Below are 56,832 nucleotides of genomic sequence, written 5' to 3'. Positions count from 1 at the left end.
CCAGCCCGCCCGTTCGCGGAGCCGGAAGGCGAGTCCGGAAAGCACGTCGGCCACTCGCCGGGCGCGCTGGGCGTTGTCCTGGCGTTCGTCGCGTACCCGGGCGGCGTCGGCGGCGGCCTCGTCGGCCTCGGCCCGGGCGGTACGGGCTTCCTCAAGTGCGGCGGTGGCGGCCCCGGCGGCGTCCTGCGCGCCGCTCGCGGCCGCTGCCAGTTCGGCGAGCGTCCCGGGCGGGCAGGCGGCCCGCCAGGAGCCGAGCCGGGCGGCGAGGGTCCGGTCGCCGCCCAGCCGGGCCGCGAGTGTGCGGATCTCCTCGTCGCGCCGGCCCGCACGGGAGCGCAGCGCCTGCCGCTCCTCGTCGGCGGCGTGCTCGTCGTGCATGGCCGGGTTCGGCGGTACGAGGAACACGTCGCCGTCCCCGGTACCGGACGGGCCGGGACCCGGTACCGGTGCGAGCAGCGCGGAAGCGGTGCCGACGGCGACCGCGGAGCGCGGCAGCAGGGCGGCCCCGCCCAGTACGGACCGGGCCCGGCCGTGCGCGGCCGGATCGGTGATCACCACACCGTCGACCAGCTCGGGGCGGGCGGCCAGCACCGCCGCGTGGTCGGCGGGGTCCACCGCCTGGGCGAGATAGCGCCAGCCGGGCAGTGCGGGGATGCCGTGCTCGCCGAGGAATTCCACGGTGGCCAGCACATCGGGTCCCGGCGGCAGCAGCCCGCCGTCGCCCAGTGCGCCGAGGATGCGGGCGTCGTCCGCCGCGGCGGTGCGCAGCTCGAAGAGCTGCCGTTCGGCCGATGCGACGCCCCCGTCGAGCAGTTCCCGGAGTTCTTCCACGTTGCGGTCCAGTTCGGCTGCGGTGAGCCGGCCGCGCGTGAGGGAGCGCGCGTGGCTCTCCGGCTCGCGGTCGCCGGCGGCTCCGGAGCACCCTGACTCCGCGTCGTCGGCCGGGCCTGCGGTGGCCGTGCCCCGGGGCCGGGCCGTAGCCGGGGGCACCGTGCCGTTACGGGGCTGAGGCAGCCCGACAGCCTTACCGGGTACCGGGGTTGACCCCGCTGAGGAGGGTGCGGGCAGGCCGAGCAGGTCGGCCAGCCGGGGCTCAGCCGCGATGGATTCGGCGATGTGCAGCTCCGCCTCGTACACGTGCTCGGCGGCCCGCGCCGCATCCGCGGCCCGGGCGGCGGCGAGGTCGGCCCGGCTCTCCCGGGAGGCTGCTTCCCTGGCCTCGTCCGCCGTGGCCCGCGCCTGCTCGCGGGCGGTTTCCCAGGCGGCGACCGCTGACTTCTCCGCGTCACCGGCCGCCAGAGCGGCGCGCGCCGGATCCGCGTCGGGCGCGGTGTCGTCCAGCCAGCCCGCGCGAACGGCCTCGGAGGTCTCCTGGGCGACTTCGGTGAGGCGCTGGCGCAGGTGCCCGGCCTCGCTGCGGGCGCGCTGCGCCTCGGTCGCCGCGGCGGTGGCGTCGCGGTGGGCCGCCTCGCCCGCCGTCTGGAGCACGGCCGCGCGCTCCTCCTCCTCGTTGGCGAGCTGCTCGCCGCTCTCGGCCGCCGCGTGAAGCGCGCGGACCAGGTCGGCCGCCGCGGTGGCCCGGGCGGCCAGGGCCGGGGCGGCGTCCCGTTCGGCCTCCCGGATGGCCACGGCGACCCGGGCGGACCGGTCGGCCGCCGCGCGGTGCCTCAGTACCGCCTCGGCCGCCTGCCACGCCGAGTGGAACGTCCGCGCGTCGGCCAGCTCCCTGCGCTGGGCCGCTGCGGCCTTCTCGGCGACGGTGAGCGCCAACGAGGCGTGCCGGTAGGCCAGTTCCGCGGCGATCAGCGCGCTGCGGCCACGGGCCTCCTCGGCTTGTGTGACCGTGTGGGCGGCGGAGGTGACCTGCTGGGCGAGGTCGGACGCGCGGCCCCGCTCTTCGGCGGCGCGGGCGGAGAGTCGGCGGGCGAGGGTGCGGGTACGGCGCTCGGCGCCCGCGTGGACGTCCCTGGACCGCGAGCGCGCCGCCGCGGCGTCGACGATGCGCCCGAGCAGATCGACCGAGCCCGCGGTGAAGTCGCGCTCCGCGGTGAGTTCGGCGCGGCGCCCGAGCTTGCTGCCGAAACTGCCGACGAGGTCGGCCAGGCCGTCCGTGTCGCGGGTGTCGGTGACGGCCCGCAGCAGCAGATCGGTGAAGTCGGAGTCCTTCTTGACCGCGAAGAGACCGGCCGCCTCGCCCTCGTCAGCGTTCATCTCGCGCTGGTAGCGGAAGAGTTCGGGGTCGAGGCCCAGATCGCCCAGGTGTTCGTTCCAGCGGTCGTGGATCTCCTCCCAGTGGACGTCCAGATGGGGATAGAACTTGCCGGCCTCGGTGATCGCGTCCCGGAAGCCCTTCATGGTCCGGCGCCTGCCCCGCGCCCCGGAGACGCCCTCCGCCGGCGGCCGTACGGTGGTGGCTTCGGCGACCGGAAGGGAGTCGAGGCTCAGCCCGGGGCCCGGCCTGAACGAGTACCAGGCCTCGGCGAACTTCCGCGGGTCGTTGGAGACCTGCCGGCCGCGCCACTCGCTGGCCTTGCCGACCACGACGAGCTCACCGGTGAGGGTGTGCTGCCACTCCAGGGCCACATGGCCGCAGTCGTCGGCGAGCAGGAACTTGCGCAGGACACCGGAGCTGGCGCCGCCGAGCGTGTTGCGGTGGCCCGGCAGCATCACCGAGAAGATCAGCTTCAGCAGGACCGACTTTCCCCCGCCGTTCTCCAGGAAGAGGACACCAGCGGGCGCGGGGCGGCGCGGCGGGCCGACCGGTTCCTCCTCGAAGAACTCCGCCTGGGCCGGGGCCGGGCTGGGCACGGGGGCGCCCACTCCCCGCAGGTCGAGCACGGTGTCGGCGTAGCGCGCACCGGCAGGCCCGATCGAGTAGAGGCGGACCCGGGACAGCTCGTACATGGCGGCGGACTCTCGTCGTTGTGGTGCGGGATCTGACTCAGGTACTGGTCAGGAAGGGGCTGGTCAGGAGTGGAAGGGGAGTCCTGCGTCGGCGGTCAGTTCGAGGTCGTCCGTCCCGGAGGGCGGCAGCAGTGTGGCCGTGCCGTCGGTCACCGGTACGACCCCCAGGTCGAGCAGCTCGGCCATGGCGGCGCTGCCCGCCATGTCGCGGACCTGGAGCTGGTAGCGGGCGGTGGTGCGGTACGCGCCTCCGGCGTCGTCGCCGGTGCGCTGCAGGAACCCCGAATCCGTGAGGAACACAACGGTCTTGGCGACGATCCCGGTGGTGGAGCCGGCCAGGCGCCTGGCGTCCTTGGTTGCTCCGGTGGAGCTGCGCCTCGCGTAGATCCGCCAGGCGGCTTCGAGCCCGGGGGTGTCGGTGGCCGGGTCGCTGTTCTCGCCCTGTTCGTCGGCCCGCTCCTCAAGCCGGCGGCAGGCCTGGCGGACGAAGGCGTCGACGCCGTTGACCGTGATCCGGCCGATGTACCCGTCGTCGGCGAGGTCTTCGGGGCGCGGGAAGGACATGGCGGCGACAGCGAGATGGGCCAGCCCGTGCAGGAAGCGGTCGGCCGAGTCGGCGGCGGCGCGGCGCGCGTAGTCACCCATACGTACGGCGAAGACGGAGTCCTCCCCTGCGGCCACGGCCATGCCGGCCCGGGTCGAGACCTCCAGGACGACCAGGCCGAGTCCGGTGGCGACAGCGTCGGCGAGCCGGGCGAAGGCGGGCGCCTCGCGGTAGCGGCGGAGCAGCTCCGCGTACTCGGCGTCACGGGCGGGCAGCAGCTTCGGCTGGAGTCCGAAGGCGACGAGACGCGCCGCGTCGGCGGCGTCGGCCGGGGTCACCGCCGGGCCGGCCGGCGGCACGGCGGTGCCGGCCTGGTCGGGCTCGCTCCACGCGGTGTGCTCGGCGTGGGTCTCGCTCACAGCTGCTGCTCCTCGGTCGGTGTCGTTCTGTGCTGCGCTCCGGGTCGTGGCTGCGCCCCGCCTCCTGGCCGCCGGGCTTCCGGCCTCCCGGACTTCCCGGCCCGGGCGCCCGGGGTGTACGGGGCGTCCTGCCGGAGGTTCATGCGGACTCCGTACGGCCCGCGGCCATTCCGACGGTGTCCAGGAGGGCCGTCCCCACTATCAGATCCGCACCGCCGAACTCGGAGTCGTCCAGATCGGTGCCGTCGTCCACGGCGAAGAGCAGGCGTTCCTCACCCTGCCGGTACGCGGTGCCGACCGGCGGGCTGGCCGCGTGGATGGCCAGCAGGGCGACCAGATAGGGCAGTTCCGGATCGCGCAGCCGGGCTTCGGCCAGCAGACCGGAGAGCCGGCGCGGGGCGTCGTGCTCCAGGTCGAGCAACTCCATCGCGGCTGCCAGCTGGCCCTCACTGAACCGGCTGTCGTCCGGTGTCGCGATGAGGTCGGGCTCGGGCATCTCGGCGCCCAGGTGCTCCCGCTCGGCCGGTGGCGTCAGCAGGATGTCGACCAGGTCCCCGACCCGTACCGACACGGGGGTACGGAGTCCGGTGCCCCGTGCGAAGAACGCGTCGGTGACCCGGATGGCCTGCTCCAGCGGCAGTGGCAGTACGGGGGCGACCAGCTGTCCGTACAGATCCAGTCCGGAACTCGCCGCCGGCGGGGCGAAGGCCTGCCGGTCCTGCTCGGCGCGGAAAAGAGGCCCCGCCTCCAGCAGCCGGGACTGGAGCTGGGTGTGGCGGCGGATGCAGTCCTTGACGATGTCGACGAGCTCGGCGGCGCGCCGCTTGTGCTCGGGCTCCTCCGTCTCGTCCCTGGCCTTGCGGATGTTGGTGAGGATCGCGTTCTCATGGCGGTAGCGGTCGGCCACGTGGTCCAGGGCTTCGTCGATCATGTCGGGCACGGTCCTGAGCCAGTCGACCGCGCGGACGTTGCGCCGGGTCGCCTCCAGCGTCCTGCGCAACGTCTCGGCGTACTGCACGGTCCGGTACCGGGCCTGCTCCGCGGCGAGCTGGGCGTCGGCGAGCCTGCCCCGGCTGATCAGCACCTCCAGCTTCACCTCGGCGGCGATCTGCGCGCTGGTGACATCCGTGTCGAGGGCGCCCACCAGGACGTTGACCGCTTCGTCGGTGGTGCGCAGATAGACGGTGCCGCCGTGACCCGGCACTTCCTCGACCAGCTTGAAGTCGTAGTCACGGCGGACGTACTCACCGTCGGGACCGAACGTGCCGTAGACCGCGCGGAACCCACGGTCCACGCTGCCGACATTGATCAGGTTCTCCAGCACCCAGCGGGCCACCCGCTCGTGCTCGTCCGCCGGGCGGCGCGGGGCCTGGGCCGCGACGCGCGGCAGCAGCCTCGCCACTATCTGGTCGTGGTCGGCCCCAGTGTCGAAGTCCATGTTGAGCGTGACCAGGTCGATCGCGGCGAGCGCCACCTCGGCCATCGCGTAGACCGTGTACTCGCCGGCCAGATTGGCCTTGCGCACATCGAGGTCGTGCAGCGGGGCGGTGCACGCGAGTGCGCGCAGCCGCCGCGCCAGCCCTTCGTCGGCGGCCGGGCCCGGTGCGGGGCGCGGCCCCGCGCTGAGCTGGGGCGGAACGAATTCCGTCGGGGCAGGCGAAGTCACGCTGCACAGATTAGGTCCTCGCACTGACAACGGTCGAAACGGCGCGGATGGGGCGCCTGTCCACCGGCCCACCGGGCCCGCGCGGCCGGCGACGGCCAACTTGATCTTCAACCTGCGAAACAGCGAACGAAGAAGTCAACATCCCCACGACCACGCCGCACAGGTCAAAGATCAAGTTAGGCTTCGTACTCCCCGTACCGGCCCGGATCCAGCCATAACCACCCCCGGGCCGCGCGGTGTCCGCCCCCGTCCCGCTCCCGGAGGGAGCCGAATGAGCACGACCGTCCCGATCCCCGCCGCCCCGGCCGTGGTCGATCTCAACGCCGACCTCGGTGAGGGGTTCGGCCGCTGGACGCTCACCGACGACGAGGCGCTGCTCTCCGTCGTCACCAGTGCCAACGTCGCCTGCGGCTTCCACGCGGGTGACCCGTCGACCATGCGCCGGGTCTGCGAACTGGCCGCCGCTCGCGGTGTACGGATCGGCGCCCAGGTCTCGTACCGCGACCTGGCGGGTTTCGGGCGGCGCGCGATGGATGTCCCCGCCCGTGAGCTGGCCGACGAAGTCGCCTATCAGATCGGCGCGTTGGAGCTCTTCGCGCGGGCCGCCGGCAGCCGGGTGTCGTACGTCAAACCGCACGGCGCGCTCTACAACCGCACCGTCCACGACAAGGAGCAGGCGGGCGCGGTCGTCTCGGGCGTGCGGCTCGCCGGGGGCGCGCTGCCGGTGCTCGGGCTGCCCGGCTCCCGGCTGCTGGCGGCAGCCGCGGACGCGGGTCTGCCCGCGGTGCCCGAGGCGTTCGCCGACCGCGCGTACACCGCGCAGGCCACACTCGTTCCGCGCGGCAGGCCCGCAGCGGTGGTGGAGGACCCGGACGCGGTGGTCGCCCGCGCGCTGGACATGGTGCGCGACCACTCGGTGGCCGCGATCACCGGGGAGCGCGTCAGCGTCGACGCGCGGTCGCTCTGTCTGCACGGCGACACCCCCGGCGCGGCGGAGACCGCCCTGCGGGTCCGCCGGGAGCTGCTCGCCGCCGGTGTGGTCCTGGAGCCCTTCGCATGACGGCCCGGGTACGCGGCGGGGCGCACCGGCCGCACGGCGGGCCGCGCCGGTGAGGGTGCTTCCGGTGGGCGAACACGCCCTGCTCGTCGAGCTGGAGTCGGCGCCGGAGACGGAGGCCTTCCACGCGGAGCTGCTGCGCAGGCGCGACGCCGGTGAACTTCCCCCGGTGACGGAGATCGTGCCGGCCGCCCGGACCGTACTGCTGGACGGTCTGGCCCGTCCTCAGGAGCTCGCCGCCCGGCTCATCTCCTGGACCGTACCGCCGTCCGCCGGGACCGGCGGCCCCGAGATCGAGATCGCCGTGCGCTACGACGGCCCCGATCTGGCGGAGGTGGCGCACCACTGGCAGGTGGCACCCGAGGACGTCCCGGGGATCGTCGGCGGGCTCCGGTTCCGGGTCGCCTTCTGCGGTTTCGTGCCGGGCTTCGGCTATCTGTCCGGGCTTCCCGACCGGCTCCGGCTGCCGCGCCGGACCACGCCCCGTACGGCTGTGCCCGCCGGTTCGGTCGCTCTCGCCGACACCTACGCGGGCGTCTACCCCCGCTCGTCCCCCGGCGGCTGGCAGCTGATCGGCACCACCGGCGCGGTGCTGTGGGACCAGGACCGTGAGCCTGCGGCGCTGCTGGTCCCCGGCGCGCGGGTGCGGTTCACCACGGAGGAGGCGGTATGAGGACGACCGGCCCGGGGGAACCGGGGACCCGTGCGCCGGAGGCGGCAGTTCCGGAGGCTCTGGAGGTCGTGCGCCCCGGGGCGCTCACCACCGTGCAGGACCTCGGGCGCCCGGGCTACGCGCATCTCGGCGTGCCGCGCTCGGGCGCCCTGGACCCGGCCGCGCACCGGCTGGCGAACCTCCTCGCCGGGAACGCGGCGGACGCCGCCACCCTGGAGACCACGCTCGACGGCACCGCGGTACAGGTCCGTACGGACGTCACTGCGGCCGTGACCGGTGCGCCCTGTCCGGTACGGATCGACGGCCGCCCCGCCGCCTGGGGCGCGCCGGTGCGGGTGCCCGCGGGGGCCGTGCTCGATGTGGGCGGGGCGGTCGACGGGCTGCGCAGCTATGTGGCGTTCGGCGGTGGCGTCGCCGTGCGGCCGGTGCTGGGCAGCCGGGCCACCGACCTGCTCTCCGGCCTCGGCCCCGCTCCGCTGGAGGCCGGCCAGCTGCTGCCGCTCGGGGCCCCGGGTGAACCGCCGCCCGGCCCGGTGGACGCCGTGCCGCTGCCCGCTCCCCCGGCCGAGCTGGTGCTCCCGCTGGTCCTTGGCCCCCGTGCGGACCGGTTCACGGATGCGGCGCTGCGGGCCCTGCCGGAGGCCGGTTACCGGGTCTCGGCCGAGAGCAACCGCATCGGACTGCGCACCGAGGGCCCGCCCCTGGAAAGTTCGGACGGCGCCGAACTCCCCAGTGAGGGAATGGTTCTTGGCGCGGTGCAGGTCCCGCCCGACGGGCTGCCGGTGCTCTTCCTCGCCGATCATCCGGTGACCGGGGGCTATCCGGTGATCGGGGTCGTACCCGAGGACCGGCTCGGGGCTGCGGCGCAGGCGGTGCCGGGGACCCCGGTGGTGTTCGTTCCCGTACACGGCCGGCAGGCTGACCCGGGGCCCGGCGCCCCGGGTCGGCCGGCCCGCTGATCCGGCCCGCTCCGTACGCCTGCCGACTGGCTGTCCGGTGTCACGGCTTGCGGGCGAGGCCACCGTGTTCGCCGATGGGCTGCGGGGCCGGGGAGCCGGGGTCCGGGCGCCAGAACTGGACGGAGACAACTCCGGGCTCCAGCAGCTCCAGGCCGTCGAAGAACGCCGCGATCTCGTCGACGGGGCGCAGGAAGTACGGGATGGCGCCGGTCTCGTTGTAGGCGTCCTGGGCCTGTTCGTAGTCGGCGTCGGTGCCTCGTGAACCGTCGTTGACGGCGAGGTAGCTGCCGGACGGCAGCCCCTCCATCAGACGGCCGACGATGGCACGCGCCCGGCCGTGATCGGCGACGTGGCCCAGGATGTTGCTGAGGATCAGGGCGGTGGGGCGGGTGAGGTCCAGCGTCCGGGCGGCCAAGCCCAGGATGCGGTCGGTGTCGGCCAGGTCGGCGTCGGCATAGGCGGTCGCCCCCTCCGGGGTGGAGGTGAGCAGGGCGCGGGCGTGCGTGAGGACCATCGGGTCGTGGTCGACGTAGACGATCCTCGCCCCGGGGTCGAGCCGCTGGGCGACCTCGTGCGTGTTGTCCACGGTCGGCAGGCCGGTCCCGACGTCCAGGAACTGCCGGATGCCCGCCTCCTCGACCAGGTGCGTGATGGTCCGGCGCAGGAAGGCGCGGCTGCTGCGGGCGATGGTGACGATGCCGGGGAAGACGGCGCTGTACGCGTCGCCGGCCTGCTCGTCGACGGGGTAGTTGTCCTTACCGCCCAGCCAGTAGTTCCAGATCCGGGCCGAGTGCGGCACCAGTGTGTCGGTCTTCCGCTGTGCCGCGGGTCCGGGCGGCGTGGCGTGGTGGTCGGTCATGGGTACCGTCCGTCTTCGGGCCGAGTTGTGTACCGTTCAGCACCCAACCTATGTCCCAACAGCCCCACGGCGTAGGCCAGTTCCCTCCCGGCGTGTTCGCAGCCGACCGGCCGTCGGCCCGGCGCCCCGGGGGCCGTCCGGCCGTGGGGCGGCTGCCCGGCAGCGTCAGACCGCGGTCCCCTCGGTGCCGATCCGGCTGCGGACCGCGGTCTGCACCTCGGCTTCCTCGGCGGGGTCGGCGGCCAGCCGGCGGAGCCGGTCGACCACCCTGATATCGCCGGTCGCGGCGTGCAGGGCAGCCACCTCCCGGGTGGTCTCCTCACAGTCCCACAGACACTCGACGGCGAATCCGGCGCCGAAGGACGGGTCGGTGGCGGCGAGCGCGCGGGCCGCGCTGCCGCGCAGATGCGAGGAGGCCGTCTCGCGGTACACATGGCGCAGGACGGGGGCCGCACAGGCGATCCCGAGCCGGCCGGCACCGTCGACGAGCGTCCAGAGCAGGGCCGCGTCGGGGCCGTCGGCCCGCACGGTCTCGCGCAGCGCGCCGAGGACCAGGTGTGCGTCCTGCGCCCCGCCGCGCCGGGCGAGCACTCCGGCGGCGGCGGCACCCAGCGCGTCGGGCCGCTGCACCCAGCGGCGCGCCCGGTCCACCGCTTCGTCGCCGCACATCCGCTCGAAGGCGGCCACGGCCGTCTCGGCGACGGTACGGGAGGGGCTGTCCACCGCGGCTTCGATGAGGTCGAGCACAGCGGGGTCCCGCGCCTCGGCGAGGTAGTGCAGCGCCGCGCAGCGTGCCCCGTCCGTACCGCCGCGGGCGGCCTCGACGATCGCGGCACGGTCCCCCGGACCGGCCACGGCGGTGAGGCAGCGGGCGGCGGGCAGATGCAGTTCGCTGCCGCGCTCCAGTCCCTGCTGCGCCCAGTCGAAGACTGCCTGCACGCTCCAGCCGGGGCGGGGTCCGGTCGGGCGCATCTGCCGCTGCCAGCGGTCGAAGGATCCCTGCTCCCCGGCGGCCCGGATGCGGGCGCCCACCGACTCCCGCGGGTCGTCGGCCCACAGCCGCCAGGGCCGGGGCTCGTAGGCGTCGCGCACGGCTGCGGCCAGTTCGGCCTCGCCCTGCGGGGTGGCGGGGAACCGGTCCAGTACGGGCACGGCCAGGGCGCGCAGTCCGGCGTCGTCGTCACGCAGGGCGAGTTCGTCGAGCGCCCAGGCCCAGTTGGAGCCGGTCGCCGCGTACCGCCGCAGCAGCGCGAGCGCGTCGTCCCTGTCGTACGAGGCGAGGTGCCCCAGCACGGCGAGGGCGAGCCCGGTCCTGCTGTCCTCGGTGACGAAGTGGTCGTCCGGGAGGAAGAGGTGCCGCTCGATCTCGCCGAGTCCGCCGTCGAGGTCGAGGTAGAGGCGCGCGTAGTAGAGCGAGCGGTTCTCGACCTGCCAGTCGTGGCGGGGGTCGCTCAGGACGCAGTGGTCCAGGGCGGCCAGCGCTTCCTTGCGCGGTGCGGCGAGCGCGTGCAGCGTGCCGTCGCCGCGGCCCCGCTGGAGGAGGCCGAGCAAGGTGCCGCTCGGCGCTATGACTGGATCGATCATGGAAGAGGCCTCACATCAAGCTGTAGACGCAACCGGGGATACGTGGACTACCTGGCCGCGCAACAACATGTCCGGCCGCCCGTTGCCATCTGCTTGGTGCAGTTCATCTTCCTCTGCCTCTCGTCGGTGGTCCGATATGGACCCGCGACGTCATGATGACCCAGCCAAATCGCCACCGCGACCACATTTACGACAGGCCGGTCAACGGGCGCCGAACAGCTCCACCAGCTCCGCCTTCCCAAACATCCGCGCCGTATCCACCGCGGACGGAGTCCCTGCCTCCGGATCGGCCCCGCCGGTGAGCAGGGCGCGGACCACCGCGTCCTCGCCCTTGAAGACCGCTCCGGCCAGCGGGGTCTGCCCCCGGTCGTTGGCCCGGTCGGCCTGTCCGCCGCGGGTGATGAGGGCCTCCACCGTCTCCGCGTGGCCGTGATAGGCGGCGAGCATCACGAGGGTGTCACCGCGGTCGTTGGTGAGGTTCACCGGGACCCCCGCGTCGACGTACGCGGCGAGCGCGGCGGTCTCCCCCTGCCTGGCGAGGTCGAAGACCCTCGTCGCGAGCTCGACCACCTCGGGGTCCGGAGCCTCGCTCATCACGCGTACCGCCTTCCATGCCGTGACCTCGGGGTACGGCAGGTGAGCCGTACGAGTGAACCGACAGGTTACTGCCCGGCCCCGGCGCCTGGCACGCTCGCGCACCTCCGTCCGCCAGTCGGGTGAATTGCCAGACATTTCACCCATTTGCACCTTTTATCGTATAGATACTTTCTGTGAACCTGGAAGAACTCATGGTGACTGTCCCCTCAAACAGGAGAACACTCATGATCCTTTCCATCTCAGGCGTCGTACTGCTGGGAGTCATCGCGTTCCTCTTCTTCAAGAAGGACGGACTCAAGGCCTCCCACGGGCTCGTCTGCGCCCTCTTCGGCTTCTACGTCGCGGGTACCGCCATCGCACCGAGCATCACGGCCGGCGGCGCGAGCCTGGCCAGCATGCTGGGCGGAATCAAGTTCTGACCCTCGGCAACCGTTCCCCCACCCACCCCAGGAGACAGATGTGGCCCGGCGACCACTTCCCCGCATTCTGAGCAGCAGCAGCGCATCGATCACCCGCAGCCGCGAGATCGCGCGGACGGCCGCCGACAGCGCCACAGACGTCCTCCATCCACTGATCACCATCGGGCGGGGCCTGCGCAAGCTGGCCTCGGCCGGGCGGCAGAGGTGGGCCGCGACACCCAAGGACCGGCGCGGTCCCGCGCTGTTCCTCGTCGCGGCCTGCGTCCTGGTCGTCGCGCTCATCCCGTACGGGCCGCTGCTCGCCCTGATCACGGTGATGGCCGCGGCAGCCTGGAAGGGGCACCAGCGGACCGGGGTGAAGACCGGGCCCGACGAGGCGGAGACCGCCCGGCTCCAGGCGCTGTACGAGGCCCTGGTGCCGTACTTCTCCGTACCCGACGACCCGGCCCCCCTCTTCAGCCACGGAGGCGCGTGGGACGAGGCGTTCAGCGACTACATCTTCGACGGCGACGGGCGGCTCACCGCGCTGCGCGTCGCCTACCCGCCGCACTTCACCGACGGCGAAGCGGCGTCCCGCACCCGGATCGAGCAGCTCCTGCACGCCAAGTCCGGACGCGGGCGCGAGTACCGCTTCGACTGGGACGAGGAGGGCAACCGGCTCGCGATGAGCGTGCTGCCCGCCCTGTCCACCACGATCGCGGCGCAGCCCTTCGTCACCGGACCCGGGGAGACCGTCCTCGGCTTCACCGACCCGGACGCGGTACGGCGCACCATGCCGGTGCGGGACAGCGAAGGCCAGAGCGACGCACCGCCCGTCGTCTGGCGGACGGGCGCGCGCTCGACCGAACCGCATCTGCTCGTCGTGGGCGAACCGGGCAGCGGGACCACCACGCTGCTGCGCTCGATCGCGCTCCAGGCCCTGCGGTACGGCGACGTGGTGATCATCGAGGGCAGCGGGACCGGCGAGTACGCCTGCCTCACCGGGCGCGACGGAGTGCTCGCCGTCGAGTGCGGACTCACCGGGGCGCTGAGCACCCTGGAGTGGGCGGCGCACGAGACCGAGCGGCGGCTGATCGCGGCCAACCGCGCCAGGCAGGCCGGGCATCCCACGCCCGAGGACACCAGGCGCCCGCTGTGGATCCTGTTCGACCGGCCGAGCGTCTTCGGGCATCTGGCGGCGGCCGACGGGCGCACCGACCCCCAGGAACTGCTGCATGTCCCCCTGCGGCACGGCCGGGCGGCGAGCGTCACGGTGGTGGTGGCCGACCAGTCGGACTCGGTGGACGCGCTGAGCGACGCCGTCCGGCACCACACCCGCGCCCGCGTCGTGCTCGGACCGGCGCCCGAAGGCCAGATCGAGGCGCTGCTCGGCACACCGCCCCACACCACGCCGACGCCCGGCACCCCGCCTGGGCGCGGCTACGCGCGGCTCGGGTCCGGGCCGGTGCTGCGGCTCCAGGTCCCGGCCACCCCCGACCCGTACGACGACGCGACCAGTGAGGCGCACCGCAAGGCCGTACTTGATCTGCTCCCCGGCCGGCGGGGCGGGCCGGACCCGGCGCCCGCGCCGGTGGAGGCAGTCCCCGTGGAAGCGGTTCCCGTGGAGGCGGCCCCCGCCGAGGCCGATCCGCTGAAGACCGATCTGCTCAAGGCCGGGCCGCGGTCCCTGGAGACGGCGCCGGTGGCGGCCGAGGGCTGACGGGGACCGACCGGGCGACGGGGGCCGAATCGGTTCACCGGTGTTTGCCGGTTTTTGTCAGGGATTGCCGGAGGGCCGCCAGGTCAGGCCACGAACGTCCGTGGGGCATCGGTCCCGGTGCTCACGCCGGTCCCGACCAGCCGCGCGGCGGCCGCCAGCCGCTGCGCGGCCTCGTCGGCCACCCGGCCCCCCACGGTGAACGGCAGCCGCACATACCCCTCGAAGGCCCCGTCGACCCCGAACCGGGGCCCGGACGGCACCCGGACCCCGACCCGCTCACCGACCTCGGCGAGCCGGGAACCGGAGAGCCCGCCCGTCCGCACCCAGAGCGTCAGCCCGCCGTGCGGCACGTCGAACTCCCAGTCGGGCAGCTCCCTGCGGACGGCACCGACCAGCGCGTCGCGGTTCTCCCTGGCCTGCGCGCGGCGGATGGAGACGGCCTCCTCCCAGCCTCCCGTACTCATCAGCCAGTTGACGGCCAGCTGCTCGAGCACGGGGGTGCCCAGGTCGGCGTAGGCCCGGGCGGACACCAGGCTGCGGATCACGTCGGGCGCGGCGCGCACCCAGCCGATCCGCATACCGGCCCAGAACGCCTTGCTCGCCGAGCCCACCGTCAGCACCGTGCTGCCGGCCGGGTCGAAGGCGCAGACCGGGCGCGGCATTTCGATCCCCTCGTCGAGGAGCAGCTCGGTCATGGTCTCGTCGACGACCAGGACCGTGCCGGCGGAGCGGGCCGCGTCCACAAGACCGCGCCGCTGGTCCTCGTCGGCGAGTGCGCCGGTCGGGTTGTGGAAGTCGGCCACCACATAGGCGAGACGGGGTGCCGCGTCGCGCAGCACCTGCCGCCACCTGGGCAGATCCCAGCCGCTGAGCCCCTCGGCCATCGCGACAGGCACCAGCCGGGCCCCGGCCTCCCGCATCAGCTGGAGGATGTTGGCGTACGAGGGCGACTCGACGGCGATGCGCTCGCCGCGCCCGGCGAACAGGTGGCAGATGGCGTCCATGGCGCCCATCGCCCCCGTGGTCACCATGATCTGCTCGGGCATGGTCGGGATGCCCTGCTCCGTATAGCGGTCGGCGAGCATCTGGCGCAGCGCCGGCAGCCCCGCCGGGTAGTCGCCGTGGGTGTGCGCGTACGGCGCCAGCTCTTCGAGCGCGCCCTGGACCGAGCGGGTGAGCCAGGGCTCCGGGGCGGGAAGCGCGGCGGTGCCGAGGTCGATCATCGAGCCGAGCGTCTCGGGCGGCAGCGGTTCCAGACCACGGGCGGGCAACGGGTTGCCGGCCGGGACGGCGGTCCAGCTGCCCGCGCCCCGGCGGGACTCCAGGAAGCCCTCGGCGCGCAGCGCCTCGTAGGCGGCGGCCACCGTGGTGCGGCTCACCGCCAGCGCCACCGCCAGTTCCCGCTCGGCGGGCAGTCGTGCGGCCACCGGGACGCGGCCTTCGAGTACGAGCACCCTGATGCCGTCGGCGAGCGCGCGGTAGGCGGGCGGCCTGCGCGTACCGGGGCCGGCCGGCCGTGGCTGCTGGGTGCTGAGCTGCCGGGCCAGCTGCGCCGCGCCGACCGCCGAAGTCCACTGCGTCATGGAATTCAGTCCACCTTCCCGGAATTGGCCATGGTTGGCCTCGGATTCCAAGCCACAGAGTGTCACGTACCAGTCCACTACGCCTACCCACCAGCACGGAGGACCATATTGTCCAGGAATGTCATACGCAGGCTGGTACAGCTCTACGTCGGTCTGGCGCTGTACGGAGTCAGCTCCGCCCTTCTCGTCGAAGCGGGCCTCGGCCTTGAGCCGTGGGGCGTTCTGCACCAGGGGCTGGCCCGGCTCACCGGCCTGACGATCGGCACCGTCTCGATCATCGTCGGTGCCGCCGTACTGCTGCTGTGGATCCCGCTCAGGCAGCGCCCGGGGCTCGGCACCGTCTCCAACGTCTTCGTCATCGGCATCGCCATGGACTCGACCCTCGACCTGGTCCCGGCCGTGCACGGCCTGCCCGGCCGGATCCCGCTGATGGCCGCGGGCATCCTGCTCAACGGCGCGGCCACGGGCCTCTACATCTCCGCCCGCTTCGGCCCCGGCCCCCGGGACGGCCTGATGACCGGGCTGCACCGCCTGACCGGTCTTTCGATCCGGCTCTCGCGCACCGCCATCGAGATCGCCGTCGTGGCCACCGGTTTCGTCCTGGGCGGGACCCTCGGGGTGGGCACGGTGGCCTACGCCCTCTCCATCGGGCCGCTCGCCCAGATCTTCCTGCGGGTGTTCGCGCTGCCCACTCCGGCCGCCGACCGGGCGCCGCTGACCGGCGCCACCGCGCAGGCGATACTTCCCGAGTGACGAGCACCCACCACCCCTATCTGGACCACCCGGGCCCGATCCCGTTCGCCCACCGGGGCGGCTCGGCGGACGGCCTGGAGAACACCGCGGCCGCCTTCCGGCGGGCGGACCGCGCCGGTTACCGCCACTTCGAGACCGATGTGCATGCCACGGCCGACGGACGGCTCGTCGCCTTCCACGACGCGACACTTGACCGGATGACGGACGCGCAGGGCCCCATCGCCGCCCTGCCGTGGAGCGAGGTCAGGCAGGCGCGGGTGGCCGGCACCGAACCGCTGCCGCTCTTCGCGGACCTCCTGGAGGAGTTCCCCGAAGCCCGCTGGAACGTCGACATCAAGGCCGGTCCCGCTCTGGCCCCGCTGATCCGGCTGATCCGCGGCACCGACGCCTGGGACCGGGTGTGCGTCGGCTCGTTCTCGGAGAGGCGCGTGGCGGCTGCGGCCCGGCTCGCGGGTCCGCGGCTCGCCACCTCGTACGGCATGAGCGGCATCGCGGCGCTGCGGCTGCGCTCCTACGGGGCCCCGGCCGCCCTGCGCACCGGCGCTGTCTGCGCCCAGGTTCCGGAATTCCACGGCCGGATCCGGGTGGTCGACCGGCGCTTCGTACGCAGCGCACACGCCCGCGGACTCCAGGTGCACGTCTGGACGGTCAACGACCCCCGGCGGATGGCCGCCCTCCTCGACCTGGGAGTGGATGGCATCATGACCGATCATCTGGAGTCACTGCGCACGGTTCTCACCGCGCGGGGGGCGTGGAACTGACGAGCAGGGGGCGCGGTTTGAGCGCTGGTACCGCGAACGGCACGGCCGTCACGGCCGAAGCGAACACCGCGGCCGACCGGAAGCGCGAGCAGCACGGCTGGTACTTCTACGACTTCGCGTCCTCCGTCTACTCGACCAGCGTGCTCACGGTGTTCCTCGGCCCGTATCTGACCTCGGTCGCCAGGGCCGCGGCGGACTCCGGGGGCTACGTCCACCCCCTCGGCATCCCGCTGCGTGCCGGGTCCGTCTTCGCGTACACGGTCTCGGTGTCCGTGGTCGTAGCGGTGCTCGTCATGCCGCTGGCGGGGGCCGTCGCCGACCGGACAGGGCGGAAGAAGCCGCTGCTCGCGGGGGCGGCGTACCTCGGCGCCGGGGCGACCGCCGGGATGTTCTTCCTGGACGGCGACCGCTATCTGCTGGGCTCGCTGCTGCTGATCGTGGCCAACTCCTCGCTGGCCGTCTCGATGGTCCTCTACAACGCCTACCTCCCGCAGATCGCGGAGCCGGAGGAGCGTGACACCGTCTCATCACGCGGCTGGGCCTTCGGGTACACATCGGGCGCCTTCGTCCTGGTGCTGGACCTGGTGCTCTACTCGGGCCACGCCAGTTTCGGGGTCTCGGAGTCCACCGCTGTACGGATCTGCCTGGCGACGGCCGGGGTGTGGTGGGGCGCGTTCACGCTGATTCCGCTGCGCGGGCTGCGCGACCGCCGGGTGGGCGCGGCCACGGGCCGTGGGGCGGTCGGCGCCGGGTGGCGGCAGCTCCTGCGGACACTGCGGGACATGCGCCGCTATCCGCTGACGCTCGCGTTCCTGCTCGCGTACCTCGTCTACAACGACGGCATCCAGACGGTGATCTCGCAGGCGTCCGTGTACGGATCCGAAGAGCTGGGCCTCGGCCAGACCACCCTGATCACCGCGATTCTGCTGGTGCAGGTACTGGCGGTGGCGGGCGCGCTGGGCATGGGCCGGCTGGCGCGGACGTACGGCGCGAAGCGCACCGTGCTCGGCTCCCTCGCCGTGTGGACACTGATCCTTGGCGCCGGGTACTTCCTGCCCGCGCGGGCGCCGGTCTGGTTCTTCGCTCTGGCGGCGGCGATCGGCGCGGTACTCGGCGGCAGCCAGGCGCTCTCGCGCTCGCTCTTCTCCCATCTGGTGCCGGCGGGCAAGGAGGCCGAGTACTTCTCGGCGTACGAGATGAGCGACCGCGGACTGAGCTGGCTAGGCCCTCTGGTGTTCGGGCTCGCGTACCAGCTGACCGGCAGTTACCGTGCGGCGATCATCTCGCTGGTGATCTTCTTCGTACTGGGTTTCTTCCTGCTGGCGCGGGTACCTGTGGGGGAGGCCGTGGCAGCGGCCGGAAACGCGGCACCGCAGCGGGTTTAGGCATTGAAGTGAAAGGCCGGTAGTGTACGCCTTTGGCTCACCGGACGGACCGTTACTGCGAGATCATCAGCCGAAATCGCAGGGTGACATCTCTGAACAGATGTGACAAAGAGGGCACTGGTGGGTACAACAAGGGGCGGCACGACGGGCGACGTATGACCCGCAACGGGAATCTTTACCGCCGACCGGACGTTGACCGGATGACGACGACAGCGACACCTGTCCTGTGGGCGACAAGCCCGGGAGGCACGATTCATGAGTGAGCGAGCTCTTCGCGGCACGCGCCTCGTGGTGACCAGCTACGAGACCGACCGCGGCATCGACCTGGCTCCGCGCCAGGCGGTGGAGTACGCATGCGAGAACGGACATCGCTTCGAGATGCCGTTCTCTGTAGAGGCGGACATTCCGCCGGAGTGGGAGTGCAAGGCGTGCGGCGCCCAAGCACTCCTGGTAGACGGGGACGGCCCTGAGGAGAAGAAGGGCAAGCCCGCGCGCACGCACTGGGACATGCTCATGGAGCGGCGCACCCGCGAGGAGCTGGAGGAGGTGCTGGCCGAGAGGCTGGCCGTCCTTCGTTCCGGCGCCATGAACATTGCCGTGCATCCGCGGGACAGCCGCAAGTCTGCGTAACGCCCAGGCGTTCGCGTACAGCACGACCACATCAGGAGCTGAGGGCTCCGGCACACTTCAGGGTGTGCCGGAGCCCTCAGCTCTCTGTATGCGGCCCCCTGTGTTCCTGGTACGTCCCACGGGGCCCCCGGCCCGGCGTCAGGGCGTCAGCGGCGGGCGCGGGCCCTCGTCGTCCCCTCCGGGGCCGGGCCGGTCGTCGTTCTTGATGACCTCGCCCTGGACGACCTTGCCGTCCGGGCGGTGCATCCGCGCTTGCTGGAAGGCGTCGCCGACGGTCCCCGGCGCGGCCCTGCCCATCCGGCGCTCCACGGTCCGCTCGGTGTACCGGCTCAGGGCCGACCGCAGGGGCGGCACCAGCAGCAGGAGCCCGATCACGTCGGTGATCAGCCCGGGCAGCATGATCAGCAGCCCCGAGAGCATCAGGAAGCCGTTCCCGCCGCTCTCGCGCTCCTGAGCCGGCAGCTCTCCCGACTGCTGCCGCTGGACGGTCTCCGTCAGATTGCGGAAGGCCCGCCGCCCGGCCCGCTTGACGACCGCGGCGCCGAACACCAGAGCGCCGACGAGCAGGAAGAGCACGGTCAGCCCGCCCACCGCGTCGGCCACCAGGAGCAGCAGCCAGATCTCCAGGACCACCCAGACGGCGATGCCCAGCGGTACGAAGGTGCGCGCCCGGGAGCGCTTGGGAGCGGTCGGGGGCTGTATGCCGGTCGTCATACTCCCAGTGTGCCCGCAGGCGCGCACGGATGACGTGCTGGGGAGCCAGGGCCTTCCGTTTTGATCGGGCCCTAGGAAGGCTCCCGCCCCAGCAGGCGTGAGGCCCGCGAGCCGACCCCCCAGGCCGTCACCCTCCACAGCGCCTCCACGACGATGTCCTTGCTCATCTTGGAGTCGCCGATCTCGCGCTCCACGAAGGTGATCGGAACCTCCACGACGTGGCAGCCCGCCTCAATGGCCCGCCGGGCGAGGTCCACCTGGAAGCAGTACCCCTGGGACGACACCTCGTCGAGGCCGATTCCCTCCAGGGTCTCCTTGCGGAACGCCCGGAATCCACCGGTGACGTCGCGGATCGGTACACCGAGGAGCATCCGCGAGTACGTGCTGCCGCCCCGCGAGAGCAGTTCCCGGGACTTGGGCCAGTTGACGACCCGTCCGCCCGGCATCCACCGGGAGCCAAGCACCAGGTCCGCGCCCTTCAACGCGGTGAGCAGGCGAGGGAGTTCCTCGGGCTGGTGCGAGCCGTCGGCGTCCATCTCCACCAGGACGCCGTACCCGTGCTCGATGCCCCAGCGGAAGCCCGCGAGGTACGCGGCGCCGAGGCCTTCCTTGCCCTTCCGGTGCAGCACCTGGACCTGCGGGTCGTCCTCCGCCAGCTCATCGACGATCTTCCCGGTGCCGTCCGGGCTGTTGTCGTCGGCGACCAGAATGTCCGCCTCCGGCACCGCGGCGCGAACCCGGGCAACGATCGGCTTGATGTTCTCGGCCTCGTTGTAGGTCGGAATGATGACCAAGGCCTTGCCGAGCGGACCGAATCGCCGCTCACCGCCGTCGTTCACTACTGCCCCTCACTGTGTCCCTACGCCGAACCATCACCTTATCCAGCGCGGGGGCGGCGGAACGCAGCCGCGTCGGTGGGCCCGACTCCCGAAGAGGGGAACTTCGGATCGGGGCCCGGCGTCCTTCGGGCCGACCTGGGGCCCGCTGGCTGCGGGTCGACCGAGAGCCGTTGTCTACTGAACGTCCGGGCCCCACCCGGGTCGCACCTGCCCACGAACTCCTGAGGAGCAGGGCGGACCCCCTTCCGGCTGAAACCTCCCTCGCCCCCGAGGCGCGGGCGCTGAACCTGGCTCCCAGTGGTGGCACGCCTTCCGGTGTGCCGCCCCATGACCCAGCGGCGTTCGACGACTGCGTGGAGGTTTGCCGGTCGGACGTCCTGTGGTGGACTCGGCCGAACCTACCCGCCGGTGGCCGCTTCCTGTCAATACTCGCCCGACCTGCGGTGTTCTGATGAATGACCAGGTCAGTACGGGAGAGCCGCAGGTGGTGGGGAAGACTTTCCGGCATCGATCGGCCGCACGGAATCCCGTGAAGTCACTCGTTCGGCCGCACGAAGACAGTTTGTCCGAAGACCACCGTCCGCAGGCAGACCGGGAGTTCGGCGCCCGGGGTGAGGTCCGGCAGTCCCGGGGTGCCGGAGCGCGGGTCGGTCGACCAGCGCGCGACCCGGTCGTCGGGGGCCTGTACCACCAGGTCGGCGGTGCGCCAGACCGCGTAGTCGGCCGGGGCGCCGGGCACGAGGACTCCGGTGTCGTCCCGGCCGATGGAGCGCCAGCCGCCGCGGGTGTGGGCGGCGAACGCGGCGCGTACGGAGATCCGGTGTCCGTCGGTCCGGTGGAAGGCCGCGGCCCGCACGTTCCCCCAGGGGTCGAGCGGCGTGACCGGGCTGTCGGAGCCGAAGGCGAGCGGCACCCCGGCCCGCAGCAGGGACGCGTACGGGTTGAGGGTGCCGGCCCGCTCGGTGCCGAGCCGCTGGGCGTACATCCCGTCGGCGCCGCCCCACGCCGCGTCGAAGGCGGGCTGTACGGAGGCGGTGAGGCCCAGCTCGGCGAAGGCGGCGACGGTTTCGGGGGTGAGCATCTCGGCGTGCTCGACGCGGTGCCGGGCGGCGCGGATCCGGGCCAGGCCGAGCTTCTCCGCGGCGGCCCGCACCCCGTCGACGACCGCGCTGAGCGCGGCGTCCCCGATGGCGTGGAAGCCCGCCTGGAGCCCGGCCTCGGTGCACGCGGTGACATGGGCGGCGATGTCGGCGGCGTCCAGGTGCGCGGTGCCGGTGTGCGCCGCGTCGGCGTACGGCTTGTGCAGACATGCGGTGTGCGACCCGAGCGAACCGTCGACGAAGAGGTCACCGGCCGCGCCGATCGCGCCCAGCTCCCTGATGCGCGCGGCGTCCTTGCCGTCGGCGACGCGCTCGGCCCAGTAGCCGAAGACGCGCGGCCCCTTCTCCTGCCCGGCGAGGCTGAGCAGGCCGGTGAAGTCGTCCTCGTCGGAGATGTCGGGCCCGCCGCACTCGTGGAGCGAGCCGATACCGAGCGAGGCCGCCCGCTCGCGGGCGGCGCGCTGCGCCTCGGTGCGCTGCTCCGGGGTGATCTGCGCGTGGGCCGCCGCACGCACGGCGTGGTGCGCCGCGCCGGTGAGCGGGGCGTCCGCCCGGTAGCCGGGCAGCGAGGTGACCCGCGGGACCAGATCGAGCAGGGCGGTGGAGACCACGGCCGAGTGGACGTCGACCCGCGGCAGATAGACCGGCCGGCCGCCGGCCGCCTCGTCGAGCGCGGTGCGGGACAGCGGCTGCCCGTCCGGCCAGCCGGACGCGTCCCAGCCGTGGCCGAGCAGCACCCGGTCGCCGGGGCGGTCAGCCGCGTGCTCCCGGACGAGGCGGAGGGCCTCCTGCGCGGTCCGCGCGGCCGACAGGTCGAGGCCGGTGAGGGCCAGCCCCGTCGAGGTCGTGTGGACGTGTGCGTCGGTGAACGCCGGGGTCACCAGGGCCCCTTCGAGGTCGACGGTCTCGTCGACGCCCTTGGCGAAGGCGTCGGCCGCCCCTTCGGAGCCCACCCAGGCGACGTGCCCGCGTTCCACGACCATCGCGGTGGCGAAGGGATCGGCGGGGCTGTGGATGTCCCCACCGCGCAGCAGTACGGTGCGGTGGTCGGCCTGGGTGGCGGTGCTCTCGGTCATGGAGAACAGTCTCCCGCCTGCGGAGCGCCGGTCAGCGCAGGGGGCCCCTGCGCGGGCGAGGGCCGCTCAGATCTCCGGGGGCCGCGCCTCGTACGGGGTGGAGAGCACGACGGTGGTACGGGTGGAGACGCCGGCCAGTGAGCGGATCCTGGTCAGCAGGTTCTCCAGGGCGAGCGGTGTCGGGACGCGCACCTTGAGGATGTAGTTCTCGTCGCCCGCCACGCTGTGGCAGGCCTCGATCTCGGGGACCCCGGCGAGCCGCTCGGCGATGTCGTCCGGGGCGCTCGGGTCGAAGGGCTTCACCGAGATGAACGCGGTGAGCGGGAGCCCGACGGCCTCCGGGTCGACCACCGCGGCGTAACCGCGGATGACTCCGCGCTGTTCGAGACGGCGTACGCGCTGATGCACCGCCGATGTGGACAGGCCGGTGGCCTTGCCCAGGTCGGTGTAGCTCATCCGCCCGTCCTTGACGAGCAATTCCACGATGCGGCGATCCAGCTCCTCCATACGGATCAACCTATGGCCCCGGCCCTCTCCGGCACAGCTGGAGAGGGCCGGTAAGGGCCCCCTGACGCGTTCATGTGACGAAGGCCACAGGCCTGGAGCCGTGTCCGCGGGGACCGCGCGATTACCGCGGACACCGGGCGGGAAGTGCTTGCTGTGGTCGAGACCACAGTTCTCTGGTCGGCCCACCCGAGGGGGAGAATCTCCATGCACAAGCTGAAGAGCGTCGATTCCATCGAGCCCGCGGAGCTCGCGGCCATCGAGAACGATCCAGGCCTCGCGGCCTACGACACCTTTGAGATGTACCGGGTGATCTGCCCGGACTGCGCACAGCCGATCGCCCTCCTCGCGGGCGAGACCGTACTGCCCGAGCACGCGCTCTGCGCCAGCCCCTGGAATCCGTTCGGGCTGACCGCGTGCGCGGGCACCGGCCGCGCGGCGGCGGACGCGAAGCCCGCCGACGAGTCCCTGGAGGCCCAGGAGCAGGACGCCGCACTGCTGCTGACGCTCCCTCAGGGACTCGACTGGCGCAAGCAGCCGTTCTCGCACGTCGGCGGGCCGGGCTCACGCCCCGTCAAGGCCGCCCGGCCGGCGCGCGAAGCCGCCTGACCAGTCGTACGCTCCCCCCACCAGGGCCTCAAGGGAGGCCCGGTGAAGGATCATGGCATCCGGGTCCGCGGGGACCCGGACCTCGCCGAAGTGCACCTGCCGGTAGGCGATGCGCAGCATGACGATCGCGTGCCGCAGAGCCGCGTAGAGCAGATGGAAGTCCATGTCGCGCGGTGTGTGGCCGGTGAGTTCGGCGTACCGCCGCTCGGCGTTCTCCCGGCGCAGCAGGCCGGGCAGGCCCGGCAGTCCGGAGCCCTCGGTGAGGTCCTGGAAGAAGCGGTGCAGATAGAGGGTCCAGCCGAGGTCCAGTTCGCACGGGCCGAAGGCGGCCATCTCCCAGTCGAGCACGGCTGCGGGCTCGAAGCCGTCGTACACGATGTTGCCGATCCGGGCGTCTCCCCAGCACAGCACGGCAGGCCCCTCGTCCCCGGGCCACAGCTCCTCCAGCCGCTCGAAAGCCCTCTCGATCAGCGGTGAGGGCGGGAGCCCGTCCACCACCCAGGCGTAGTAGGCCCGCCCTCTCCCGCGGGCAGCAGGAAGTCCGCCTCGGCGGCGGGGAACTGCCGGTGCAGCCCTGCCAGGACCCGCAGGGTCGCCTCCTCCAGCACGGCGCGTTCGGCGTCGGTCGCCGAGTACAGCCAATTCCCCTCGTACGTATAGGGCATGACGTCGGGCGGGACCCTGCCGTGGGCCTGTTCCATCACGAAGAACGGCGCGCCCAGCGGCCCCGGATCCGTTTCGAGCCACAGGACGCGCGGTACCGGGATGTCGGTGTGCGCGGCGACCAGGCCCATCACCCGGTACTGACGCTCCATGTCATATGCGGGGAAGACGGTGTACGCGGCGGGGTCGGCGGCCAGCCGCAGGGCGCAGGAGGCCACTGGGACGGCGGGGCCGTCGATGCCGAAGAGCAGGGTCTCGCTGGACATGCCGTTCGACGCGGGGGTCGTGAGGTCGCCGACACGGGCGCCCGGCAGCCGGGTGCCGAGCCAGGCGGCGATTCTGCGGCCCAGTTCCTGTGGGTCTCGGGTGGTGGTGCGGGGGCGTGGTGCCGTGGTCATGGCGGTGCTCCTCGCTCGGGAAGGGGGTGCGGACGGCGTACTGCCCTGGGCCGCAGGGCCGTTGGCCGTCCGTTCAGGGCGCGACCGATGCGTATCCGGTGAATCCGCTGGGGTCGTGGCGGCCGAAGCTGCCGTGCTCGAAGATGCCGTGCCCGACCCGGCCGTCGAGGGTGAAGCGGGCGGCGTGGTCGGTGACGCCGTAGGCGGCGGCCGGGTGGGCCGCCGGGTCGCTCATGTCGTAGCTGCGCCGGTCGGTCCAGCCACGCCCCTGCCAGGTGCCGTGCTGCCAGTCGGTGGCCGGCGGGTAGCCCGCGCCGAGCGCCAGTGGCGACGAGCAGAGCGTTTCGGCGGTCAGCTCCATCGGCCGCCCGTCCGGGCCGGTGAGGTGGATCACGGCCCGTTCGGGATGGCGGGTGCCGGGCCGGTAGCCGATCTCCGTACGCGGCCAGCCGAGCTGGACGTCGTGACCCTCTTCGCCCACCAGCAGCGCCTCGTTCAGCGTCCGGTAGCCGTCGGCGTCCTCCTGGGCGATGACCAGGACGAAACGGTCGTCGAAGCGGACCGGGATCCAGAGCCAGTGGAACCCTTCGGGCCGGTACTCGGCCTCGGCGCGCCCGCCCTCCTCGCCGGGGATGGGCCGCACCCCCCAGCTCCGGTCGCGGGTGCCGGTCCACTCCCCCGCTCCGACCCGTATCTCGGCGCCGCCCGCGCGGATGATCCCGGAGCAGCTGCCCGCCTGCACGAAGCGGCGGCCTTCGAGCATCAGCCGCTCGCCACGCCGCTGCACATGGTGCGGTTCCCAGACGGCCGGGAAGTCCGCGGTCCACTCGATGTCGTACGAGAGCGAGTCCGGGTCGGCGTGGTCGGCCGCGCAGTGCAGCGTCAGCCGCTGGAGCGGGACGTCGACGGTGATGCGCAGCGGGCCGACGGAGAGGTTCATCCGGTCGTCCGTGAGGGCGTCGGACGCGCGTACGGCGTGCAGCCGGTCGCCGGTGCGCAGGGTCGCGTACGCGTCGATCACACCCGCGTTGGGGTAGACGCCGAGTCCCACCACGAGCAGTGCTCTGCCCCGGTGGTCGAAGACATGGAAGATGCAGCGGTCATAGGCATTTCGGTCGCCCGTCGCGACGTGCTTCATCGACAGCGGCACCTGATGGACGGGGTATTCGTCGAGCGCGATGGGACGGTCGTCGGCCACGGCATCCTCCTGCTGACAGAGAAGATGACGGTACGTCAGAAACGGCACGGACGGCCAGACCCGGGCGCGGGATCAGACCGCACCCCGGACGGGCGGTGGCGCGAACCGGCCTTGACCGCGCGAACAGACGCCCGACGGCGCGCTGCGGTGACCGTGCGCCGCCGCCCCGCGTTGACCGGGCATGACCGTTCTGCATTACGGGACCGGGACCGGACTGCACCGGCTCCCCCCGCCCGCCCCTGAGGAATCGCTTCCGCAGAGCACGGAGGCGCCGATCTACCAGGCCCTGGTCCGCCAGTGGGGGAGGGCGGGCCGGACTCTGCCGGGCCGGCGCGACCAGGAGTGGGCACTCCTGACCGCGACGACAGGCCGGCCGGGTCGGTTCAGCGCGACTCCGGACCCGCGAGGTGGCGGGCGATGACCATCCGCTGGATCTGATTGGTGCCCTCGACGATCTGCAGCACCTTGGCCTCCCGCATGAACCGCTCGACCGGGAAGTCCGCGGTGTAGCCGTAGCCGCCGAGCACCTGGACCGCGTCGGTGGTGGCCCGCATCGCCGCGTCCGTGCAGAAGAGTTTGGCCATGGCGGCCTGCCGCGAGAAGGGCCGCCCGGCGTCCCGCAGCCGGGCGGCGGTGAGATAGAGGGACCGGCCCGCCTCGATCTGGGTGGCCATGTCTGCGAGCATGAAGCGCAGCCCCTGGAAGTCCGCGATGGGGTGGCCGAACTGCTGCCGCTCCGTGGCGTACCGCACCGCCTCGTCCAGCGCTGCCTGGGCGACGCCGATGGCGCAGGCGGCGATCCCCAGCCGCCCGGAGTCGAGCGCGGAGAGCGCGATGGCGAAGCCCTGGCCCTCGTCCCCGATCAGCCGCTCGCCGGGCACCCGTACGCCGTCGAAGTGCAGCTGGGCGGTGGGCGAGCCCTTCATCCCCATCTTCTTCTCGGGGGCGGCGGCGGTCAGCCCCGCGGCGTCGCCCGGCACCAGGAACGCCGAGATCCCGCGCGCCCCTTCGCCGCCGGTGCGCGCGAGCACCGTATAGAAATCGGCGAGGCCGCCGTGCGTGATCCACGCCTTGGTCCCGGTGATGACCCAGTCGTCGCCGTCCCGCACGGCCTTCGTGCGCAGCGAAGCGGCGTCGGAGCCCGACGCGGGTTCGGAGAGGCAGTACGCCCCGAGCAGTCCGCCTCCGAGCATCTCGGGCAACTGCGCGGCCCGTTGCTCCTTGCTGCCGTACCCGGCGAGGGCGTGGCAGGCGAGCGAGTGGACGCTGACGCCGAGGCCGACGGTGAGCCGCGCCGCCGCCAGCTCTTCGAGGATCTGGAGGTAGACCTCGTACGGCTGGTCGCCGCCGCCGTACGCGGAGTCGTAGGGGAGGCCGAGCAGTCCGGCACCGGAGAGCAGGGTGAATACCTCGCGGGGGAACCGGCCGGCTTCCTCCTCGGCGGCCGCACCGGGCACGATCTCCCGCTGGACGATGTCGCGCACCAGCGCGAGCAGGTCCCGGGACTCCTCGGTGGGCAACTGGCGGTCCACCAACTGCGGGGCGCGGTCGGTCATGGCGACACTCTCCTCCCTGTCGGGCGCTGCGGCGTACGCGTGGCCAGGGTGAGGCAACGCCGCCGGGTCTCGCCTTCAGCCGATGCTGCCCTCCCGGATCGCGGAAGAGGCTGACCAGAGGCTGTGGCGGCTTGAGTATGCCCGATCGGCGGACTTCCGTCACGGGGCGAGGTTGGTCCGAACCATTGACCGCACTGGTCTAGTCCTTCTATCTTCCCGCTATTGGCTTTCCGCGTTCATGCCAAAACGCATGTGCCGGGCAGCTCCCCCCACCTCCCGTCCCCTCCCCCACAAGGAGACAGCATGTTCGGACGATTCCACCCACGGGCCCGGTTCCGGGCCTTGCTCGCCGCCGCCTGTACGGCAGCCCTCGGCGTCACCCTGCTCGCCGGCGCCGGCACGGCGTCCGCCGGCGAGCACCACGCCGCGGCGGCCACCGGGAAGGCCGCGGGCACCGCGGCGGCCACCACAACCGCCGCAGGCAGCAAGGTCGTCGGGTACTACGCGGACTGGGATGTCTACCAGCGCAACTACCAGGTCAAGAACATCCAGACCTCGGGCTCGGCGGACAGACTCACCCACATCAACTACGCGTTCGGCAACGTCACCGGCGGCAAGTGCGCCATCGGGGACGCCTACGCCGACTACCAGAAGACGTACGACGCGTCCTCCAGCGTGGACGGCACCGCCGACACCTGGGACCAGCCGGTGGCGGGCAACATCAACCAGCTGCGTGAGCTGAAGAAGCTGCACCCAGGTCTCAAGATCCTCTGGTCCTTCGGCGGCTGGACCTGGTCCGGTGGCTTCGGCGAGGCCGCGAAGGACCCGGCCGCCTTCGCCCAGTCCTGCTACGACCTGGTCAAGGACTCGCGGTGGGCGGATGTCTTCGACGGCATCGACATCGACTGGGAGTACCCCAACAACTGCGGCCTCTCCTGCGACACCAGCGGAGCGGAGGCCTTCAAGAACGTACTGGCCGCGCTGCGCGCCAAGTTCGGCTCGTCGTCGCTGGTCACCGCGGCGATCACGGCTGACGCATCGGACGGCGGCAAGATGGACTCCGCCGACTACGCGGGCGCCGCGCAGTACGTGGACTGGTACAACCCGATGACGTACGACTACTTCGGCGCCTGGGACGCACAGGGGCCGACCGCCCCGCACTCGCCGCTCACCTCCTACAGCGGCATCCCGAAGGCGGGCTTCAACACCGACGCCACGATCACCAAGCTCAAGGGCCTGGGCGTGCCCGCGAACAAGCTGCTGCTGGGTATCGGCTTCTACGGCCGCGGCTGGACCGGCGTGACCCAGGACGCCCCGGGCGGCACCGCGACCGGCCCGGCCCCCGGCACGTACGAGCAGGGGATCGAGGACTACAAGGTCCTCAAGACCAGCTGCCCGGCCACCGGGACCGTCGCCGGGACCGCGTACGCCAAGTGCGGCTCGAACTGGTGGAGTTACGACACCCCGGCCACCATCGCGGGGAAGATGGCCTACAAGAACCAGCAGGGCCTCGGCGGCACCTTCCTCTGGGAGCTCAGCGGCGACACCTCCAACGGCGAGCTGATCCACGCCGTCAGCTAGGAGCCGTCGCCACACATCCCGTATTCAGGGGGGTGGAAGGCCGGCCGGCCTTCCACCCCCGAGCCGCCCCCGGTCTCACTCCGGGGGCGGCGGCGACGGGCACTCGGCGACGAACTCGCCGATGGTGTCGAGGGTGTTGCGCAACATACGGACCAGCAGCTCCCGGATCTCCGCGCGGTCGAGCTCCTGGTGACCGAGCCAGTCGAGCGTAATGCCCTCCACGGCGCTCAGCCAGCCCAGCAGCGCGATCCTGGCCAGGAGCGGGATCTCCCGGCGCCCGTAGGCGCCATCAGCGATGGTGGCGATGAGTTCCTCGCGGACCGCGCCACGCAGCGCCTGCACCTGGGTGTCGAAGCCGACGCCACCGGTCACGATGGTCCGGAAGGCCGCCCTGTTGTGCTGGGCGTAGAGCAGATAGCCCTCGACGGTGCGGTGCACGCGCTCGGCCCGGGGCAGCCCGGTGTCGCTGGCCGCGCGGGCGACCAGCTCGGCCACCGACTCCTCGACAACGGCGAGGTAGTAGCCTCGTTTGCTCTTGAAGTAGTAGTAGATGAGCCCTTTCGCGACCCCCGCGTGCCGGGCGATGTCGTCCATCGACAGCGCGTCGTACGACGTGTCGGCGAACAGTCTCCGCCCGGTGGCGATGAGGTCCGTGCGACGGAGCTGGGAGCGCTCGGTCGGGATGCGCTGATGTATGTACGGTCCGCTCTGGTTCACGTCCGGCCCTGTTCCGCCACTGCCTCAGGAAGCTGCCACTGCCTCGGAAGCCCGAAGTATGGCAGACCTCTCGGACCAAGTACGCGGGGCCGCAGCACGGTTGACCTGCGGCGGCTCAGCGGGCCTCGCCGGTACGGTTCCGGGCGCCGCTCGCGGGAGTTGTCCGCGAACTCCCCCGGAATTGTCCGTGATCGGTAACAAAGGCATCCGCCGGCCCGCTTTCGTCGTCCTGTCAAGTGGTCGCGAGGTGACCGGGATCGGCGTGGGACTGCGAGATATGGGGCGGACATGGCACGGCACAGCGGGCGGGGCTGGTACGGCAAGGTGCTCGGAGCGGGACTCGGGGTGACGATGCTCGCCGTCGGCGCGTCCGCGTGGACCGCACAGGCCCGCTCCGCGCACGATTCGTCGCCCGAGGCGGCCGCGCCCGCCATGCCGGGGAGCGCCGTAAAGCAGGTCGCGGTGACCATCGCGCACGCCTCGGACAAGGGGACGCACGGCGTCAACATCACCATCGACGACGGCCCCGACCCCACCTGGACCCCCCAAGTACTCGACCTGCTGCAGGAGTACGGGGTGAAGGCCACCTTCTGCATGATCGGGCCGGAGGCCCAGGCCCACCCGGACCTCGTGAAGAAGGTGGTCGCAGCCGGACACCGGCTGTGCGACCACACGGTGTCGCACAACACCGCCATGGACAAAGCCTCCCAGACCTACCAGTCACACGAGATCCTCGACGCCGAACGCATGATCACCAAAGCCTCCGGCGGCGTACGGCCCATGTACTACCGAGCACCCGGCGGAGCCTTCACCCCCTACAGCCGCAGACTCGCCGCCTCCCACGGCATGCGCCCTCTCGGCTGGAACGTCGACAGCAAGGACTTCGAACGCCCGGGCGCCGACACCATCATCGCCACCGTCGAGAAGGAACTGCCCAACGGGCCGACGCTCCTCTTCCACGACGCCGGCGGCGACCGCGCCCAGACCATCCAGGCCCTGCGCCAACTCCTCCCCCGGCTCAAGGAGCAAGGCCGCACCTACGGCTTCCCCGTGCGCTGAGCCCCCAGCGGTCAGGAGGGCGGCACGGCGAAGCAGTCGCCGTGCCTCAGGTCGTCGGGCAGGGTGGGGTGAGTGGGCGACCAGCCGAGCAGGTCCTGGGAGGCACGGTCCGAAAGCCGATACGCCCCCGGCTACCGGTGACGTATGGCGCTGCCGGGTCAGCGGGCCTGCGTGGTGATGTGGGAGGTCGTAGCGCCGTCGAACAACTGGTCCATGTCGTGGGCGGCCAGGGCAAGGCTGGCGCAGCACAACACCATCAAGGCCGGGAACACCATGGCCAGGCCACGACGGAAGGGTGTAGGCGCGGCGAGCAGGGCGCGTACGCGTTGGGGCACCGGTCCGCCGGTGGCTGCGAGTGCTGGTTGCGCGGTGCGCTTGGTGGCGAGCGCCGCCCGCGCGACGGCGCGGGCGACGAGTCCGCGGTCGGCCACGACGCTGCCTGCCTCTTCGTCGGCCCAGCGTTCCAGTGCGAACGCGCCCGCTCGGGCGAGGGGGCGCAGGAGCGGGTTGACCGCTGCCGCGAGTTGGAGGACGAGCAGGAACAGGTGGTGGCGGCGGTGGAGATGGGCGCGTTCGTGGGCCAGCAGCGCGCGCCGTTCATCGGGAGTGAGTGCTCGCAGCATCCCGGAGGAGACCACGACCCGGCCGGGGGCTCCGGGCAGGGCGAAGGCCGTGGGAACGGGGTCGTCGAGCACGGCCAGGTCCCCGGTGGCGGGCAGGTCCCGGCAGTCGCGCCGAGTGTCGACGAGCACCCGCACCCGGCGCCAGGTGGTCACGGTCACGGTGACCGCACATACGAGTACGCCCAGGGTGCAAGCGGCGGCGACCGGCCGGTCGATGGGAGTGTCAATGGCGAGCAGGTGAGGAGACCAGCGACCTTCCTCGGCCACCTCCGGGTCCTGGCCGACCAGGGTGAAACCGGCCATCGCCAGTACGGTCAGCCACGCGCCGGCGGCTGTCACGGCGGCCGACGCGAGCGTCCAGGCAGCCGTCCGGGGCGGCAGTCTCCGGGCTGCCCACGGTGCGCTCAGCGTGAAAATCAGGCTGACCAGCAGCGGTGTACACAGGCTGATCAACACCGTCTAGTCCTCCGCGGGTCCGTGCAGCAGCTGTTCCAGCAGTTGCTCGTCCTCGGCCGGCAGCTGGGAGACGAACCGGGCGAGGACGGCGGCCCGGTCTCCACCGCGATCCAGCAGATCGCGCATTCCCGCCGCGGTGTGGCCGGCCTTGTCCTGGACCGGTGAGTACAGATAGCTGCGGCCGGCTCGCTCGCGGGTCACCAGGCGTTTGTCGTGCAACCTGGTCAGGATCGTCAGGACGGTCGTGTAAGCGGGGTCACCGGCCACCTGCTCGCGTACCGTGGTCGCCCCCACCGGCCGGCCGGCCGCCCACAGGGCCGCCAGGACTTCGCTCTCCAGCTCGCCGGGCGCACGCCGGCCTGCCGCCGCACCGCCCTGCTCGCTCACGCTTCCCACCGCTGTTCACCACCGCTTGTCGTCCGTCGTCGGCACTCCGCGACCCGACACCGCACCTGGTCGTCGGCCCCGGCCGGCGACGGCGTTACGGAGTGCACGGAGCCTTCAAGGTACTACGGCCTGTAGAAAGGACCTGCGGGTGCTCCTCGCTCCACCGGTCCCGTGCGGGTGTGGTCACGGAGTGGTCCGACCCTCAGGCCGCTTTCCCGGCAGCTGTCGAGGATGCGGGGCAGCGCGCCGAGGGTGTTGCGCCAGGATCCGGTGGCGGATGTGCAGTCGGAGTCATGGAGCAGGATGGTGGCCCCGCCGCGCAGATCCCGTACGACGGTGTCGTGGACAGAATCCGGTGTCGCCCGGGCACGCCAGTCCTCGCCCCAGGCGCTCCACAGCACAGGTGTCAGGCCGAGACGGCGGCAGGCCAGGTAGGTGCCGGTGGTCATGACGCCGTACGGGGGCCGGAACAGGCGGGGCTGGGTGCCGGTGAGGTTGCCTATGGTGTCGCGGGCACGGGCCAGGTCGTCGTACGTGGCCCGCGGGCCACGCAGCAGCAGCGGGCGGTGGGCCCACCCGTGCACCGCGATCTCGTGCCCGGCGGCGGACATGGCTTTCACCAGCTGGGGTGAGCGCACCGCCATGGAGCCGAGCAGGAAGAACGTCGCACGGAGCTCCCGGACTTCCAGCAGGCGCAGGAAATGCGGGGTGGAGAGGTGGTCGGGGCCGTCGTCGAAGGTGAGCGCGACGTGGTCGGAGCGGCCCTGGCCGGACAGGCGGGGCATGAGCCGGTTACGCAGCGGCCCGAAGGTGGAGATGACCGGCGCGGCGTGGAAAGCGGCGAGCGCGGGCAGCGTCACGGCTCCAGCGCGCAGGAGGGTCCGGGCCGTGGTCATCGTTCGTGTCCGTCCAGGAACCGGGTGAGTGCGCCCAGGTGCGCCGGGGAGTCGCCGTATGCCTCGGCTATCGGGGCGCCGACGCCGAGCAGCACGGTGGCCGCCACCGCCGCGGTCGCGACCGGGACGCCGAGGCGGAAGCGCCGGGCCGGGCGCCGGCCCCCGGGGCTGACGGCCCCGCCCCGGCAGGGGACCGTGCGCGCTACGGCGGCGACGGCTTGCGCCGGGCCGTGGTCGGCGCGGAACAACACCAGTCCTCTGGCGCGCTGTTGGTGGCCGAGGGGGCCGTGGAGCAGCTCGTCGAGTACCGGCTTGAGGGAGGCCGGCTGCTGGATCCAGGTGGCGAGGCCGGCCTCCTGCAGTGCGGCGGCGTTGGTCTGCCCATGACCCGGTATGCAGCGGTAGCTGGCGACCGGCAGGCCGCTGGCGAACGCCTCCAGCGAGGTGAGGCCGCCCGCGTTCTGCACCAGGACGTCAGCGGCGGACATGAGAGCCGGCATGTCGTCCACCCAGCCGTACACATGCTCGACACCGGCCTTGCGGAGGCGTTCGGCCAGGGCCTGGTTTCTGCCGCACACCACGACGGGCACCGCAGCACCGCTCTCCTGGATCTCGGCGGCCACCTGTTCCACAGGGCCCACCCCCCAGGAACCCGCGACCAGCAGCGCGAGCGGGGACCGTTCGGGGAGAGCGAAGCGGACGCGCGCCGCCCGCCGCTCACCGACGGTGGCGGGAGTGAATCGCGCGGCAGCCACCGGGCCGGTCACCGTGACCCCGGCGGCGCCCTGTGCGTGCGCCTGGCCGGCCGGTATCGCGTGCACGGCGAGATGTACGTCCATACCGGGCGCGACCCACAGGGAGTGGACGGAGAAGTCGGTGAGGTAGGTGATGGCGGGCACCCCGAGACGCCCGCGTGAGCGCATCGCGCCGAGCACCTGGCCGGCCCCCGGGTAGGTCGAGACGACCGCACAGGTATCCGGGGTGATGGCCCGCAGGGTACGACGCTCCGCGCTGCGGAACAGGGAGCGGACCAAGAGCCCCGGGCGCCCGGTGCGTTCGGTGGCCACGTAGATCCGCTGATATCCGGTGGGGGCCCAGGTGAGCAGCCGGTGGTATCCGCCGGACAGCAGCCTCCCCAGCCCGAAGGGAAGCAGATCGAGGAAGTCGTGCCGGTCCACCAGGAACCCGTCGGCCTGGAGGCGTCGGGCCAGTTCGTCGGCCGCGCCGTCATGCCCCGCGCCCACACTGGCCGAAATGATGACGATTCGGGGGGCGGACCGCTTGTGCGGCTGGACGCCGGACGGGAGCGGGAGGGCGCACACCTTCGCAGGATTGCCACGGTGGGGCACAGCCGATCAGCCTCCATGCTGGTCAGGGCGCGAACGGGAATTGCTTCCGCCGGTCGGCGAGCTGCGATTTCAGGCGCGCGAGTACGGCGCCGCCCGGCACCGCCTGCCTACTCGGGCCGGAGCCGGGGGCGCCGCCGAAACTACTACATGATGTAGAAGTATGGTGAACCGCATCCGCCTGGAGATACACGCGCAACGTGGGCCGCATCCGTCTCCCGCTATCGTCTACAGTCACGTAGACATTGGGCTGGGGTGCGGCCACTCCGGTCCGGGCCCGCGCCCCTCCCGCACAATCCGGCGCCCCACACGCCTCTCACCCCCTCACCGGCCCACACCTCAGCCGCTGCCCGGAGGCCCCGCCCCCACCGGGAACCGCAGAAAGGAGACCGAGCCGTGCAGCAGAGGATCCTGGTCGTCGAGGACGATCACGCCTTGCGGGACGTCCTGCGGCGCGGGCTGCGCGACGAGGGCTTCGGGACAGTCCCCGCGCCCGACGGCGCGAGCGCCCTGCGGCTGGCGACAGCCGACATCGACGCGGTGGTGCTGGACGTAGGACTGCCCGATGCCGACGGACGGGATGTGTGCCAGGCACTGCGGGCGAACGGCTTCCTCTCCCCCGTCATCTTCCTGACCGCCCATCACCGGCTCACCGACCGGCTGACCGGCTTCTCGGCAGGCGGCGACGACTATCTGCCCAAGCCGTTCCATTTCGCGGAACTCGCCGCCAGACTGCGGGCCGCGCTCAAGCGCACCGGGCCGCCCTCCCCCGCCAGTACGGGCGACCTGGTCCTGGACGCCGTCCGGCACTCGATGGCGGTCCGGGGCACCTCGGCCGCGCTGACGCCGACCGAGTTCCGGCTGCTCGCCGCACTCATGGCATCGGCGGGGGCCATCGTCCACAGGCGCGAGCTGATCAGGGCAGGCTGGCCGGAGGGCTCCCAGGTCAGCGACAACAGCCTGGACCAGTACCTCACCCGGCTCCGCCGGAAGCTCCGCGACACGGGCAGCGCGCTGACGATCAGCACCGCCCGCGGTGTCGGTCACCGGCTCTCATGACGGCCTGTCCGGCCTGGTTGTGGCCGCGCACCCTGCGTGGCCGGCTCTCCCTGGTCGCGGTGGCCACCGCCCTGTTGCTGATGGCGATTCTCACTGTCGTCTTCAATACGATCGCCCAGCAGCGGCTCCAGCACCAGGCCGACGACCATCTGCGCACCCGGGCCACCGCTGTCGCCACGACGGTCGACACGGTTGGCGGCTCCGTAAGGGTGCTGGAATCGCCGAACGACGCACTGCTGGACGACAACGTGTGGATCTACGCGGGCGGGCTGCTGCTCGAACATCCGCCGAACAGCTCCGGCGCACGCCCCCTCACCCGCGCCGCCGACGCCCTCGCCGGCCACGGCGGGCAGGGCTGCACGACCCTGCATGCCGGCAGGGCGGTCCGGCTGTGTGCCGTAGCCGTCCCGACGACCGACGGCGCCGCGCCTCGCGCGGTCGTGGTCACCGCACTGGACCTCGCGCCCTACCTCAGCTCCGCCGACACCCTGCTCCTCGCGTCCATCGCACTGGACATCACCATGCTGGCCTGTACCTACGCCCTCACCCGACTGGCGGTGGGGCGGGCCCTGCGCCCGGTGCACACCATGACGGACCAGGCCACCCGGTGGAGCGCCGCCGACTCCGACGAACGCTTCCGCGGCAGGGCGGGACCGACCGAACTCACCCAGCTGGGCGGCTCGTTGGACGCGCTCCTGGACCGCATACGGGCAGTACTGCGGCACGAACAGCAGCTGACCAAGGAACTGTCGCACGAGCTGCGCAATCCGCTGGCCAGGATCGTCGCCGAACTCGACTGGTTGCAGGCCCGTCCCCGTACGGCGCAGGAAACCCGGGCCGGCCAACTGGCCGTCGCGGACGCCGCTCAGTCCATGCGGGCGATCTGCGAGACCCTGCTCGACGACGCGCGCGCCGGCGCTCGCAGCGAACCCGGCACCGCTGTCGTCCTGGCGGTACTGAACCGACTGGCCGAGGGCCCGAGCGGGCCGAGCGGCCCGCGGACTCCAGGGCTCACCGTCGTGGGCGGAGACCCGGAACTGTCTGCCGGGGTCTCCCCCGCGCTGCTCGAACGCATCGTCGGCCCGCTCCTCGACAACGGTCTGCGCCATGCCGACTCGGGTGTCAGCCTGCACGTGTCCCCCCTGCCGGGTGGCGTACGGATCGATGTCACCGACGACGGGCCCGGCGTGCCGGGGCCGTTCGTGCCGTACCTGTTCCACCCCGGCCGGCGCGCGGCCCCCGACGACGAGCACACCGGAGCGGGCCTGGGGCTGTCGCTCGCGCGACGCCTGGCCCGCTCCGCAGGTGGCGATGTGCGTTACGACGAACTGCACGCCACCGGTGCCCGGTTCGTGGTCAGTCTGCCCGCTGGATGAGTTCCCGGCGCTCCGTCGAGTCCCGCCGCGCCACGGTCAGGTACACGACCAGTGCCAGAATCACCGCAAGGAACAACACGCTGGTCACCGTGGTTCCCAGGCCGAGCCCGCCGTCGCCGGTCGGCTGCGAGAGGTAGTCGCCCATGGACGCTCCCAGCGGGCGCGTGAGCACGTAGGCGATCCAGAAGCTCCAGACGGCGTTCAGGCCCATCGCGAAGTGCGCCACCCCGATCGCGGCGATGGCCAGCGCGAACAGCACCGCGGACACCCAGTAGCCCAGGGACAGCTGCTCGGCGACGAGGTCACCGGCGGCCGTTCCCAGCGCGAAGGTGAAGAGCACGGCGAGCCAGTAGTAGACCTCCCGGCTCACCGTGTCGATGTTGTGGATGGAAAGCGTCCGCTCGGCCCTGTACCAGGCGACGAACACCACCGCGAGCACCGCGGCGAACGCGGCGGTGGTGTCCTGCAGCGGCACTCCCAGGTTGTCGGTCAGATTGTCGCTGATCAGGGTGCCGACCACACTGATCAGCACCACGGCCAGCCAGTAGATCCCCGGCCGGTAGGCGGTGGCGCGGAACTGGACGATCAGGGCCACCACCAGCAGCACACTCATGACGAGCGAGGTACCGGTCAGCCCCAGCCCCATCTGGGAATTGAGATAGTCGGCCCCGGTCTCGCCGACCGTCGTGCAGAGCACTTTGATCGCCCAGAAGTAGACGGTGACCTCGGGAACCTTGTTCAAGCGCAGGCCGTGGCCACGAGCCGCGCCGGGCCTGCTGTACGTATCGGATGTCATGACGCCAGACCGTGCCAGCAGAAACCTGAACACATCCTGAGTGCCGCCCCGTCCCATCCGGCACTCCTGCCCCTCCGGGCCGCCACCCGCCTGCCCTGCCCCGCTCGCGCCCGCGGCACCCGCCGCGCAACATCGGGAGGCGGGGTGTCCCGGTCCAGGACGAGCGGGAATCAGTGCGTCTCGTCGCACCGGCAGCGGAGCGGAGGTGCGTGGTGCCTGCTGATCCTCTGGTGAGCGCACCTCCCCGTACCGAGCGCGCCCTCCGCCCGGCGCGCCGGGCGCGTGGCGCACTGCGCAGGGCCGCTCCGGCTCTGGCGCTGTACGCCGCGGTACGCCTGGCGGGCCTGGCCGTGGCGGCCACTGTCGCCCTGACGACGCACCGGCCGGTATGGGCAGCGCTGGGCGATTCCTGGGACAGCAAGTGGTACGCACACATCGCCCGGCACGGCTACGGCACCGTGGTGCCCGGCAGGCTTCCCGGCACGACGCGCAGCGATCTGGCGTTCTTCCCGCTCTTTCCCGGTCTGGAGCGGGGAGTCGCCACACTCGCTCCGATCAGCCTGACGATTGCCGGACTGCTCGTGGCCTGGCTCTCCGCGGGGGCCGCCGCCTGGGGCATCTACGCCGTCGGTGAGCGTCTCCACGGCCGCCGGACCGGGACCTTCCTCGTCCTGCTGTGGGGGCTGCTCCCGCACGCCGTCGTGGAGACGATGGCCTACAGCGAGCCGCTGATGACGGCGCTGGCCGCATGGTCGCTGTACGCGCTCCTCACCCGCCGCCGGCTGTGGGCCGGAATTCTGGCCCTGCTCGCCGGGCTGGCACGCCCCAACGCCATCGCTGTCGTGGTCGCGGTTCTCTGCGCGGCAGGACTCGCACTCCGGCGGGGCGAAGATGCCCGGCGTGACTGGCGGATCTGGGTCGGCGCGGCCCTCGCACCGCTCGGCTGGCTCGGCTACGCGGCCTGGGTGGGCAACCGCTCCGGCAGCCCGCTCGGCTACTTCAGGATCCAGCGGGAATGGGGCTCCCGCTTCGACTTCGGAGCAAGTGAGTTCCACTTCGTCCGGCGGCTCTTCACGGACCGGGGCGCCGCCCCGCATCTGGCCTACGACATGGCCGCCGCCGTCCTGCTCGCCGCCGTGGCCGCGCTCGTCCTGCTCACCATGGACCGGCCACCGGTGCCCCTGGTCGTCTACTCCTTCGTGCTCCTCGTCATCGCGATCGGCGGCACCGGGTACTACGCCTCCCGGCCACGCTTCCTGCTGCCCGCGTTTCCTCTGCTGCTTCCCCCCGCACTCGCCCTGACGAAAGCCCGGCCGCGCACCGCAGTCGTCCTCATCGCCACCGTTGCCGCGGTCTCCGTGACCTATGGGGCGTACACGCTGTACTACGCCCACACGGCGCCGTGAAGGACGCCCCGGCCTCGCTGAGGTAATGAGCACGTCAAGCTTCGATCACAGCTCGGCACAACGTCTCCACAACCTGCCCGAGTTGATCACCGTCGTGAGATGCTGCTCCTCCGCCGAGACGGCTGCCCGAGTGCCCGTCTCCGGCCACTTCTCTGCTCTCTTGTTCCTCCTCCTTCGAGAACCGTCGAGGTCTCTGTGCCGAATCACCGCATATCCAAAAAGCGGCGCTATATCGCCATGTCCCTGGCAGGCATGAGCGTCCTGGCCGGCGGCGCCTTCGCGGCGGAGTCCGCGAACGCCACCGCCGTCGCCCGGCCCGCGCCCGCGGTCTTCACCGGACACGCCTTCGACACCTGCACCGCCCCCTCGCTGACCGCGATGAAGGGCTGGTACACCTCCTCCGTCTACCGCGGCGCTGCCGTGTATGTCGGCGGGAAGAACCGGGGCTGTGCCCAGCCGCAGCTCACCGCCTCCTGGGTGAAGTCCGTGAGCGCCACCGGCTGGAAGCTGATCCCGCTGTACGTCGGCGCGCAGCCGCCGTGTCAGACCAGCAACAACCCGGAGAAGATGACCGCCACCAACGCCACCTCGCTCGGTGCCACCGACGCCGCCGACGCCGTGGCGAAGGAGGCGGGGCTCGGCATGAAGACGGGCAGCCCGGTCTACCTGGACATGGAGTACTTCGATCCGGCCAACACGTCCTGCGTGAACACCGTGCTCGCCTACGTCCGTTCCTTCGACAAGACCGTCAAGGCCAAGGGTTACTGGTCCGGCTTCTACGGGTTCAGCAACTCCAGCGCCGCCGTCATCGCCAACGCCAAGACGCGCACCGACCTGCCGGAGATCCTCTGGTACGCGCGCTACGACGACATCTACTCCACCACCAAGGGCTTCCCGTACGCCTCGACCCTGTACACCGGGCACCGCCGCGGCCACCAGTTCGCCGTCAACAAGAAGGTGACCCACACCGGGGGCACCCTCACCATCGACCGGGACGCCTGGGACGCACCGGTCGCCGTCGTAGCGAAGTAGCCGCCCGGCCAGCGACGTCGGTCCACTCGCCGACGTGTTCCGTCGCTCCCGCAGCACCTCCCGGGAGCGACGGGACCCCGCCTGCGCGGCCCTTCCGGCCGACGGCCCTGAACGAGTCCCCGCGTCACCGCGGCCGGTTCGGCCGGGTCAGGCCGAGGTCGTACGCCAGGATCACCGCCTGCACCCGGTCCCTGGCGCCCATCTTCGCCAGCACCCGGCCGACATGTGTCTTCACGGTCGACCCGGAGAGCACCAGCCGTTCCGCGATCTCGCCATTGGTCCAGCCCTGTCCCAGAGCGACCAGGATCTGGTGTTCCCGCTCGGTCAGCGAGCTCAGCCGGGTGTCGTCCGCTCGTACCTCCTCCGGGGCCCGGACGGGCAGGTGGTGCGCGTAGGCATCGAGGAGTCTGCGGGTGAGCGCGGGGGCGATGACCGCGTCTCCACCGGCCACCGCGCGAATGCCGGCGAGGAGTTCCTCGGGCAGGGCGTCCTTGAGGAGGAAGCCGCTTGCTCCGGCGCGCAGCGCCGCGTGAGCGTATTCGTCCAGGTCGAAGGTGGTCAGCACCAGGATCCGGGAACGGCCGCCGGCTGCCACGATGCGGCGGGTGGCTTCGATGCCGTCGATGCCCGGCATCCGCACGTCCATCAGCACGACGTCGGGCCGTAGTTCGGCAGTCGCCCGGACAGCCTCCGCGCCGTGTGCCGCCTCGCCGACGACCTCGGTGTGGGGGGTGCTCTCCAGGAGCATACGGAAGCCGAAGCGCTGCAAGGGCTGGTCGTCGACGATGAGCACTGTCGTCATGACGCCTCCGACCGGTGCGCGCCGGCAGGCACGGCCGGAGGCGGAGCGAGGTCCAGCCGGGTTTCCACCGCCCAGCCGCCGCCCGGCCTCGGCCCGGCCGTGACGGTGCCGCCGTAGAGGGCTGCACGCTCGGCCATGCCGGCGATGCCCTGCCCGCTGGGCCAGGATCGCCCCGCCTCGGTGTGTCCGGTGCCCGGACGGGCCGGAACCGTCCGGCCGTCGGCCGGGCCCGTGTCCTCGACCCGGATACGGATCCCCCCGGCCTCAGCGGCCACCGTGAGGGAGGTCCTGGTGTCCGGTCCGGCGTGCTTGAGAGCGTTGGTCAGCGACTCCTGGGCGATTCTGTAGACCGTCAGCTGCACCCCCTCATTCAGGGTGTCCAGGCCACCGGCGGTGCGGTAGGCCACCTCGGGCCCGGCGACGCGGACCCGTTCGCACAGGGCTTCGAGGTCGGCGATTCCGGGTTGCGGACTGAGTTCGGGCCGCCCCTGCGGCTGGGGCCCGGGTTCCTCCCGGAGCACGCCGAGCATCCGGCGCAGCTCGCCGAGCGCCTGCCGGCTGGTCCCCGCGATCAGCTGGAGCGCTTCCTTGCTTCGTTCGGGTACGACGTCGGCTGCGTAGGAGCCGCCGTCGGCGAGGCCGATGATCACGGACAGGTTGTGGCCGATGATGTCGTGCATCTCCCGTGCCACCCGGGCCCGTTCGGCAGCGGCGGCCAGTCTGTTCTGCTGCTCCCGCTCGCGTTCCAGTCTGGCCGCGCGCTCCCGCAGCGCCCCCAGGTGTGCCTGGCCGATCCGTACGCCCAGGCCGAGGGCGACCGCCGCGGTGGCGGCGCTGCACAGGAAGAACATGGCCTCGAAAGGCGACGCCACGGTGGAGACCCGAAGAACCACCAGCACCATTGCGGCCACCGTGACACCACAGACCCACGGCAGGTAGCGCAGCCCGCCCCGCCTCGCCACGCCGTAGAGGGCGATGAACAGAGCGATATCGATGTGCAGCCACACATCCATCGACCACTGGAGCAGGAAGACCGTCATCACGGCGGCGAACACGGTACCGGGCCTGCCGCGCCGCCACAGCAGCGGCAGTGTCAGGCCCAGCTGCAGCGCGACAGCGCCCACCACCGGGAAGTCCGTGACCCGGACGAGTTCGTCGTGATCGCCCCGGTGCAGCAGGTCAGGAAGGCCGAAGAACAGCAGGACGAGGACGACCAGCCCGGTGTTCAGCAGCCACGGCCTGCTCCGGTGGTCCTGGCGCAGGCGTCGTCCGCCACGTATCAGCCGGGACACCAGTGGGTGTTCCCACAGGAGGTCCTCGTTCGCCATGTGTGTCACCACCCCATCATCCGCGACCCGCCGGGTGACCCCGCCGAGGGGGAGGCGGAGTCATCCGGCGGGATCCGGGTACGTACGGGCGGGGCGTATGTCCCGCTCGCCGCTGGTCAGACGTCGGTGCGCGTGAGCCGGTAGGCGGCTGCCGCCAGGGCCAGCACCGTCCACCCGGCGAACACCGCCAGACCGGCGCCCGCCGAGAGCGCCGGGGCGGTGTTGTGGAGCGCGAAGATCGATTCGCCCGCGTTACTCGGCAGGTAGGGGCTGATGTTGTCCCGCCAGGAACTGGGCAGCAGCGATACCAGTCCCGGCACCAGCATCAGAGCGCCGACCAGAACCGAGATACCTCCGGCGACCGAGCGCAGCAGCGCGCCCAGGGCGACACCGAGCACACCGACCAGACCGAGGTAGAGGCCCGCTCCCAGGAGGCTGCGCACGACACCCGCGTCCGACAGGGAGAGCGCCGCGGGCGTACCCGAGACGATAATGCTGCCGAAGAGGAAGACGACGACGGCGCCGACGCTGCTGAGTACGAGGGCGATCACCCCGAACACGGCGGCCTTGGACCACAGAACCGGCAGCCGGCGCGGGACCGCGGCCAGGGTGGACCGGATCATCCCGGTCGAGTACTCCCCGGCGGCGACCAGCACGCCGAGGACGCCAAGTGCCAGCTGGGCGAAGTTCGTCCCGAAGAGGGACAGGCTCACAGCCGTGGCGTCGGCGAAGTCCCTGTCCATGGGCCTTCCGGACCCGATGCCCGACTTGTAGCGGGCCGACGCGATGAGACCGAAAGCCACCATGAAGACCAGGGCGAGGCCCAGGGTGATCCAGGTGGAGCGCAGGGACCAGAGTTTGGCCCACTCCGAACGCAGCACCCGGCGGCCGCTCACCCGGTAGGACGGCCGCACCGCCTGTACCGGGCTGCTGCTGACCGGAGCTTCTGTGACGGTGCTCATGCGGCGCTCCTGGTGGTCTCGGTGCCTGCGGCGGAGCCGTGGTACTCGACGGAATCCCGGGTCAGGTCCATGAATGCCTGTTCCAGCGAGACGGTCTTGGCGGTCAGTTCGTACACCACGATGGAGTGCTCGGCGGCCCGGGTCCCGATGTCGCGCGCGGAGAGGCCGGTGACCTGCAGCTCTTCCGAGCCTGCCCGGCCGGTGATGTCGACGCCGGGGCCGGTGAGCGCCTCGCGCAGCCGGACCGGGTCGGAGCTGGCGACCTTGACCGTGTCACCGCCTGCCTGCCTCACCAGGTCGTGGACCGTGGTATCGGCCAGCAGCCTGCCACGGCCGACAATGATGAGGTGATCGGCGATCAGTGCCATCTCGCTCATCAGGTGCGAGGAGACGAAGACGGTACGCCCCTCGTCGGCCAGGCCGATGAGCAGATTCCTGATCCACAGAACCCCCTCGGGGTCCAGGCCGTTGACCGGTTCGTCGAGCATGATCGTCGCAGGATCACCCAGCAGGGCGGCCGCTATCCCCAGCCGCTGCCCCATCCCGAGGGAGAACGCGCCGGCCCGGCGCTTCGCCACCTGCTGCAGACCGGTCATCTCGATGACCTCGTCCACCCGCCGCCGCGGGATCCCATGGGTGTAGGCCTGCGCCATCAGGTGGTTGAAGGCCGAGCGTCCGGGATGGATCGACTTGGCTTCGAGCAGCGCACCGACCTCCTGGAGTGGTGCGGTGTGCTCGGCATAGGGGCGGCCGTTGACAGTGACCGAACCGCTGGTCGGCGCATCCAGGCCCACGATCATCCGCATGGTCGTCGACTTCCCCGCACCGTTCGGACCGAGAAAGCCGGTCACGGTGCCGGGCAGAACCGTGAAGTCGAGGCGATCGACCGCCGCCTTGTCCCCGTAGCGTTTGGACAACTGGTGCGCCTCGATCATCGGTTCGCCCTCACCTCAGGCAGCCGGACGGTTCCGGCTCGCATCGCCCCACGCTAAGAGCGGGGAACGCGTCCACCGTGGTACCCAGGGCTCGTCCTGGCCGTGCCCGTGATACCCAGGTACTACGTGCGTGAGCCGGTCCCCCGTACCACCTCACCTGCCCCGGGGCGTCACAGCGCGGGAGCCGTGCGCGTTCCCCTGAGATTGCCGTTCAGCAGCTCGATGGACTGGGCGACACCGATCCCGCCGCCCTCGGCTGCGGGCAGCCGTCCGTCCGCTGCCCGGAGTCCGGCCAGCGCACTGTCCATCGCCTCGTGCGCCGCGAACAGGCACGGCGTGCTGTAGATCGCCACGTCCACACCGGCTTCGCTCAGTTCGGGCAGCGAAAGCCGTGGGGAGCGGCCTCCCGCGATCTGGTTGAACAGCAACGGCTTGTCGCCGATGCTCTCCCGGATGCGCCGGATCGCCGCCACATCGCGCACCCCGTCCACCAGCACCACATCCGCGTCGGTGGCCGCCAGCGCCTTGGCCCTCGTCAGGATCTCCGCCTCCTCGGTGGCGTCCGTCCGCGCCACCACCAGGAGATCGGTCCGGCAGGCCAGCACCCGTTCCAGCTTTTCGAGGTACTCGTCGAGCGGCAGGATCTGCTTCCCGGCCACGTGCCCGCACCGGCGGGGGCGCTTCTGGTCCTCCAGGATCACCCCCGAGGCGCCGGCCCGCTCCAGACGCCGCACGACGTGGCCGGCCACTTCCGGATCGCCGTAGCCGTCATCGACATCCACCAGGAGGTGGTGGGCCGGAAAGGCTCCGCGGAGCCTTTCCACGAAGGCCAGCATGTCCGGCCAGGCGATGAACCCGATGTCCGGCAGCCCGTAGTGGGATGCGGCGAAGCCGAAGCCCGACACGAACATCCCGTCGTAGTGCGAGGCCGCGATCGACGCCGAGTACATGTCGTACACACCGATCAACGGCGTCGTTCCCGCCGTACCGATCGCATCGCGCAGCGCGTTTCCGTGACGCATCGAACCATCTCCCTTGCCGAGGTCGCCCTGTTTCGCGCTGCCCAACAGACCTCGTCCCACCCGAGTCACGCCGGGAACGAAGGTGTTCAGGCTGCGTTCAGGGCGCCGGGGCCCTGGCCTCGACGGCTGACCTTCGCGCGGGGACTCATCGGCCGGCCTGGGTGACGCCGCTCGCGAGCTGACGCAGGATGTCCAGGAATCCCTGACCCGCCGACGTCGGAGCGATCACGATGCCCAGCGCCAGCACGATGACCACGTGGTGATCGGGGAGGCGCCGTCCACGCTCACAGCAGGCCGAGCGACTTCAGAACCCGGTGCTGGTTCCGTGCCGGGTCAGCGGGCCAGTAGATGTAACAGACCCCGCCGGTACCGCTTACGACCTTGCCCTTCGCGTCGTGCCGCTTCGTGCGGAGCCAGATGTTCTCCCACTCGGCGCGCCGGTACACATGGCGGACCGCGTTGTCGTTCGGTGAGGCGGGGTCGTTGGCGATCACATCGCCGTCGGCGGTGAAGCCGATCACCGTCATCAGATGTCCCGACGTGCCGTACCCGGCGCCGGTCAGCTCCTCCTTGAGGAAGGACTGCGAGGTGATGACGGGGATGCCCACGCTGATCAGGGTCTCCAGGTCGGCGAGCGAACCCAGCCTGGTGACCACGGCGCTCATGCCCTCGTACGTCGCCGCGTAGGCGGCGTTGAAGGGCCAGTTGCCGCAGCCCTCGTACTGGTAGTCGTAGGTGCAGCGGGCCGCCTGGCAGACCTCGGGGTCGGCGTACGACGGATCGATCCAGGCCAGGTCGGCGGCGGTGGGCCCGCGCCCCCAGTACTTGATGATCATCGAGGACGAAGTGGGGCTGCACCAGGCCTCGCCGCCGTTGTCGTACTGGGGGTACTGGCCCGCGTGGATGTTCTGCGAGAAGCGCGGGACGGTCAGCTCGCGGGAGATCCGCGGTACCGACGGCGGGACGGTGAACCGGTCCGGGACGTCCGATGCCATCGCTCCGACCCGCCGGACGGTGGGCGTGAGCCGGGTGCCCGGGGTGCGGTACAGCGTCAGCCGCAGCCGGTACGAGACCAGCCGCAGCCCGCTCGCGGCGTCGCCGATGGCGAAGGTGTCGGTCGAGACGGAGCTCTTGCCGTCACCCTGGCCGTCGAGGGACGTCCGCCGGATGTCCGTGTCGCCGGAGGCCCAGCGGCCCATCACGTACCAGGGGGTCTCGGTGCCGTCGGTGTAGCTGCCGCGCAGCTCGACCTGGATCCAGGTGCCTGCCGGGGTGTGCGCGTTCCAGGACGCGACGGCCTCGGTGGCCGGGACCCGTGAGTGGTGGACCGGCGAGGTCCAGGTCGCGTACTCCCAGCCCGTGGTCTTCCCGGTGTGCGGATCGGTGTAGTCGGTGCGGCCCGCGGGGGCCGTGATGACCAGCCCGGAGCGGTGGCCGGGAACAGCCGTGGTGCCGTCGGCCTCACCGCAGCGCCAGTCGGTGTACGAGGCCCAGACGCTGTTGTCCACGAGCGGGGTCACGGGCCCTCCCCCGGCGGCCTGCGGGGTGTGCGGGGCGGCCGGCGCGCCGTTCGGGGCGACCGGGGCGGCGACAGCGGGTGCGGCGGAAGCCGCGGCTGCGGCCGCAGCGGCGACCGCTGCGGCGAGGACGGTTCTGCGCGGAGTGGTACTGGTCACGTTGGTGGACCCCCAGTCGGATACGGATGGGGCGACGACTGCACGACAGTGGGCCAACTATCGCGGCTCACGACGCCTTTCTGCCAGTGATTCACCTCGCGTCCTGCCACCAATATTGGTCTCGACCACTGGCGTGACCTGCGGCCCCGCCAACTGCTTCTAGGCTGGCCCCATGGAAGACCTCGACCGCCTCGCCGCCGCCATCCGTGCACGGCCCGTCTCCTGCGGGCCGGTTCGGCTGGTCGCGGTGGACGGCCACGCGGGCTCGGGGAAGAGCACCTTCTCGGCCAGGCTCGCCGAGGCGCTGGGTGGTGCGCCCGTACTCCATCTGGACGATCTCGCCACCCACCAGGAGCTGTTCGACTGGACCGGGCGGCTGAGCTCGCAGGTGATCGGGCCGTTCACCCGCGGCGAGGCCGCCCGGTACGCACCGTACGACTGGACGCTGCGCCGCTTCGGAGCCGAGCGGACCATCGACGCGACTGACGTCGTCATTGTCGAAGGGGTGGGGGCCGGCCGCCGGGCTCTGCGCCCGTATCTCGCCCAGCTGCTCTGGATGGACCGGGGCCAGGCCGCGTCCTGGGCACGGGGCCGCCACCGCGACGGTCCGGCCCTGACGGACTTCTGGGACGGCTGGACGGCGGCGGAGGCCCGGCACTTCGCCGGGGACCCTTCCCGGCCATTCGCGGATCTGCTGGTCCGTGAGTGTCACAAGGGTTACGAGTGGTTCCGGGCCCCCTCAGTGACCGCGTGAGCGATCCATTTGGTCACACATAGTCATGACCTCCCCCAGGGCCGGCGCCCGGCGGAAAACCGCCCTTCCAGTGCTTCAACTCCGCTTGACCCAGGGCCCGTACAGGTCTTACGTTCTCAATGTGCGGCTTTTCGAAGCCGCCGCAGACGCGAAGCCCCCGGTTGTTCCCCCGTGATCGGGGGCTTCGTTCTGCCCATTCCCGTCCCAAACGGACTGCCCACCTCGCTGATCGCTCACCCTCGGTCACCGTGAGCAAGCCCCTCCCCCAGGTCAGCCGGTACCACGGCACCCTTCGGTACCGGGCCTCTGCGCAGGTACGATGCCCTTCGGGCGGCGCCGGTCAATTCCCGTCCGCTGCACAGCGGTTCACAGGTCGCAGGGCGCTGAGCCCGGCGGCACGGTACGGGGGCACGGTCTGTGGGGGACGTGATGGATTTCGGCACGCAGGGCTCGCACGCCCCGGCCGATCTCGCCTGGCTGAGAGGCGTGGACGCCTACACGATGGGGGCGTACCCACAGGCGGAGGAGGAGTTCCGGGCCGCGGTGCGGCTCGATCCGGGGATGGCGGACGGCTGGCTCGGACTGCATGCGCTGCGGGTGGACACCACCACGGCGTTACTGCGGATGTTCCGGCACCGGGAGCGGTTCGGCGAGCAGCGCGGCAGGCTGTGCCGCACGCTCAACTCCTGGTACTGGCTGGGCTGGTGGGTGCAGCCGGTACTGGAGAGCCCGCGCGATCTGCTCCTCGCGCACGCCTCGCACTGGCTGGACGGACGCCATGTGCCGGAGCTGGACCGGGCGCTGGCGGGGCTGCCGCCGGTGGATACCGATCCGCAGGTGCGGTTCCTGCACGCGTGCCGCGCGTACCTCGCCAAGGACTGGGAACGGCTGGTGCGGTACACCGCGTCGCTGGTCGACGATCCGGTCCTGGGGATCGAGGCGGGACTGTTCGGCGGGATGGCGCGGGTGCGCCTGGAGATGTACGGGCAGGCGGAACCGCTGCTCTCGGCGGCCCTGATGCGGTGCCGCAGCGAGCAGCCGCAGCGCAAGGAGCTGCGCTACTGGCTCGCCCGCGCCCACGAGGGGACCGGGCGCAGCGCCGCTGCCCTGCCGCTGTACCGGGCGGTGCACCGGGTGGATCCCGCGTTCATGGACACCGCTGCCCGGCTCGCCGCGATCTCCGAGGGCGACGGGTTCGACGACGCGGTCGACTACGCCGCGGTCTCGCTGGCCGGGTTCGGGCAGGACGCCGTGGACGGGCAGGCCGAGGGCGCCTTCGCGGAGAGCGATCCGGCCGAGGGGCGGGACCCCAGGCCCGGGAGCCCGGGAAGTCCGGGCGGCGATCCGCTCGGCGGCTCCGCTCCGCCTTCCGGCGCCGTACGGGACCGGGACCCCTCTCCCGCCGGGCAGTTCCCGCCGGATCTGCCGGCCGGCCCCACCGACCCCGAACTGCTGGCGCGTGCGCTGGACGAGCTGGAGGGCATGGTCGGCCTGGAGCCGGTGAAACGGCAGGTCAAAGCGCTATCCGCGCAGCTCAACATGGCCCGGCTGCGGGCCGGCCAAGGGCTGCCCGTGCAGCCGCCGAAACGCCACTTCGTCTTCTCGGGCCCTTCGGGCACCGGCAAGACGACCGTGGCCCGCATCCTGGGCCGGGTGTTCTACGCACTCGGGCTGCTCGGCGGGGACCATCTCATCGAGGCCCAGCGTGCCGATCTGGTGGGCGAGTTCCTGGGACAGACCGCCGTGAAGGCGAACGAGCTGATCGACTCCGCGCTCGGCGGGGTGCTCTTCGTGGACGAGGCGTACAGCCTCTCCAACTCCGGTTACAGCAAGGGCGACGCCTACGGCGACGAGGCGCTCCAGGTCCTGCTGAAACGGGCCGAGGACAACCGTGACCACCTGGTGGTCATCCTGGCGGGCTATCCCGAGGGCATGGACCGTCTCCTCGCCACCAATCCGGGGCTCTCGTCGCGGTTCACCTCACGGGTCGACTTCCCGAGCTACCGGCCGCTGGAACTGACCGCCATCGGCGAGGTGCTGGCGACCGAGAACGGCGACGTGTGGGACGAGGAGTCGCTGGACGAACTGCGCTCGATCGCCGGTCATGTGGTGGACCAGGGGTGGATCGACGAGCTGGGCAACGGCCGGTTCCTGCGCACGCTGTACGAGAAGAGCTGCGCGTACCGGGATCTGCGGCTGACCGGGTACGCGACGACCCCGGGCCGGGACGATCTGTCGACGCTGCGCCTGCCGGACCTGATGCAGGCGTACGGGGAGGTGCTCTCGGGGCGGGGACCGGTCGGTCGCGGGCAGCAGGAGCCGCCGCTCTGAACGGTCCCCGCCCCGGGGCCGGACCTACCCGGCCAGCGCCTGTTCGGTGCGGTCGGTGCGCGGCTCGGACACCCGCGTCACCTGCGGCGCCGGGACTTCCCGGTGCGCGGGGTCCCGTACCTCACCGACCAGCTTCTCCAGCACGTCCTCCAGCGCCACCAGACCGAGCACCTTCCCCGAACCGTCGGCGACCTGGGCCAGATGGGTGGCCGCGCGCCGCATCACGGTCAGCGCGTCGTCCAGCGGCAGCTCCGCGCGGAGCGTCGCCATCGGGCGCCAGACCTGCTGGGGGACGGCCCGTTCCCGGTCCTCCAGGTCGAGCACGTCCTTGACGTGCAGGTAACCCATGAAGGCGCCGCTGTCCGCGCAGACGGGGAAGCGCGAGTAGCCGGTGCGCACGGTCAGCTCCTCGATCGTCAGGGGGGTGACCGACGGGGCGACCGTGATCAGGTCCGCGCGGGCTATCAGCACGTCCGCGATCGGCCTGCTGCCCAGCTCCAGCGCGTCCTCCAGGCGCTCCTGGGCCTCCGAGTCCAGCAGGCCGGCCTGGCCCGAGTCCTCGACGAGCCGGTTGAGCTGCTCGCTGGTGAAGACCGCCTCGACCTCGTCCCTGGGCTCGACACCGAAGAGCCTCAGCACCAGCCGGGCGCAGGCCCCGAGTGCGACGGTCACCGGGCGGCAGAGCCGGGCGAAGCCGACGAGTCCGGGGCTGAGCCAGAGCGCGGTCTTCTCGGGGGCGGCCATGGCGAGGTTCTTCGGGACCATCTCGCCGATGACCAGATGCAGCGAGACCACGAGCGCGAGAGCGATCACGTACCCGAGCGGATGGACCAGGCCGCCGGGCAGCCGGACCGCCTGGAAGACGGGTTCGAGGAGGTGGGCGACGGTCGGCTCGGCGACGGCGCCCAGCGTCAGGGAGCAGACGGTGATGCCGAACTGCGCGGCGGCCATCATCCGCGGCAGGTTCTCCAGGCCGTACAACACCTTACGGGCCCGTGCGGAGCCCTCGGCGGCCAGTGGCTCGACCTGGCTGCGGCGTACGGAGACGAGCGCGAACTCGGCTCCGACGAAGAACCCGTTGGCGAGCACCAGGGCGACGGCGAAGAGGAGCTGGAGGAAGCTCATCGCACGCCCTCCATGACCGGGACGGGCACATCGGCGGTGCGGACGAGCCGCACCCGCTCGGCGCGGTAGCGCTCGACCCTGCGGACCGAGAGCCGCCAGCCGGGGAGTTCGGCCCGGTCGCCCGGGGCGGGGATGCGTCCCAGCAGGTCGGCCACGAGGCCGGCGACGGTCTCGTACGGGCCCTCGGGGACCTCAAGACCTATCCGCCGCAGGGTGAGGACCCGGCAGCTGCCGTCGGCCTCCCAGGCGGGGTTGCCGTCCTCGGCGGGGGCCGGGGACAGCTCGGGGCGGTCGGCGTCGGCGCCGTCGTGCTCGTCCCTGACCTCCCCGACCAGCTCCTCGACGATGTCCTCCAGGGTGACGACTCCGGCGGTGCCGCCGTACTCGTCCACCACCACGGCGATCGGCTGCTCGGTGCGCAGCCGCTCAAGCAGCTGCTGCACGGGCAGCGTCTCGGGCACCAGCAGCGGTGCGACGGCGACCCGTGCCACCGAGGTCCGGTGCCTGGCCTGCACAGCCACGGCGAGCGCGTCCTTCAGATGGACCATGCCGACGACCTCGTCGATGCGCTCCCGGTAGACGGGGAAGCGGGAGAGGCCGGTGGCGCGGGTGAGGTTCAGTACGTCGGCCGCCGTCGCCGACGACTGGAGTGCGCTGACCTTCACCCGGGGCGTCATGACGTGCTGGGCCGTGAGCCCGGCCAGCGAGAGGGTCCGTACGAAGAGGTCAGCCGTGTCCTGTTCCAGCGTGCCGGCCTGTGCCGAGTGACGGGCCAGCGAGACGAGTTCGCCGGGGGTACGGGCCGAGGCCAGCTCGTCGGCGGGCTCGACGCCGAGCGCCCGGACCAGCCGGTTGGCGACGGTGTTCAGCAGGCTGATCACCGGCCGGAAGGCGGTCGAGAAGAGGTGCTGGGGACCGGCGACGAACCGGGCCACCTGGAGCGGCCTGGACACCGCCCAGTTCTTCGGGACCAGTTCGCCGAGCACCATCTGCACGGCGGCGGCGAGCAGCATGCCGAGCACCACGCTGATACCGGACACGGCCTCTTCGGGCAGTCCGGTGGCGGTGAGCGGTCCCTTGAGCAGCTCGGCGAGCGCGGGCTCGGCGAGCATTCCGACCACCAGCGAGGTGATGGTGATGCCGAGCTGGGTGCCGGAGAGCTGGAAGGAGAGTTCCCGCAGGGCCCGTACGACGGTGCGGGCCCGCCGGTCGCCGTCCGCGGCGGCGCGTTCGGCGTCCGGCCGCTCCACTGTGACGAGGCCGAATTCGGCCGCGACGAAGAATCCGTTGGCGAGGATCAGGAGGAAAGCCGCTCCGAGGAGCAGAAGGGGAATGGTCATGCCGCCGCCTCCAGGAGGGGGGCGGCGCACGTACTACCGGATGATCCGTCCATTGCTGGAAGGAATCACTCCTCATGTCGCAGGGGTGCCCCGCGGACCACGGGGGTCACAGATGCGGGGCGGGGCGCACCTGGCGCCCCGCCCCAGAATAATCAAACAGCGGCCCGATGCGTCAGTGGCCCAGCCTCCGCACCTGTCCGGCCGGCGCGGCCGGGCTACTCCGCCGGCGCGATCGGGTCGGGGTCGGCAGGGCCGCGTGCGTCCGCCAGGGCGCGCAGGGCGCGGGCGTCGCGGATGGCCTGGGCCTTGCCGATACCGGGCTGGATACCGAGGGCGGGGAGGCTGGTTCCGTCGCTGAGGTCGAGGAAGACCCAGGCGTCGCCGGGGCGCAGGTTGACGTGCAGGATCTCCGGCCAGGCCAGCCGGCGCCTGGATGTGAGATTGACGACGGTGACGCCGTCCTCGTCCGCGACGACCTTGGGGCGGCTGAGCAGCGCCAGCACCCCGAAGAAGACCGCGGCGGTGAAGATGAACGAGACGCGTTCACCCGGGTTCAGGGTCTCCAGCATCAGGGAGACGACGGTGAGGACGACGAACATGACCGTCCCCACGGACAACAGCACCACCCGGGTACGGGTCGGCCTGAAGGTGACCGGGAGGGCGGGAAGTTCGGGGGCGGTCATGATCCGTACGTCCTTCGTACTGTCAGAGACGGCAGGCGTGGATGGCCGTGGTCAGGATGGCGCGGGCGCCGAGTGCGTAGAGGTCGTCCATGATCCGCTGGGCTTCCCTGGCCGCGACCATCGAGCGGACGGCGACCCATCCCTCGTGGTGCAGCGGGGAGACGGTCGGCGACTCCAGGCCGGGAGTGAGGGCCACGGCCTGTTCCAGGTGCTCGACCCGGCAGTCGTAGTCCATCATCACGTAGCTCCGTGCCACCAGGACGCCCTGGAGGCGGCGCAGGAACTGCTGCACCTTGGGCTCGTCGGCCCCGGCGCCGGTCCGGCGGATGACGACGGCCTCGGACTTCATGATCGGCTCGCCGATGACTTCGAGTCCGGCGTTCCGCAGTGAGGTGCCGGTCTCCACGACGTCCGCGATGACCTGGGCGACGCCCAGCTCGATGGCCGTCTCGACGGCGCCGTCGAGGTGGACGACGGACGCGTCGATGCCCTGGTCCGCGAGGGCCTTGGCGACGATTCCCTCGTACGAGGTCGCGATCGTCAGGCCGCCGAAGTCCTCCGGGCCCTTCGCGGTGCCGGGCTTGGTGGCGTACCGGAAGGTCGATCGGGCGAAGCCGAGCTGGAGGATCTCCTCCGCGTCGGCCCCGGAGTCCAGCAGCAGGTCGCGGCCGGTGATGCCGATGTCGAGCTTGCCGGAGCTGACGTAGATCGCGATGTCGCGCGGGCGGAGGTAGAAGAACTCGACCTGGTTCACCGGGTCGACGAGGACGAGCTCCTTGGACTCCTTGCGCTGCTGGTAGCCGGCCTCATGGAGCATCGCCATCGCAGGCCCGGAGAGAGAACCCTTGTTGGGGACGGCGATGCGCAGCATGAGGTCGCTTCCTTCGTGCGGAGTGATTGCGGAGTGCGGTGATTGCGGCGTGCTGGGGTGCTGGACGTCTGGACGTCTGGACGTACGCAGAGAGTGGGACGTGCGGTGTGCGTGAGGCGGGTGCTCAGAGGTGGGCGTAGACGTCGTCGAGTGAGATCCCACGGGCGACCATCATCACCTGAACGTGGTACAGCAGCTGCGAGATCTCCTCGGCGGCGGCTTCCTTGCCCTCGTGCTCGGCTGCCATCCACACCTCGGCTGCCTCCTCGACGACCTTCTTGCCGATGGCATGCACGCCCTTGCCCACCAGTTCGGCGGTACGGGAAGTGGAGGGGTCGCCGTTGGCGGCCTTGAGCTGGAGCTCGGAGAAGAGCTCTTCGAAGGTTTTGTTCGCCATGATGCTGCTAAGAGTACGGGGTCCCCGTCCCCACTCAGCGCCAGGGTTCGCTGACCGTGCGCAGTGTGGTCGCGGTGGCGACAGCCGCGGTGACCGCTTCGTGCCCCTTGTCCTCGTTGGATCCTGCGAGGCCGGCGCGGTCCAGCGCCTGCTCCTCGGTGTCGCAGGTCAGCACGCCGAAGCCGATCGGGACGCCGGTCTCGACCGAGACCTGCGTGAGGCCGCCCGTGACGCCCTGGCAGACATACTCAAAGTGCGGGGTGCCGCCCCTGATGACCACGCCGAGAGCGACGATCGCGTCGTAGCCGCGGCCCGCGAGGACCTTGGCGACCACCGGGAGTTCGAAGCTGCCCGGGACCCGCAGCAGGGTCGGTTCGTCGATGCCCAGCTCGCCCAGGGCGCGCAGCGCGCCGTCGACGAGGCCGTCCATGACCTTCTCGTGCCACTGGGCCGCGATGACGGCCACGCGCAGGTCGCCGCAGTTCTTCACGGTGAGTTCGGGTGCGCCCTTGCCGCTCATGTCTGTCTCTCTCTCGTGCTTCTCGGACCGGAGGCTCCTTCTGCTGTCCCGGTCCTACTGGTTGCCGCAGGCGGACGAGGCGTCCAGCCAGGGCAGGTCGTGTCCCATCCGGTCCCGCTTGGTGCGCAGGTACCGGAGGTTGTGCTCGCCCGCCTGGACGGGCATTGCCTCCCGCCCGGTGACGTCCAGGCCGTGCCGGACGAGGGCGGCGGTCTTCTCGGGGTTGTTGGTCATCAGCCGCAGGCTGCGCACCCCTAGGTCCGCCAGGATCTGGGCTCCGGCGCCGTAGTCGCGCGCGTCGGCGGGGAGCCCGAGTTCCAGGTTGGCGTCGAGGGTGTCGCGGCCGCGCTCCTGGAGCTCGTAGGCACGCAGCTTGGACAGCAGTCCGATGCCGCGCCCCTCATGGCCGCGCAGGTAGACGATGACGCCGCGGCCCTCGCTGGTGACGCGCTCCATGGAGGCTTCGAGCTGGGGGCCGCAGTCGCAGCGCAGCGAGTGGAAGATGTCGCCGGTGAGGCACTCGGAGTGGATGCGCACCAGTACGTCGTCGCCGTCCCCGATCTCCCCGTGCACCAGGGCGACATGCTCGATCCCGTCGGCGATGGAGCGGTAGCCGTACGCGGTGAACTCGCCGTAGGCGGTGGGGAGCCGGACGGTCGCCTCGCGGCGGACCAGCGGTTCGGAGCTGCGGCGGTAGGCGATCAGGTCCCCGATGGAGATGATCGTGAGACCGTGTTTGCGCGCGAACGGCACCAGCTCGGGCAGCCGCAGCATCACCCCGTCCTCCCCCGCGATCTCGACGATCGCGCCGGCCGGGCGCAGACCGGCCAGCCGGGCCAGGTCGACGGCCGCCTCGGTGTGCCCGTTGCGCACGAGCACCCCGCCGGGCCTGGCCCGCAGCGGGAAGACGTGCCCGGGGCGTACGAAGTCCCCGGCGCCGGCCCGGCCGTCGGCGAGCAGCCGCAGGGTGGTCGCACGGTCCGCGGCGGAGATACCGGTGGTGACCCCGTGCGCGGCGCCGGCGTCGACGGAGACGGTGAAGGCCGTCTGCATCGACTCGGTGTTGTTCTCGACCATCTGCGGGAGGTCGAGCCGGGCCAGCTCGTCGCCCTCCATGGGTGCGCAGATCAGTCCCCTGCACTCGCTCATCATGAACGCGACTGTCTCGGGGGTGGCCTTCTCGGCCGCGATGACGAGGTCGCCCTCGTTCTCGCGGTCCTCGTCGTCGACGACCACCACGGGCCGGCCCGCCGCGATGTCGCGTATGGCCTGTTCCACGGGGTCGAGGGAGAGGTTCTCGGCGTTGTCGGTCGAGTACCAGACGGGCTCGGCAGTCATGCTGCTGCTCCTTCCAGGGCCGGCTTGACGCTCGTACGGGAGCGCAGCCACCAGTCGCGCAGGCCCCAGAGGACGAGCGCGAAGTAGACCACGTAGACCAGGCCGGAGAAGGCCAGGCCGCTGTGGAAGGCGAGGGGGACGCCGACGAGGTCGACGAGCAGCCACGCGAACCAGAACTCGACGAGACCGCGCGCCTGGGCGACCATCGCGACCAGGGTGCCGACGAATATGTAGGCGTCGGCCCACGGGCTCCAGGACAGGGAGGGGACGGCGAGGAAGAGAGCGGCCACGGCGACGGTACCGGCCACGGCGCCCGCCAGCAGCAGTCCGCGCTCGCGCCAGCTGGCGAACCGGACGGCGATGCTGCCGTCCTGAGCCTGCTGTCTGCCCCGGGTCCAGGCCCGCCAGCCCCACAGGGCTATCCCGATGACCAGCAGCTGTTTCCCGACTCCGCCGCTGAGATGGGCCGAGGAGTACGCGCCGACGAGGATGACGCCGGACAGGAACTGCGCGGGCCACGTCAGGACCGAGCGGCGCCAGCCGAGGGCGAGCGCGATCAGTCCGATGGTGTTGCCGGTCATGTCGGACCACAGGATGTGCTGGCCGAGCACGGTGAACGCCTCGGTGTTCAGCCAGGTCAGTGCGCTCACTTCAGCTGCCCTCCGGTCCGGGTGTGGCGCGGGTGCCGTCGGCGCCGAGCAGCCGCTCGACGTACTTGGCGAGTACGTCCACTTCGAGATTGACCGGATCGCCCGCCTGCTTGATGCCGAGAGTGGTCACGGCGAGGGTGGTGGGGATGAGGCTGATGGTGAAGTAGTCAGGTCCGGCGTCGACGACGGTGAGGCTGACTCCGTCGACGGTGATG

The 56,832-nt window shown here is 71.7% G+C and carries 52 protein-coding genes and 1 pseudogene (2 of these 53 cut by a window edge); 18 read left to right on the top strand and 35 right to left on the bottom strand.

The genetic code is table 11. The features are described from left to right. The 3 genes from OG452_RS30480 to OG452_RS30470 all read right to left on the bottom strand — a co-directional run. Window positions 1-2,904, bottom strand: partial view of a hypothetical protein gene (locus OG452_RS30480; protein ID WP_327298762.1) — the 5' portion only. Its footprint begins 1,941 nt before the window's first position; only the first 2,904 of its 4,845 coding nucleotides appear in the window; the start codon lies at window positions 2,902-2,904; its stop codon lies beyond the left edge, outside the window. A gap of 63 nt (window positions 2,905-2,967) precedes the next feature. Then, window positions 2,968-3,867 carry a hypothetical protein gene (locus OG452_RS30475; protein ID WP_327298761.1) on the bottom strand — a complete coding sequence of 300 codons (900 nt, stop codon included), beginning with the start codon at window positions 3,865-3,867 and terminating at the stop codon, window positions 2,968-2,970. Between the two features lie 139 nt (window positions 3,868-4,006). After that, window positions 4,007-5,533, bottom strand: coding sequence for a hypothetical protein (locus tag OG452_RS30470; protein WP_327298760.1), 1,527 nt, complete (start codon window positions 5,531-5,533; stop codon window positions 4,007-4,009). Between the two features lie 271 nt (window positions 5,534-5,804). Here OG452_RS30470 and OG452_RS30465 point away from each other — a divergent pair, with 271 nt between their 5' ends. From OG452_RS30465 to OG452_RS30455, 3 genes are read left to right on the top strand one after another with little or no spacing between them, the layout of a single operon-like run. Beyond that, window positions 5,805-6,593: a LamB/YcsF family protein gene (locus OG452_RS30465; protein WP_327298759.1), complete on the top strand. Its 789-nt coding sequence runs from the start codon at window positions 5,805-5,807 to the stop codon at window positions 6,591-6,593. A gap of 49 nt (window positions 6,594-6,642) precedes the next feature. Further along, complete coding sequence (locus OG452_RS30460; RefSeq protein WP_327298758.1) at window positions 6,643-7,263, top strand: 5-oxoprolinase subunit B family protein; 621 nt, start codon at window positions 6,643-6,645, stop codon at window positions 7,261-7,263. Beyond that, window positions 7,260-8,222 (top strand): biotin-dependent carboxyltransferase family protein, encoded by a 963-nt coding sequence (locus tag OG452_RS30455; protein WP_327298757.1) that lies wholly within the window; start codon window positions 7,260-7,262, stop codon window positions 8,220-8,222. The genes OG452_RS30460 and OG452_RS30455 overlap by 4 nt, the downstream gene beginning before the upstream one ends. 40 nt (window positions 8,223-8,262) lie before the next feature. On the opposite strand, the gene OG452_RS30450 is transcribed toward OG452_RS30455, so the two are convergent. The 3 genes from OG452_RS30450 to OG452_RS30440 form a co-directional block, all read right to left on the bottom strand. Beyond that, complete coding sequence (locus OG452_RS30450; RefSeq protein WP_327298756.1) at window positions 8,263-9,081, bottom strand: SAM-dependent methyltransferase; 819 nt, start codon at window positions 9,079-9,081, stop codon at window positions 8,263-8,265. A 165-nt stretch (window positions 9,082-9,246) separates the two neighbouring features. Beyond that, the gene (locus OG452_RS30445; RefSeq protein WP_327298755.1) at window positions 9,247-10,665 is read right to left on the bottom strand and encodes a HEAT repeat domain-containing protein; all 1,419 of its coding nucleotides are present in this window, start codon (window positions 10,663-10,665) and stop codon (window positions 9,247-9,249) included. 201 nt (window positions 10,666-10,866) lie between these two features. Beyond that, on the bottom strand, window positions 10,867-11,259 hold the full coding sequence (locus OG452_RS30440; protein ID WP_327298754.1) for an ankyrin repeat domain-containing protein: 393 nt from the start codon (window positions 11,257-11,259) through the stop codon (window positions 10,867-10,869). A gap of 227 nt (window positions 11,260-11,486) precedes the next feature. Here OG452_RS30440 and OG452_RS30435 point away from each other — a divergent pair, with 227 nt between their 5' ends. Then, window positions 11,487-11,681 carry a hypothetical protein gene (locus OG452_RS30435; protein ID WP_164267853.1) on the top strand — a complete coding sequence of 65 codons (195 nt, stop codon included), beginning with the start codon at window positions 11,487-11,489 and terminating at the stop codon, window positions 11,679-11,681. Between the two features lie 40 nt (window positions 11,682-11,721). Next, entirely contained in the window at window positions 11,722-13,380 is a 1,659-nt protein-coding gene (locus OG452_RS30430; protein WP_327298753.1) for an ATP-binding protein, read from the top strand. An 83-nt stretch (window positions 13,381-13,463) separates the two neighbouring features. Here the strand turns inward: OG452_RS30430 and OG452_RS30425 are convergent, their stop codons facing one another. Next, window positions 13,464-14,963 (bottom strand): SCO1417 family MocR-like transcription factor, encoded by a 1,500-nt coding sequence (locus OG452_RS30425; protein WP_327298752.1) that lies wholly within the window; start codon window positions 14,961-14,963, stop codon window positions 13,464-13,466. Between the two features lie 108 nt (window positions 14,964-15,071). Here OG452_RS30425 and yczE point away from each other — a divergent pair, with 108 nt between their 5' ends. The 4 genes from yczE to OG452_RS30405 all read left to right on the top strand — a co-directional run bounded on the left by yczE (window position 15,072) and on the right by OG452_RS30405 (window position 18,492). Next, window positions 15,072-15,716, top strand: a complete 645-nt coding sequence (gene yczE, locus OG452_RS30420; RefSeq protein ID WP_442810116.1) for a membrane protein YczE — start codon at window positions 15,072-15,074, stop codon at window positions 15,714-15,716. Further along, window positions 15,713-16,477, top strand: a complete 765-nt coding sequence (locus tag OG452_RS30415; protein ID WP_327298751.1) for a glycerophosphodiester phosphodiesterase — start codon at window positions 15,713-15,715, stop codon at window positions 16,475-16,477. Before yczE ends, OG452_RS30415 begins: the two co-directional genes overlap by 4 nt. Before the next feature lie 17 nt (window positions 16,478-16,494). Then, window positions 16,495-17,862, top strand: coding sequence for an MFS transporter (locus OG452_RS30410; RefSeq protein WP_327298750.1), 1,368 nt, complete (start codon window positions 16,495-16,497; stop codon window positions 17,860-17,862). Between the two features lie 255 nt (window positions 17,863-18,117). Beyond that, the gene (locus tag OG452_RS30405) at window positions 18,118-18,492 is read left to right on the top strand and encodes an RNA polymerase-binding protein RbpA (RefSeq protein WP_161311542.1); all 375 of its coding nucleotides are present in this window, start codon (window positions 18,118-18,120) and stop codon (window positions 18,490-18,492) included. A 138-nt stretch (window positions 18,493-18,630) separates the two neighbouring features. Here the strand turns inward: OG452_RS30405 and fxsA are convergent, their stop codons facing one another. The 4 genes from fxsA to OG452_RS30385 form a co-directional block, all read right to left on the bottom strand. Next, a complete protein-coding gene (fxsA, locus tag OG452_RS30400; protein WP_327298749.1) occupies window positions 18,631-19,206 on the bottom strand; it encodes an FxsA family membrane protein in 576 nt (191 codons plus the stop codon). A 71-nt stretch (window positions 19,207-19,277) separates the two neighbouring features. After that, the gene (locus OG452_RS30395) at window positions 19,278-20,045 is read right to left on the bottom strand and encodes a polyprenol monophosphomannose synthase (protein ID WP_327298748.1); all 768 of its coding nucleotides are present in this window, start codon (window positions 20,043-20,045) and stop codon (window positions 19,278-19,280) included. 535 nt (window positions 20,046-20,580) lie between these two features. After that, window positions 20,581-22,221: an amidohydrolase gene (locus OG452_RS30390; RefSeq protein WP_327298747.1), complete on the bottom strand. Its 1,641-nt coding sequence runs from the start codon at window positions 22,219-22,221 to the stop codon at window positions 20,581-20,583. Window positions 22,222-22,287: 66 nt separating this feature from the next. Next, window positions 22,288-22,728: an Lrp/AsnC family transcriptional regulator gene (locus OG452_RS30385; protein WP_164266613.1), complete on the bottom strand. Its 441-nt coding sequence runs from the start codon at window positions 22,726-22,728 to the stop codon at window positions 22,288-22,290. A 204-nt stretch (window positions 22,729-22,932) separates the two neighbouring features. Here OG452_RS30385 and OG452_RS30380 point away from each other — a divergent pair, with 204 nt between their 5' ends. Then, on the top strand, window positions 22,933-23,334 hold the full coding sequence (locus tag OG452_RS30380; protein ID WP_327298746.1) for a hypothetical protein: 402 nt from the start codon (window positions 22,933-22,935) through the stop codon (window positions 23,332-23,334). Here the strand turns inward: OG452_RS30380 and OG452_RS30375 are convergent. From OG452_RS30375 to OG452_RS30365, 3 genes and pseudogenes are all read right to left on the bottom strand, one after another. Further along, window positions 23,290-24,395 (bottom strand): annotated as a pseudogene (locus tag OG452_RS30375) (phosphotransferase family protein). The gene OG452_RS30380 and the pseudogene OG452_RS30375 sit on opposite strands and share 45 nt — an antisense overlap. 73 nt (window positions 24,396-24,468) lie before the next feature. After that, window positions 24,469-25,593: a hypothetical protein gene (locus OG452_RS30370; protein ID WP_327298745.1), complete on the bottom strand. Its 1,125-nt coding sequence runs from the start codon at window positions 25,591-25,593 to the stop codon at window positions 24,469-24,471. 383 nt (window positions 25,594-25,976) lie between these two features. Next, window positions 25,977-27,149, bottom strand: coding sequence for an acyl-CoA dehydrogenase family protein (locus tag OG452_RS30365; protein WP_327298744.1), 1,173 nt, complete (start codon window positions 27,147-27,149; stop codon window positions 25,977-25,979). A 303-nt stretch (window positions 27,150-27,452) separates the two neighbouring features. Here OG452_RS30365 and OG452_RS30360 point away from each other — a divergent pair, with 303 nt between their 5' ends. Beyond that, a complete protein-coding gene (locus OG452_RS30360) occupies window positions 27,453-28,730 on the top strand; it encodes a glycoside hydrolase family 18 protein (protein WP_327298743.1) in 1,278 nt (425 codons plus the stop codon). Window positions 28,731-28,805: 75 nt separating this feature from the next. Here OG452_RS30360 and OG452_RS30355 read toward each other — a convergent pair whose 3' ends face one another. Continuing rightward, on the bottom strand, window positions 28,806-29,447 hold the full coding sequence (locus tag OG452_RS30355; RefSeq protein WP_327298742.1) for a TetR/AcrR family transcriptional regulator: 642 nt from the start codon (window positions 29,445-29,447) through the stop codon (window positions 28,806-28,808). Window positions 29,448-29,735: 288 nt separating this feature from the next. Here OG452_RS30355 and OG452_RS30350 point away from each other — a divergent pair, with 288 nt between their 5' ends. Then, window positions 29,736-30,506 carry a polysaccharide deacetylase family protein gene (locus OG452_RS30350; protein WP_327298741.1) on the top strand — a complete coding sequence of 257 codons (771 nt, stop codon included), beginning with the start codon at window positions 29,736-29,738 and terminating at the stop codon, window positions 30,504-30,506. A 158-nt stretch (window positions 30,507-30,664) separates the two neighbouring features. Here the strand turns inward: OG452_RS30350 and OG452_RS30345 are convergent, their stop codons facing one another. The 4 genes from OG452_RS30345 to OG452_RS30330 all read right to left on the bottom strand — a co-directional run bounded on the left by OG452_RS30345 (window position 30,665) and on the right by OG452_RS30330 (window position 34,190). Next, window positions 30,665-31,585, bottom strand: a complete 921-nt coding sequence (locus tag OG452_RS30345; protein ID WP_327298740.1) for a M56 family metallopeptidase — start codon at window positions 31,583-31,585, stop codon at window positions 30,665-30,667. Window positions 31,586-31,588: 3 nt separating this feature from the next. Continuing rightward, on the bottom strand, window positions 31,589-31,972 hold the full coding sequence (locus OG452_RS30340; protein ID WP_327298739.1) for a BlaI/MecI/CopY family transcriptional regulator: 384 nt from the start codon (window positions 31,970-31,972) through the stop codon (window positions 31,589-31,591). A gap of 122 nt (window positions 31,973-32,094) precedes the next feature. Next, window positions 32,095-32,868, bottom strand: a complete 774-nt coding sequence (locus OG452_RS30335; RefSeq protein WP_327298738.1) for a polysaccharide deacetylase family protein — start codon at window positions 32,866-32,868, stop codon at window positions 32,095-32,097. Then, on the bottom strand, window positions 32,865-34,190 hold the full coding sequence (locus tag OG452_RS30330) for an MGDG synthase family glycosyltransferase (RefSeq protein WP_327298737.1): 1,326 nt from the start codon (window positions 34,188-34,190) through the stop codon (window positions 32,865-32,867). The genes OG452_RS30335 and OG452_RS30330 overlap by 4 nt, the downstream gene beginning before the upstream one ends. A gap of 420 nt (window positions 34,191-34,610) precedes the next feature. On the opposite strand from OG452_RS30330, the gene OG452_RS30325 reads away from it, so the two are divergent. Both OG452_RS30325 and OG452_RS30320 read left to right on the top strand, forming a co-directional pair. Beyond that, entirely contained in the window at window positions 34,611-35,273 is a 663-nt protein-coding gene (locus tag OG452_RS30325) for a response regulator transcription factor (protein ID WP_327298736.1), read from the top strand. Beyond that, the gene (locus OG452_RS30320) at window positions 35,270-36,649 is read left to right on the top strand and encodes a sensor histidine kinase (RefSeq protein WP_327298735.1); all 1,380 of its coding nucleotides are present in this window, start codon (window positions 35,270-35,272) and stop codon (window positions 36,647-36,649) included. Before OG452_RS30325 ends, OG452_RS30320 begins: the two co-directional genes overlap by 4 nt. Here OG452_RS30320 and OG452_RS30315 read toward each other — a convergent pair. Then, window positions 36,630-37,445, bottom strand: a complete 816-nt coding sequence (locus tag OG452_RS30315) for a COG4705 family protein (RefSeq protein ID WP_327298734.1) — start codon at window positions 37,443-37,445, stop codon at window positions 36,630-36,632. The genes OG452_RS30320 and OG452_RS30315 overlap by 20 nt on opposite strands. Before the next feature lie 230 nt (window positions 37,446-37,675). On the opposite strand from OG452_RS30315, the gene OG452_RS30310 reads away from it, so the two are divergent. Both OG452_RS30310 and OG452_RS30305 read left to right on the top strand, forming a co-directional pair. Beyond that, a complete protein-coding gene (locus tag OG452_RS30310) occupies window positions 37,676-38,851 on the top strand; it encodes a hypothetical protein (protein WP_327298733.1) in 1,176 nt (391 codons plus the stop codon). A 237-nt stretch (window positions 38,852-39,088) separates the two neighbouring features. After that, window positions 39,089-39,883, top strand: coding sequence for a glycoside hydrolase domain-containing protein (locus OG452_RS30305; RefSeq protein ID WP_327298732.1), 795 nt, complete (start codon window positions 39,089-39,091; stop codon window positions 39,881-39,883). 124 nt (window positions 39,884-40,007) lie between these two features. Here OG452_RS30305 and OG452_RS30300 read toward each other — a convergent pair whose 3' ends face one another. From OG452_RS30300 to OG452_RS30275, 6 genes are all read right to left on the bottom strand, one after another. Further along, complete coding sequence (locus OG452_RS30300; protein WP_327298731.1) at window positions 40,008-40,685, bottom strand: response regulator transcription factor; 678 nt, start codon at window positions 40,683-40,685, stop codon at window positions 40,008-40,010. Further along, on the bottom strand, window positions 40,682-42,013 hold the full coding sequence (locus tag OG452_RS30295; protein ID WP_327298730.1) for a sensor histidine kinase: 1,332 nt from the start codon (window positions 42,011-42,013) through the stop codon (window positions 40,682-40,684). Before OG452_RS30295 ends, OG452_RS30300 begins: the two co-directional genes overlap by 4 nt. 116 nt (window positions 42,014-42,129) lie before the next feature. Continuing rightward, a complete protein-coding gene (locus tag OG452_RS30290; protein WP_327298729.1) occupies window positions 42,130-42,975 on the bottom strand; it encodes an ABC transporter permease in 846 nt (281 codons plus the stop codon). After that, a complete protein-coding gene (locus OG452_RS30285) occupies window positions 42,972-43,910 on the bottom strand; it encodes an ABC transporter ATP-binding protein (RefSeq protein WP_327298728.1) in 939 nt (312 codons plus the stop codon). Before OG452_RS30285 ends, OG452_RS30290 begins: the two co-directional genes overlap by 4 nt. A 170-nt stretch (window positions 43,911-44,080) precedes the next feature. Next, window positions 44,081-44,932 (bottom strand): isocitrate lyase/PEP mutase family protein, encoded by an 852-nt coding sequence (locus OG452_RS30280; protein ID WP_327298727.1) that lies wholly within the window; start codon window positions 44,930-44,932, stop codon window positions 44,081-44,083. A 284-nt stretch (window positions 44,933-45,216) separates the two neighbouring features. Further along, on the bottom strand, window positions 45,217-46,608 hold the full coding sequence (locus OG452_RS30275; RefSeq protein WP_327298726.1) for a peptidase C39 family protein: 1,392 nt from the start codon (window positions 46,606-46,608) through the stop codon (window positions 45,217-45,219). Window positions 46,609-46,780: 172 nt separating this feature from the next. Between OG452_RS30275 and OG452_RS30270 the strand changes: the two genes are divergently transcribed. Further along, window positions 46,781-47,362: a uridine kinase family protein gene (locus OG452_RS30270; protein WP_327298725.1), complete on the top strand. Its 582-nt coding sequence runs from the start codon at window positions 46,781-46,783 to the stop codon at window positions 47,360-47,362. Window positions 47,363-47,791: 429 nt separating this feature from the next. Beyond that, entirely contained in the window at window positions 47,792-49,693 is a 1,902-nt protein-coding gene (locus OG452_RS30265) for an AAA family ATPase (RefSeq protein WP_327298724.1), read from the top strand. Window positions 49,694-49,717: 24 nt separating this feature from the next. On the opposite strand, the gene OG452_RS30260 is transcribed toward OG452_RS30265, so the two are convergent. From OG452_RS30260 to OG452_RS30220, 9 genes are all read right to left on the bottom strand, one after another. Then, window positions 49,718-50,818, bottom strand: a complete 1,101-nt coding sequence (locus OG452_RS30260) for a hemolysin family protein (protein ID WP_327298723.1) — start codon at window positions 50,816-50,818, stop codon at window positions 49,718-49,720. Continuing rightward, window positions 50,815-52,158 carry a hemolysin family protein gene (locus OG452_RS30255; protein ID WP_327298722.1) on the bottom strand — a complete coding sequence of 448 codons (1,344 nt, stop codon included), beginning with the start codon at window positions 52,156-52,158 and terminating at the stop codon, window positions 50,815-50,817. Before OG452_RS30255 ends, OG452_RS30260 begins: the two co-directional genes overlap by 4 nt. 215 nt (window positions 52,159-52,373) lie before the next feature. Then, window positions 52,374-52,841, bottom strand: a complete 468-nt coding sequence (locus OG452_RS30250; RefSeq protein ID WP_327298721.1) for a PH domain-containing protein — start codon at window positions 52,839-52,841, stop codon at window positions 52,374-52,376. A gap of 22 nt (window positions 52,842-52,863) precedes the next feature. After that, complete coding sequence (gene hisG / locus OG452_RS30245) at window positions 52,864-53,712, bottom strand: ATP phosphoribosyltransferase (RefSeq protein ID WP_327298720.1); 849 nt, start codon at window positions 53,710-53,712, stop codon at window positions 52,864-52,866. Window positions 53,713-53,836: 124 nt separating this feature from the next. Next, window positions 53,837-54,109: a phosphoribosyl-ATP diphosphatase gene (locus OG452_RS30240; RefSeq protein WP_164266345.1), complete on the bottom strand. Its 273-nt coding sequence runs from the start codon at window positions 54,107-54,109 to the stop codon at window positions 53,837-53,839. A 34-nt stretch (window positions 54,110-54,143) separates the two neighbouring features. Beyond that, the gene (gene ribH / locus OG452_RS30235; protein ID WP_327298719.1) at window positions 54,144-54,629 is read right to left on the bottom strand and encodes a 6,7-dimethyl-8-ribityllumazine synthase; all 486 of its coding nucleotides are present in this window, start codon (window positions 54,627-54,629) and stop codon (window positions 54,144-54,146) included. A 54-nt stretch (window positions 54,630-54,683) separates the two neighbouring features. After that, window positions 54,684-55,967 carry a bifunctional 3,4-dihydroxy-2-butanone-4-phosphate synthase/GTP cyclohydrolase II gene (locus OG452_RS30230; RefSeq protein ID WP_327298718.1) on the bottom strand — a complete coding sequence of 428 codons (1,284 nt, stop codon included), beginning with the start codon at window positions 55,965-55,967 and terminating at the stop codon, window positions 54,684-54,686. Beyond that, entirely contained in the window at window positions 55,964-56,617 is a 654-nt protein-coding gene (locus tag OG452_RS30225; protein WP_327298717.1) for a nicotinamide mononucleotide transporter family protein, read from the bottom strand. The genes OG452_RS30230 and OG452_RS30225 overlap by 4 nt, the downstream gene beginning before the upstream one ends. 1 nt (window position 56,618) lies before the next feature. Beyond that, on the bottom strand, window positions 56,619-56,832 hold the 3' end of the coding sequence (locus OG452_RS30220) for a riboflavin synthase (protein ID WP_327298716.1). The gene runs 410 nt beyond the window's last position; only the last 214 of its 624 coding nucleotides appear in the window; its start codon lies beyond the right edge, outside the window; the stop codon is at window positions 56,619-56,621.

The organism is Streptomyces sp. NBC_01197 (assembly GCF_036010505.1).
GTDB lineage: Bacteria > Actinomycetota > Actinomycetes > Streptomycetales > Streptomycetaceae > Streptomyces.
This window is presented reverse-complemented; position numbering and strand designations above follow the sequence as displayed.

Coding starts and splice junctions, on each gene's coding strand:
- OG452_RS30465 (WP_327298759.1), top strand. CDS start 5,805: ATGAGCACGACCGTCCCGATCCCCGCCGCCCCGGCCGTGGTCGATCTC.
- OG452_RS30455 (WP_327298757.1), top strand. CDS start 7,260: ATGAGGACGACCGGCCCGGGGGAACCGGGGACCCGTGCGCCGGAGGCG.
- OG452_RS30450 (WP_327298756.1), bottom strand. CDS start 9,081: ATGACCGACCACCACGCCACGCCGCCCGGACCCGCGGCACAGCGGAAG.
- OG452_RS30445 (WP_327298755.1), bottom strand. CDS start 10,665: ATGATCGATCCAGTCATAGCGCCGAGCGGCACCTTGCTCGGCCTCCTC.
- OG452_RS30440 (WP_327298754.1), bottom strand. CDS start 11,259: ATGAGCGAGGCTCCGGACCCCGAGGTGGTCGAGCTCGCGACGAGGGTC.
- OG452_RS30435 (WP_164267853.1), top strand. CDS start 11,487: ATGATCCTTTCCATCTCAGGCGTCGTACTGCTGGGAGTCATCGCGTTC.
- OG452_RS30425 (WP_327298752.1), bottom strand. CDS start 14,963: ATGACGCAGTGGACTTCGGCGGTCGGCGCGGCGCAGCTGGCCCGGCAG.
- OG452_RS30405 (WP_161311542.1), top strand. CDS start 18,118: ATGAGTGAGCGAGCTCTTCGCGGCACGCGCCTCGTGGTGACCAGCTAC.
- fxsA (WP_327298749.1), bottom strand. CDS start 19,206: ATGACGACCGGCATACAGCCCCCGACCGCTCCCAAGCGCTCCCGGGCG.
- OG452_RS30390 (WP_327298747.1), bottom strand. CDS start 22,221: ATGACCGAGAGCACCGCCACCCAGGCCGACCACCGCACCGTACTGCTG.
- OG452_RS30385 (WP_164266613.1), bottom strand. CDS start 22,728: ATGGAGGAGCTGGATCGCCGCATCGTGGAATTGCTCGTCAAGGACGGG.
- OG452_RS30380 (WP_327298746.1), top strand. CDS start 22,933: ATGCACAAGCTGAAGAGCGTCGATTCCATCGAGCCCGCGGAGCTCGCG.
- OG452_RS30365 (WP_327298744.1), bottom strand. CDS start 27,149: ATGACCGACCGCGCCCCGCAGTTGGTGGACCGCCAGTTGCCCACCGAG.
- OG452_RS30360 (WP_327298743.1), top strand. CDS start 27,453: ATGTTCGGACGATTCCACCCACGGGCCCGGTTCCGGGCCTTGCTCGCC.
- OG452_RS30350 (WP_327298741.1), top strand. CDS start 29,736: ATGGCACGGCACAGCGGGCGGGGCTGGTACGGCAAGGTGCTCGGAGCG.
- OG452_RS30335 (WP_327298738.1), bottom strand. CDS start 32,868: ATGACCACGGCCCGGACCCTCCTGCGCGCTGGAGCCGTGACGCTGCCC.
- OG452_RS30320 (WP_327298735.1), top strand. CDS start 35,270: ATGACGGCCTGTCCGGCCTGGTTGTGGCCGCGCACCCTGCGTGGCCGG.
- OG452_RS30315 (WP_327298734.1), bottom strand. CDS start 37,445: ATGACATCCGATACGTACAGCAGGCCCGGCGCGGCTCGTGGCCACGGC.
- OG452_RS30305 (WP_327298732.1), top strand. CDS start 39,089: ATGTCCCTGGCAGGCATGAGCGTCCTGGCCGGCGGCGCCTTCGCGGCG.
- OG452_RS30300 (WP_327298731.1), bottom strand. CDS start 40,685: ATGACGACAGTGCTCATCGTCGACGACCAGCCCTTGCAGCGCTTCGGC.
- OG452_RS30295 (WP_327298730.1), bottom strand. CDS start 42,013: ATGGCGAACGAGGACCTCCTGTGGGAACACCCACTGGTGTCCCGGCTG.
- OG452_RS30290 (WP_327298729.1), bottom strand. CDS start 42,975: ATGAGCACCGTCACAGAAGCTCCGGTCAGCAGCAGCCCGGTACAGGCG.
- OG452_RS30285 (WP_327298728.1), bottom strand. CDS start 43,910: ATGATCGAGGCGCACCAGTTGTCCAAACGCTACGGGGACAAGGCGGCG.
- OG452_RS30280 (WP_327298727.1), bottom strand. CDS start 44,932: ATGCGTCACGGAAACGCGCTGCGCGATGCGATCGGTACGGCGGGAACG.
- OG452_RS30270 (WP_327298725.1), top strand. CDS start 46,781: ATGGAAGACCTCGACCGCCTCGCCGCCGCCATCCGTGCACGGCCCGTC.
- OG452_RS30265 (WP_327298724.1), top strand. CDS start 47,792: ATGGATTTCGGCACGCAGGGCTCGCACGCCCCGGCCGATCTCGCCTGG.
- OG452_RS30260 (WP_327298723.1), bottom strand. CDS start 50,818: ATGAGCTTCCTCCAGCTCCTCTTCGCCGTCGCCCTGGTGCTCGCCAAC.
- OG452_RS30255 (WP_327298722.1), bottom strand. CDS start 52,158: ATGACCATTCCCCTTCTGCTCCTCGGAGCGGCTTTCCTCCTGATCCTC.
- OG452_RS30250 (WP_327298721.1), bottom strand. CDS start 52,841: ATGACCGCCCCCGAACTTCCCGCCCTCCCGGTCACCTTCAGGCCGACC.
- hisG (WP_327298720.1), bottom strand. CDS start 53,712: ATGCTGCGCATCGCCGTCCCCAACAAGGGTTCTCTCTCCGGGCCTGCG.
- OG452_RS30240 (WP_164266345.1), bottom strand. CDS start 54,109: ATGGCGAACAAAACCTTCGAAGAGCTCTTCTCCGAGCTCCAGCTCAAG.
- ribH (WP_327298719.1), bottom strand. CDS start 54,629: ATGAGCGGCAAGGGCGCACCCGAACTCACCGTGAAGAACTGCGGCGAC.
- OG452_RS30230 (WP_327298718.1), bottom strand. CDS start 55,967: ATGACTGCCGAGCCCGTCTGGTACTCGACCGACAACGCCGAGAACCTC.